The organism is Halorubrum sp. B52 (assembly GCF_059752555.1).
The window spans coordinates 1-52,738 of record NZ_MWTG01000009.1 but is presented as its reverse complement, the minus strand read 5'-3'; the positions used below and the strand labels follow the sequence as shown (position 1 = coordinate 52,738).

General features: G+C 69.4%; 58 protein-coding genes (1 of these 58 cut by a window edge). 29 read left to right on the top strand and 29 right to left on the bottom strand.

The genetic code is table 11. From position 1 onward, the window contains the following. The 4 genes from B4V04_RS08885 to B4V04_RS08870 all read right to left on the bottom strand — a co-directional run. Nucleotides 1–1,314: the 5' portion of a carbon starvation CstA family protein gene (locus B4V04_RS08885; protein ID WP_498230940.1), read on the bottom strand. 576 nt of this gene lie to the left of the window's left edge; the window shows 1,314 of its 1,890 coding nt (coding positions 1–1,314); the start codon lies at nucleotides 1,312–1,314; its stop codon lies beyond the left edge, outside the window. Nucleotides 1,315–1,476: 162 nt separating this feature from the next. Continuing rightward, entirely contained in the window at nucleotides 1,477–2,454 is a 978-nt protein-coding gene (locus tag B4V04_RS08880; RefSeq protein WP_498230939.1) for an ArsA family ATPase, read from the bottom strand. Then, nucleotides 2,454–2,750, bottom strand: a complete 297-nt coding sequence (locus B4V04_RS08875) for a DUF7990 family protein (RefSeq protein WP_498230937.1) — start codon at nucleotides 2,748–2,750, stop codon at nucleotides 2,454–2,456. Before B4V04_RS08875 ends, B4V04_RS08880 begins: the two co-directional genes overlap by 1 nt. Before the next feature lie 74 nt (nucleotides 2,751–2,824). Then, nucleotides 2,825–3,040, bottom strand: coding sequence for a hypothetical protein (locus B4V04_RS08870; protein ID WP_498230935.1), 216 nt, complete (start codon nucleotides 3,038–3,040; stop codon nucleotides 2,825–2,827). 187 nt (nucleotides 3,041–3,227) lie between these two features. Here B4V04_RS08870 and B4V04_RS08865 point away from each other — a divergent pair, with 187 nt between their 5' ends. Next, nucleotides 3,228–4,463 carry a CobW family GTP-binding protein gene (locus B4V04_RS08865; RefSeq protein ID WP_498230933.1) on the top strand — a complete coding sequence of 412 codons (1,236 nt, stop codon included), beginning with the start codon at nucleotides 3,228–3,230 and terminating at the stop codon, nucleotides 4,461–4,463. Nucleotides 4,464–4,499: 36 nt separating this feature from the next. On the opposite strand, the gene B4V04_RS08860 is transcribed toward B4V04_RS08865, so the two are convergent. Together B4V04_RS08860 and B4V04_RS08855 are read right to left on the bottom strand one after the other, a co-directional pair. Beyond that, the gene (locus B4V04_RS08860) at nucleotides 4,500–4,739 is read right to left on the bottom strand and encodes a hypothetical protein (RefSeq protein ID WP_498232446.1); all 240 of its coding nucleotides are present in this window, start codon (nucleotides 4,737–4,739) and stop codon (nucleotides 4,500–4,502) included. Between the two features lie 98 nt (nucleotides 4,740–4,837). After that, entirely contained in the window at nucleotides 4,838–5,164 is a 327-nt protein-coding gene (locus B4V04_RS08855; protein WP_498230931.1) for a hypothetical protein, read from the bottom strand. Nucleotides 5,165–5,223: 59 nt separating this feature from the next. On the opposite strand from B4V04_RS08855, the gene B4V04_RS08850 reads away from it, so the two are divergent. The 4 genes from B4V04_RS08850 to thrC all read left to right on the top strand — a co-directional run bounded on the left by B4V04_RS08850 (nucleotide 5,224) and on the right by thrC (nucleotide 7,923). Next, complete coding sequence (locus tag B4V04_RS08850; protein ID WP_498230929.1) at nucleotides 5,224–5,439, top strand: DUF8107 family protein; 216 nt, start codon at nucleotides 5,224–5,226, stop codon at nucleotides 5,437–5,439. Between the two features lie 78 nt (nucleotides 5,440–5,517). Then, a complete protein-coding gene (gene upp, locus B4V04_RS08845) occupies nucleotides 5,518–6,192 on the top strand; it encodes a uracil phosphoribosyltransferase (protein WP_498230928.1) in 675 nt (224 codons plus the stop codon). Between the two features lie 83 nt (nucleotides 6,193–6,275). Continuing rightward, nucleotides 6,276–6,491: a DUF7569 family protein gene (locus B4V04_RS08840; protein ID WP_498230926.1), complete on the top strand. Its 216-nt coding sequence runs from the start codon at nucleotides 6,276–6,278 to the stop codon at nucleotides 6,489–6,491. A gap of 148 nt (nucleotides 6,492–6,639) precedes the next feature. Next, the gene (thrC, locus tag B4V04_RS08835; RefSeq protein ID WP_498230925.1) at nucleotides 6,640–7,923 is read left to right on the top strand and encodes a threonine synthase; all 1,284 of its coding nucleotides are present in this window, start codon (nucleotides 6,640–6,642) and stop codon (nucleotides 7,921–7,923) included. Nucleotides 7,924–7,980: 57 nt separating this feature from the next. Here thrC and B4V04_RS08830 read toward each other — a convergent pair whose 3' ends face one another. Beyond that, nucleotides 7,981–9,009 (bottom strand): DUF7504 family protein, encoded by a 1,029-nt coding sequence (locus tag B4V04_RS08830; RefSeq protein WP_498230923.1) that lies wholly within the window; start codon nucleotides 9,007–9,009, stop codon nucleotides 7,981–7,983. 225 nt (nucleotides 9,010–9,234) lie between these two features. Beyond that, the gene (gene serA, locus B4V04_RS08825; RefSeq protein ID WP_498230921.1) at nucleotides 9,235–10,839 is read right to left on the bottom strand and encodes a phosphoglycerate dehydrogenase; all 1,605 of its coding nucleotides are present in this window, start codon (nucleotides 10,837–10,839) and stop codon (nucleotides 9,235–9,237) included. A 214-nt stretch (nucleotides 10,840–11,053) separates the two neighbouring features. On the opposite strand from serA, the gene B4V04_RS08820 reads away from it, so the two are divergent. Further along, complete coding sequence (locus B4V04_RS08820) at nucleotides 11,054–12,364, top strand: hemolysin family protein (protein ID WP_498230920.1); 1,311 nt, start codon at nucleotides 11,054–11,056, stop codon at nucleotides 12,362–12,364. Nucleotides 12,365–12,386: 22 nt separating this feature from the next. Here B4V04_RS08820 and thpR read toward each other — a convergent pair whose 3' ends face one another. The 4 genes from thpR to B4V04_RS08800 form a co-directional block, all read right to left on the bottom strand. Continuing rightward, complete coding sequence (thpR, locus tag B4V04_RS08815; protein WP_498230918.1) at nucleotides 12,387–12,977, bottom strand: RNA 2',3'-cyclic phosphodiesterase; 591 nt, start codon at nucleotides 12,975–12,977, stop codon at nucleotides 12,387–12,389. Between the two features lie 27 nt (nucleotides 12,978–13,004). Continuing rightward, nucleotides 13,005–13,985 carry a porphobilinogen synthase gene (hemB, locus tag B4V04_RS08810; RefSeq protein WP_498230916.1) on the bottom strand — a complete coding sequence of 327 codons (981 nt, stop codon included), beginning with the start codon at nucleotides 13,983–13,985 and terminating at the stop codon, nucleotides 13,005–13,007. Between the two features lie 118 nt (nucleotides 13,986–14,103). Then, the gene (locus tag B4V04_RS08805; RefSeq protein ID WP_498230914.1) at nucleotides 14,104–14,268 is read right to left on the bottom strand and encodes a DUF6757 family protein; all 165 of its coding nucleotides are present in this window, start codon (nucleotides 14,266–14,268) and stop codon (nucleotides 14,104–14,106) included. Nucleotides 14,269–14,331: 63 nt separating this feature from the next. Further along, complete coding sequence (locus B4V04_RS08800) at nucleotides 14,332–15,141, bottom strand: PHP domain-containing protein (protein ID WP_498230912.1); 810 nt, start codon at nucleotides 15,139–15,141, stop codon at nucleotides 14,332–14,334. Between the two features lie 144 nt (nucleotides 15,142–15,285). Between B4V04_RS08800 and B4V04_RS08795 the strand changes: the two genes are divergently transcribed. Continuing rightward, nucleotides 15,286–15,570 carry a DUF5789 family protein gene (locus B4V04_RS08795; RefSeq protein WP_144798449.1) on the top strand — a complete coding sequence of 95 codons (285 nt, stop codon included), beginning with the start codon at nucleotides 15,286–15,288 and terminating at the stop codon, nucleotides 15,568–15,570. 63 nt (nucleotides 15,571–15,633) lie between these two features. Here B4V04_RS08795 and B4V04_RS08790 read toward each other — a convergent pair whose 3' ends face one another. Further along, on the bottom strand, nucleotides 15,634–16,680 hold the full coding sequence (locus B4V04_RS08790) for a DUF5784 family protein (RefSeq protein ID WP_498230910.1): 1,047 nt from the start codon (nucleotides 16,678–16,680) through the stop codon (nucleotides 15,634–15,636). Between the two features lie 147 nt (nucleotides 16,681–16,827). Here B4V04_RS08790 and B4V04_RS08785 point away from each other — a divergent pair, with 147 nt between their 5' ends. Continuing rightward, the gene (locus B4V04_RS08785; RefSeq protein ID WP_170938337.1) at nucleotides 16,828–16,995 is read left to right on the top strand and encodes a DUF5786 family protein; all 168 of its coding nucleotides are present in this window, start codon (nucleotides 16,828–16,830) and stop codon (nucleotides 16,993–16,995) included. 140 nt (nucleotides 16,996–17,135) lie between these two features. Here the strand turns inward: B4V04_RS08785 and B4V04_RS08780 are convergent, their stop codons facing one another. Then, nucleotides 17,136–17,804, bottom strand: a complete 669-nt coding sequence (locus B4V04_RS08780) for a DUF7530 family protein (protein ID WP_498230908.1) — start codon at nucleotides 17,802–17,804, stop codon at nucleotides 17,136–17,138. After that, nucleotides 17,801–18,751, bottom strand: a complete 951-nt coding sequence (locus B4V04_RS08775; RefSeq protein WP_498230906.1) for an NAD(P)H-binding protein — start codon at nucleotides 18,749–18,751, stop codon at nucleotides 17,801–17,803. The genes B4V04_RS08780 and B4V04_RS08775 overlap by 4 nt, the downstream gene beginning before the upstream one ends. Nucleotides 18,752–18,889: 138 nt before the next feature. Between B4V04_RS08775 and B4V04_RS08770 the strand changes: the two genes are divergently transcribed. The 4 genes from B4V04_RS08770 (at nucleotide 18,890) to B4V04_RS08755 (ending at nucleotide 21,670) form a co-directional block, all read left to right on the top strand. Then, nucleotides 18,890–19,807 carry an MBL fold metallo-hydrolase gene (locus tag B4V04_RS08770; RefSeq protein ID WP_498230904.1) on the top strand — a complete coding sequence of 306 codons (918 nt, stop codon included), beginning with the start codon at nucleotides 18,890–18,892 and terminating at the stop codon, nucleotides 19,805–19,807. Nucleotides 19,808–19,876: 69 nt separating this feature from the next. Then, on the top strand, nucleotides 19,877–20,482 hold the full coding sequence (pspAB, locus tag B4V04_RS08765; RefSeq protein ID WP_498230903.1) for a PspA-associated protein PspAB: 606 nt from the start codon (nucleotides 19,877–19,879) through the stop codon (nucleotides 20,480–20,482). A 4-nt stretch (nucleotides 20,483–20,486) separates the two neighbouring features. Further along, complete coding sequence (locus B4V04_RS08760) at nucleotides 20,487–21,038, top strand: hypothetical protein (RefSeq protein ID WP_498230901.1); 552 nt, start codon at nucleotides 20,487–20,489, stop codon at nucleotides 21,036–21,038. Further along, nucleotides 21,035–21,670, top strand: a complete 636-nt coding sequence (locus B4V04_RS08755) for an IMPACT family protein (RefSeq protein ID WP_498230900.1) — start codon at nucleotides 21,035–21,037, stop codon at nucleotides 21,668–21,670. The genes B4V04_RS08760 and B4V04_RS08755 overlap by 4 nt, the downstream gene beginning before the upstream one ends. Nucleotides 21,671–21,855: 185 nt before the next feature. Here the strand turns inward: B4V04_RS08755 and B4V04_RS08750 are convergent, their stop codons facing one another. After that, a complete protein-coding gene (locus B4V04_RS08750; protein WP_498230898.1) occupies nucleotides 21,856–23,436 on the bottom strand; it encodes a DNA-directed DNA polymerase II small subunit in 1,581 nt (526 codons plus the stop codon). A gap of 117 nt (nucleotides 23,437–23,553) precedes the next feature. Here B4V04_RS08750 and B4V04_RS08745 point away from each other — a divergent pair, with 117 nt between their 5' ends. Further along, nucleotides 23,554–24,645 (top strand): S24/S26 family peptidase, encoded by a 1,092-nt coding sequence (locus tag B4V04_RS08745; RefSeq protein ID WP_498230896.1) that lies wholly within the window; start codon nucleotides 23,554–23,556, stop codon nucleotides 24,643–24,645. 186 nt (nucleotides 24,646–24,831) lie between these two features. Here B4V04_RS08745 and B4V04_RS08740 read toward each other — a convergent pair whose 3' ends face one another. Continuing rightward, nucleotides 24,832–26,637 (bottom strand): Cdc6/Cdc18 family protein, encoded by a 1,806-nt coding sequence (locus tag B4V04_RS08740; protein WP_498230894.1) that lies wholly within the window; start codon nucleotides 26,635–26,637, stop codon nucleotides 24,832–24,834. Nucleotides 26,638–27,843: 1,206 nt separating this feature from the next. Between B4V04_RS08740 and B4V04_RS08735 the strand changes: the two genes are divergently transcribed. The 4 genes from B4V04_RS08735 (at nucleotide 27,844) to B4V04_RS08720 (ending at nucleotide 31,081) form a co-directional block, all read left to right on the top strand. Continuing rightward, complete coding sequence (locus B4V04_RS08735; protein WP_144798459.1) at nucleotides 27,844–28,485, top strand: Era-like GTP-binding protein; 642 nt, start codon at nucleotides 27,844–27,846, stop codon at nucleotides 28,483–28,485. After that, nucleotides 28,485–28,904 carry a DUF2073 domain-containing protein gene (locus tag B4V04_RS08730; RefSeq protein ID WP_498230892.1) on the top strand — a complete coding sequence of 140 codons (420 nt, stop codon included), beginning with the start codon at nucleotides 28,485–28,487 and terminating at the stop codon, nucleotides 28,902–28,904. Before B4V04_RS08735 ends, B4V04_RS08730 begins: the two co-directional genes overlap by 1 nt. After that, a complete protein-coding gene (locus tag B4V04_RS08725) occupies nucleotides 28,905–29,648 on the top strand; it encodes a Zn-ribbon domain-containing protein (RefSeq protein WP_498230891.1) in 744 nt (247 codons plus the stop codon). A gap of 251 nt (nucleotides 29,649–29,899) precedes the next feature. Beyond that, nucleotides 29,900–31,081, top strand: a complete 1,182-nt coding sequence (locus B4V04_RS08720; RefSeq protein ID WP_498230889.1) for an aspartate kinase — start codon at nucleotides 29,900–29,902, stop codon at nucleotides 31,079–31,081. A gap of 68 nt (nucleotides 31,082–31,149) precedes the next feature. Here the strand turns inward: B4V04_RS08720 and B4V04_RS08715 are convergent, their stop codons facing one another. After that, nucleotides 31,150–31,641: a hypothetical protein gene (locus B4V04_RS08715; protein ID WP_498230887.1), complete on the bottom strand. Its 492-nt coding sequence runs from the start codon at nucleotides 31,639–31,641 to the stop codon at nucleotides 31,150–31,152. A gap of 158 nt (nucleotides 31,642–31,799) precedes the next feature. Between B4V04_RS08715 and B4V04_RS08710 the strand changes: the two genes are divergently transcribed. Together B4V04_RS08710 and B4V04_RS08705 are read left to right on the top strand one after the other, a co-directional pair. Beyond that, on the top strand, nucleotides 31,800–31,889 hold the full coding sequence (locus tag B4V04_RS08710; RefSeq protein ID WP_498230885.1) for a hypothetical protein: 90 nt from the start codon (nucleotides 31,800–31,802) through the stop codon (nucleotides 31,887–31,889). Then, entirely contained in the window at nucleotides 31,889–32,803 is a 915-nt protein-coding gene (locus B4V04_RS08705) for a DUF7089 family protein (RefSeq protein WP_498230883.1), read from the top strand. Before B4V04_RS08710 ends, B4V04_RS08705 begins: the two co-directional genes overlap by 1 nt. Nucleotides 32,804–32,840: 37 nt before the next feature. On the opposite strand, the gene B4V04_RS08700 is transcribed toward B4V04_RS08705, so the two are convergent. Beyond that, the gene (locus B4V04_RS08700; protein WP_498230881.1) at nucleotides 32,841–33,419 is read right to left on the bottom strand and encodes a DUF7090 family protein; all 579 of its coding nucleotides are present in this window, start codon (nucleotides 33,417–33,419) and stop codon (nucleotides 32,841–32,843) included. A gap of 116 nt (nucleotides 33,420–33,535) precedes the next feature. On the opposite strand from B4V04_RS08700, the gene B4V04_RS08695 reads away from it, so the two are divergent. Further along, nucleotides 33,536–34,108 (top strand): magnesium transporter, encoded by a 573-nt coding sequence (locus B4V04_RS08695; RefSeq protein WP_498230879.1) that lies wholly within the window; start codon nucleotides 33,536–33,538, stop codon nucleotides 34,106–34,108. Between the two features lie 119 nt (nucleotides 34,109–34,227). Beyond that, nucleotides 34,228–34,782, top strand: coding sequence for a magnesium transporter (locus B4V04_RS08690; RefSeq protein WP_498230876.1), 555 nt, complete (start codon nucleotides 34,228–34,230; stop codon nucleotides 34,780–34,782). Nucleotides 34,783–34,826: 44 nt separating this feature from the next. On the opposite strand, the gene B4V04_RS08685 is transcribed toward B4V04_RS08690, so the two are convergent. Next, nucleotides 34,827–35,270, bottom strand: a complete 444-nt coding sequence (locus tag B4V04_RS08685; RefSeq protein ID WP_498230874.1) for a DUF2391 domain-containing protein — start codon at nucleotides 35,268–35,270, stop codon at nucleotides 34,827–34,829. A gap of 120 nt (nucleotides 35,271–35,390) precedes the next feature. Between B4V04_RS08685 and B4V04_RS08680 the strand changes: the two genes are divergently transcribed. Both B4V04_RS08680 and B4V04_RS08675 read left to right on the top strand, forming a co-directional pair. Then, nucleotides 35,391–36,068 (top strand): class I SAM-dependent methyltransferase, encoded by a 678-nt coding sequence (locus B4V04_RS08680; RefSeq protein WP_498230873.1) that lies wholly within the window; start codon nucleotides 35,391–35,393, stop codon nucleotides 36,066–36,068. A gap of 284 nt (nucleotides 36,069–36,352) precedes the next feature. After that, nucleotides 36,353–37,243, top strand: coding sequence for a YkgJ family cysteine cluster protein (locus tag B4V04_RS08675; RefSeq protein ID WP_498230872.1), 891 nt, complete (start codon nucleotides 36,353–36,355; stop codon nucleotides 37,241–37,243). A gap of 33 nt (nucleotides 37,244–37,276) precedes the next feature. Here B4V04_RS08675 and B4V04_RS08670 read toward each other — a convergent pair whose 3' ends face one another. From B4V04_RS08670 to serB, 3 genes are all read right to left on the bottom strand, one after another. After that, on the bottom strand, nucleotides 37,277–38,326 hold the full coding sequence (locus tag B4V04_RS08670) for a Brp/Blh family beta-carotene 15,15'-dioxygenase (RefSeq protein ID WP_498230871.1): 1,050 nt from the start codon (nucleotides 38,324–38,326) through the stop codon (nucleotides 37,277–37,279). After that, nucleotides 38,319–39,143 (bottom strand): lycopene cyclase domain-containing protein, encoded by an 825-nt coding sequence (locus B4V04_RS08665; protein ID WP_498230870.1) that lies wholly within the window; start codon nucleotides 39,141–39,143, stop codon nucleotides 38,319–38,321. Before B4V04_RS08665 ends, B4V04_RS08670 begins: the two co-directional genes overlap by 8 nt. A gap of 114 nt (nucleotides 39,144–39,257) precedes the next feature. Next, nucleotides 39,258–39,905, bottom strand: a complete 648-nt coding sequence (gene serB / locus B4V04_RS08660; RefSeq protein WP_498230869.1) for a phosphoserine phosphatase SerB — start codon at nucleotides 39,903–39,905, stop codon at nucleotides 39,258–39,260. 126 nt (nucleotides 39,906–40,031) lie between these two features. Here serB and B4V04_RS08655 point away from each other — a divergent pair, with 126 nt between their 5' ends. Then, nucleotides 40,032–40,235 carry a DUF7554 family protein gene (locus B4V04_RS08655; RefSeq protein WP_498230867.1) on the top strand — a complete coding sequence of 68 codons (204 nt, stop codon included), beginning with the start codon at nucleotides 40,032–40,034 and terminating at the stop codon, nucleotides 40,233–40,235. Nucleotides 40,236–40,238: 3 nt separating this feature from the next. Next, nucleotides 40,239–40,823, top strand: a complete 585-nt coding sequence (locus B4V04_RS08650) for a 2'-5' RNA ligase family protein (protein WP_498230865.1) — start codon at nucleotides 40,239–40,241, stop codon at nucleotides 40,821–40,823. A gap of 426 nt (nucleotides 40,824–41,249) precedes the next feature. On the opposite strand, the gene B4V04_RS08645 is transcribed toward B4V04_RS08650, so the two are convergent. The 3 genes from B4V04_RS08645 to B4V04_RS08635 all read right to left on the bottom strand — a co-directional run bounded on the left by B4V04_RS08645 (nucleotide 41,250) and on the right by B4V04_RS08635 (nucleotide 44,605). Beyond that, on the bottom strand, nucleotides 41,250–41,459 hold the full coding sequence (locus tag B4V04_RS08645; RefSeq protein WP_498230863.1) for a hypothetical protein: 210 nt from the start codon (nucleotides 41,457–41,459) through the stop codon (nucleotides 41,250–41,252). Between the two features lie 2 nt (nucleotides 41,460–41,461). Beyond that, the gene (locus B4V04_RS08640) at nucleotides 41,462–42,889 is read right to left on the bottom strand and encodes a cytochrome P450 (RefSeq protein ID WP_498230862.1); all 1,428 of its coding nucleotides are present in this window, start codon (nucleotides 42,887–42,889) and stop codon (nucleotides 41,462–41,464) included. Between the two features lie 90 nt (nucleotides 42,890–42,979). Further along, the gene (locus B4V04_RS08635) at nucleotides 42,980–44,605 is read right to left on the bottom strand and encodes a methyl-accepting chemotaxis protein (RefSeq protein ID WP_498230860.1); all 1,626 of its coding nucleotides are present in this window, start codon (nucleotides 44,603–44,605) and stop codon (nucleotides 42,980–42,982) included. Between the two features lie 145 nt (nucleotides 44,606–44,750). On the opposite strand from B4V04_RS08635, the gene B4V04_RS08630 reads away from it, so the two are divergent. Then, on the top strand, nucleotides 44,751–46,517 hold the full coding sequence (locus B4V04_RS08630) for an excinuclease ABC subunit C (protein WP_498230859.1): 1,767 nt from the start codon (nucleotides 44,751–44,753) through the stop codon (nucleotides 46,515–46,517). A 53-nt stretch (nucleotides 46,518–46,570) separates the two neighbouring features. Here B4V04_RS08630 and B4V04_RS08625 read toward each other — a convergent pair whose 3' ends face one another. After that, nucleotides 46,571–46,813, bottom strand: coding sequence for a ferredoxin (locus B4V04_RS08625; protein WP_498230857.1), 243 nt, complete (start codon nucleotides 46,811–46,813; stop codon nucleotides 46,571–46,573). Between the two features lie 343 nt (nucleotides 46,814–47,156). Here B4V04_RS08625 and B4V04_RS08620 point away from each other — a divergent pair, with 343 nt between their 5' ends. Both B4V04_RS08620 and B4V04_RS08615 read left to right on the top strand, forming a co-directional pair. Then, a complete protein-coding gene (locus B4V04_RS08620; protein ID WP_144798481.1) occupies nucleotides 47,157–47,411 on the top strand; it encodes a DUF7967 family protein in 255 nt (84 codons plus the stop codon). A 72-nt stretch (nucleotides 47,412–47,483) separates the two neighbouring features. After that, nucleotides 47,484–50,159, top strand: a complete 2,676-nt coding sequence (locus B4V04_RS08615) for a valine--tRNA ligase (protein WP_498230856.1) — start codon at nucleotides 47,484–47,486, stop codon at nucleotides 50,157–50,159. A 51-nt stretch (nucleotides 50,160–50,210) separates the two neighbouring features. Here the strand turns inward: B4V04_RS08615 and B4V04_RS08610 are convergent, their stop codons facing one another. Together B4V04_RS08610 and B4V04_RS08605 are read right to left on the bottom strand one after the other, a co-directional pair. Beyond that, nucleotides 50,211–51,266 (bottom strand): quinone-dependent dihydroorotate dehydrogenase, encoded by a 1,056-nt coding sequence (locus B4V04_RS08610; protein WP_498232445.1) that lies wholly within the window; start codon nucleotides 51,264–51,266, stop codon nucleotides 50,211–50,213. Between the two features lie 141 nt (nucleotides 51,267–51,407). After that, a complete protein-coding gene (locus tag B4V04_RS08605) occupies nucleotides 51,408–51,611 on the bottom strand; it encodes a hypothetical protein (RefSeq protein WP_092564125.1) in 204 nt (67 codons plus the stop codon). 338 nt (nucleotides 51,612–51,949) lie between these two features. Between B4V04_RS08605 and B4V04_RS08600 the strand changes: the two genes are divergently transcribed. Beyond that, a complete protein-coding gene (locus tag B4V04_RS08600; protein WP_498230854.1) occupies nucleotides 51,950–52,279 on the top strand; it encodes a non-histone chromosomal MC1 family protein in 330 nt (109 codons plus the stop codon). The last annotated feature ends 459 nt before the right edge of the window (nucleotides 52,280–52,738 follow it).

Sequence of the window (52,738 nt, the reverse complement as noted above, 5' to 3'; positions counted from 1 at the left end):
GAAGCTCACGAGCACCAGCGCCATGAACGGCGCCCCGTACGACTGCGGCAGCCCGAAGCTGGTGAGGATGATGCCGCCGCCGGTCGCGAAGTTCGGCAGCGCCGCGCCGATCCCACCGGCGGGGTCGGCGAACCCGGCGACCGCCAGCGTCGAGAGCGCGACCGCGGCGAGGAGCCCCTCGCCGAGCATGCCGCCGTAGCCGATCAGCCGCGCGTCGGTCTCCTTGTCGAGTTGTTTGGCCGTCGTCCCCGAGGAGACCAGCGAGTGGAACCCGCTGATCGTCCCGCAGGCGATGGTGATGAACAGGAGCGGGAACAGCGGCGCGAGGCCGGCCCCCTCGACGCCCCAGAAGCCGTTGAACGCGCCCATCGAGTCGGCGATGACGAGCGGCTGCGCGGAGGTGCCGAGCAGCGTGCCGACGATGATCGCCAGCAGCGCCCCTCCGACGCCGGTGTACAGGAGGAACGACGAGAGGTAGTCACGCGGCTGGAGCAGCGTCCACACCGGGAGCGCGCTCGCGATCCCGGCGTACAGCATGATGACCGGGACCCACGCCGCCCGGTTCGGGTTCATCGCGACGGCCGAGGACCCGGGGATCCACTGCCCGCTCCCGAGCCCGAGCACGTCCGCGAGAACGAGCGTTCCGGCGGGGTACGCCGCGTCGCCGACCGCCGGGAACAGCGCGAACGGGAACTCGATACCGAGCCAGACGCCGCCGAAGACGGCGGCGACGAACAGGACCGTCCCCGGGACGAACGGACCGTTCAGCTGGTACAGGTAGACGCCGAACACCAGCGCGAGCGCGATGTACACGAAGCTCGCGGTCGTCACCTGCGGGAACGCGTCGAAGACGATGGCCACCACGAGGGCGAACACCGCCACGACGAGGATGATCGTGAGGAACGCGAACCACAGCAGCATGTTCTTGCCGCGCTCGCCCACGTACTGGCCGATGATGTAGCCGATCGACTTCCCCTCGTGTCGCAGCGAGCTCGACAGCGCGACGAAGTCGTGGACCGACCCCATCAGCGGGTTGCCGATCGCGATCCACAGCAGCGCGGGGACCCATCCCCACACGGCGCCGGCCGTGATCGGGCCGACGATCGGCGCGCCGCCGGCGATGCTCGAGAAGTGATGCCCCAGCAACACCGGCTTCTTCGACGGGACGTACTCCTGTCCGTCCTCGTACTTGTGCGCCGGCGTCTCCGTTTCGGCGTCGAGTTCGACGAACTGGGAGAGGTACCGCGAGTACCCCATGTACCCGAGTGTGAACGTACTCAGCACAGCGACCGTGATCCAAATTACACTTGTCATGAGTTCCCCTGCCTCATAAACGCGGTTCGGAAACAGCGTATTAAGTATTAGCTTCAACCGTGATAGTTACCCGATTTGGTTGAAGAAAGCGGGAAGATAGGCGGCGGGAATCGGTTCGTTTCACGTCACCGATGCTTTATTTCTCGTCTTCGCCACCGGTTCTTACTCGCGCGCGCTCACGGGGTCCCCCGTCTCGACGTCGAGCGCCGCGGCGACCTCCGAGAGCACGTCGCCCCGGACCTCTCGGGTCCGCGACTCGATCTCGGCGACCAGCGGCGGGTCGAACTCCTCGCGGACCTGGTCGAGCCGCTCGCGCTCGGTCGCGACCTTGTCGCGGAGGTAGGTGGCCCCGCGCCCCTCCTCGTCCTCGTCCGGCGACGGGGTGAGCTTGTTCGCGACGAGGCCGCGGACGCGCAGGTCGCGCTCGGTGAATCCCTCGATGGCGCGGCCCGTCTCGTTGACAGACAGCTGGTCGGGGTTCAACACGAGGAAGAAGGCGGCGTCGTTCCGCATCGTGTCGCCCGCGAAATCGAAGAACTCCTTGCGACGCTGGAGCCGCTCTAAGACCGGATCGCCGTCCATCAGGCGCCGCGGCTCCGCGTCGCCGATCGCGGCCTTCTCGAACAGGTCGATCGACTGCTTGCGCTTGTACAGCAGGCGGTCGATCCAGTCGCCGAGGAACTCCGGGAGCCCGAGCAGGCGCAGCGTCGACCCGGTCGGCGCGGTGTCGAAGACGACGCGGTCGTACGGCTCGCTCTCCTCGCGCATCACGCCCACGAACGCGTCGAAGAGGGCGGCCTCGTACGCGCCCGGGGTGCCGTGCGACATCTCCAGCTGCCGGTTGATCTCCGAGACCATCGCCGTCGACACCTGTTCGGAGAGCCCCTCGCGTATCTCCTGGAGGTGTCGCTGCATCTCGTCTTCGGGGTCGATCTCCATCGCGTCGAGCCCCTCGACGCCGTCGACCGACTCGGGGTCGTCGCCGAACCGCTGGTCGAACACGTCCGACACCGAGTGCGCGGGATCGGTCGAGACGACGAGGGTCCGCAGCCCGGCGTTCGCACAGCGGTACCCGTAGGCGCACGAGACCGTGGTCTTGCCGACGCCGCCCTTCCCGCCGAAGAAGACGAACTGCTCCATCAGAAGTGGTACTGCTGGCCCTTCCGTTCCAAGAGGCTCTCGCGGTCCCACAGCCGGCGCTCCCAGGCCTCGAACTCGTCTTCGAGGTACGGGAGCAGCTCGGCGGTGTAGTACGAGACCGGCGAGGGAATGCCGAACGCGTCCGGGAAGCACGCGAGCATGAACTCGTCTTCCGTGTCCTCGGCCTCCTTCTCGATCTTCTCGTAGGCCGCGTGGGTGACCATCCCGTGATACAGGCCGCGGAGCCACTCCTCGAGCGCGGCTCGGAAGGTTTCGATCCGGTCTGCGACTGTCATTATCGGTCGTGACGGTCGGGGCGTGTTAAAAGCTGTCGCGGTCGCGCGTCGGGGGCGGGTCGCGTCGTCGCTCGTCAGACCGAGTTGCCGTCGGCGGCCAGTTCGCCCTGCGGCTCGTCGGACTCGGCCGCCTCCTCCCCGTCGTCGAGCTCCGGCTGTTCGTCCACGTCCGGAGTCGGCGAGTGCGCCTCCCCACCGAGCGCGCCCCAGACGAGGTACAGCATCGCGACGACCATCAGGACGGTCACCACGATCGCCGCGATCCCTGCCGCCGACACGTACTGGAACATGGTCGCCGGTGCGGGGGCGCGACGTATCAACGTATCGGCTTCCGACGAACGAAGGGGAGAGACGGGCCCCGACCCCGGCGAGCGCGACCGTTCTGGCATCCAGCGATCGCGACCGCTTCCGCCGCCGGCGAGCGCGATCGCTTCCGCCGCCGCGACGTTGAAGGGCCCCGCACACCGACCGCCTCGCATGGACGACGACCGGATCCCGGTGACCGTGCTCTCGGGGAGCCTCGGGGCGGGGAAGACGACGCTGTTGAACCACCTCCTGCGGAACGCCGGCGATCGCGACATCGCGGTGCTGGTCAACGACATGGGCGACGTCAACGTCGACGCCGAGCTGATCGCCGAGGAGTCCGAGGTCGACGTCGAGGGCGTCACGGAGCTGTCGAACGGCTGTATCTGCTGCGAGCTCCAGGACGACTTGGAGACCGCCGTGGTGCGGCTCGCGAACGAGCGCTCCTTCGACAACCTGGTCGTCGAGTCGTCGGGCATCTCCGAGCCCGCGCCCGTCGCGCGGCTGTTCACGACCGAGTCGCGCGCGGCGGCCCGCTACCGGGTCGACGCGCTGGTGACCGTGATCGACACGCGCCGGTTCCTCGACGCCTTCGCCGGCGACGACGTCCCCGAGCGCCGCGTCGCCGCGGACGACGAGGAGGCGGACCGGCCGCTCTCGGACCTCCTCGTCGAGCAGGTCGAGGTGTCGAATCTGGTGGTCTGTAACAAGGCCGACCTCTGTACCGACGCGGAGATGGACGAGGCGATCGGGCTCGTGGGCGCGCTGCAGCCGGGCGCGGAGACGGTCGTCGCGGAGTTCTCCGCGGTCGACCCCGACCGGGTCCTCGACGTCGGGCTGTTCGACGCCGGCGAGCTCGGCGAGCTCCCGGGGTGGAAGCGGGCGCTGGCGGAGGACCACGGAGACCACGCCGATCACGACGGTGAGGGCCACGCACACCGCCACCCGGACGAGGTGTACGGCGTCGGCTCCTTCACCTACCGCCGCCGGCGACCGTTCCACCCGGCCCGGATCGCCGGCGTCCTCCGCGATCTCCCTCCCGAGGTCGTCCGCTCGAAGGGGACGCTGTGGGTCGCGGGCACGGACCAGCGCCAGCAGGTCGGGCAGGCCGGCGCGTCGGTGCGCGTCAAAGCGCTCGGTCCCTGGATCGCGAGCCTCCCCGAGGTCGAGCGCGACATGCTGCGCTCGAACCGACCGACCCTCGACTGGAACGACGAGCACGGCGACCGCCTGACGGAGTACGTCGTCATCGGCACGGGCATCGACGAGGCGGCGATCCGGGAGCGGTTCGACGACGCGCTCGTCACCGACGAGGAGTGGGCGGCCGTCGAGGAGGGCGAGGGCGAAATCGCCGATGACGACCCGTTCCCGACGGAACAGGGCGCTGAGGTGGCGCTCCGCGAGCCGTGAGAAGGGGGTCGAGACGCCGGATCTGAGTCGGCGAACTCAGCAGGCGCAGCCGCTTCCGCTCGCGCGCTCGAACCGCATCGAGTCGCCGCAGTCGGGACAGACGGGCGTGCCGTCGCCCTCGCGGTCGAGCCCCTCCGCGTCGACCTCGACGTCCCGGACTCGCACGCCGCAGTCGTCGCACCAGTACGACCCCTCGGAGCCGTCGTCGCCGGCGGTCTCGGCCGCGCGCTGGGTCGATCCCTTCAGCGTGTCCGCCACCGTGCTAAAGATCCCCATAACCGTTTGTACGAGTTCCGCCATCTTACTCTCCCGGTGCTGTGTGAACTGTGCGCACAGCCGCGCTCCCGGCGAGCGCGGGGGCCGGAACCAGCGGTTCACAGCAGCGGAACGGTGAGCGCGACGAGCAGGACGCCGAACGCGGCCCCGCCGTACAGGAGCCGTTCGACCCGCGGGCCGGGCGGGAGCGGGCCGGCGTCGAGCGGCGGGGCGCGGCGGACGAGCCGGTGATAGGCGGCCGCGGCGGCGACCGCGAAGGCGAGCGTCGAGGTCGCCAGCGACGTCGCCAGCGTGAGGCCGTACGAGAGGCCGTATATCGGACCGAACGAGAGCGAGAACGCGAACGCGAGCCCGACGGTGACGAGGAACGGGACGGGGTCCACCCGGTCACCGTGTCGGTTGCGCACGTGCACCTCGAGATCCATGTGGCGAGTACGGGTCGCACGGACAAAGAGCTAAGTGCCGGTCTCCCGGGATGTCTGCCATGAGCGAGGAGCAGAAGGGGATCCGCGAGGGGATAGAGGAGTCGGAGGGCGACCCGCGGCTGATCCTCCTGTTGAACGCGGTCCTGTCCGGTGGGTTCGCGTGGACCGTCCTCTGGGGACTCGACAGGGCCGGGATGGCCGCGCTCACCGCGGCGAACGTCGGGACGCTCGCGCTGATCATCTTCGCCGCGACGTACCTCGTGGTGTTGCGGTGAGTCAGAGCCGACGGCGGCGGACGGCGCGCTCGCGGCGGTTCGCCACGTTTTAAGCCGAACGCGGCCCCTCTCCCGACAATGACGATCGAAGACCGCGACGACGCGTACCTCATCACGCACGCGCTGGCGAAGGACACCCTCTCGCGGCTCCGGGACGTCGAGACCGAGCAGGTCGCCTTCCGGAAGGGGCTCGTGAAGCTCGGCCGCATCTGCGGGTACGAGATCATCGACGGCGCGATGGAGACGGAGTACGTCCCGGTGACGACGCCGCTGCAGGAGACGACCGGCGAGCGCGTGAAGGGGCTCGACGACGTGGTCATCATCAACGTCCTCCGGGCCGCGACCCCGTTCGTCGAGGGACTCCTGAAGGCGTTCCCCCGTGCGAAGCAGGGGGTCATCTCCGCCGGCCGCGACGAGGAGGCCGGGATGACCGACGGGGAGTTCCCGATCACCATCGACTACGTGAAGCTGCCCGAGATCGGCCCCGACGACACCGTCATCGTCGCCGACCCGATGCTCGCGACCGGCTCGACGATGTGCGCGGTCCTCGATCACGTCCTCGGGGACGCCGACGAGTTCGAGGACCTGTTCGTGCTCTCGGCGGTCTCGGCGCCCGACGGGCTCGTCCGCGTGAGCGAGCAGGTGCCCGAGGCGAAGCTGCTGACCGTCGCCATCGACGACTACCTCGACGACGACGGGTTCATCGTCCCCGGGCTCGGCGACGCGGGCGACCGCGCGTTCCGGACGGTCTGAGCCGGGCGCCGGCGACCTCGACGCTCGCACTCGATCTCCGCGGGCCGACGTACTTTTAAGAGCCGTCCCCGCGACCGATCGGTATGAGCAACGCGCCGACGACCGAGCCATGCGACGACTGCGGCGAGCCGACGACGGACGCGCTCTCGCGGACCGTCCGGCTGAGTGTCGACCGGGCGAACATCGACACCCAGCGGCTCTGCCCCGACTGCTTCGCCGACTGGATCCAGCGCTATCAGGACCGACTCGGCTCCGGTCCGGACGAGTCCGACGACACCTCCGAGATCATCGTCGACTGAGCGGGACGACCGTCGTCAACCGAGCCGCGCCGCGGCGGTCGCGCGGCGGGGATGGGCCGCCGCCGAACCGGTTCGCCTCGGTGCGCGCGGACGGCAACGTCCGTCTAGACCGCCCGTCTTAAGCCGCGGCGGCACGGACGGCGACGTAATGGACCTCGCCATCGACGCCCCGGCCCCGGCGGCGCCCGACTGCGCCGCCGACGGGACGTGGCTCGCCTGCATCGAGTGCGACGAGACGTTCGGCCCCTTCGAGGACGTCCGGTACACCTGCGACGCGTGCGACGGGCTCCTGGAGGTGCGCTACGCCGATCCGCCGACGTTCGACGAGTTCGGGTCTGGCGCCTCCTCCGACGGCCCCGAGCGCGGCGTCTGGCGCTACCGCGAGGCGCTCCCGTTCGACATCGGCGTCACGCTCCCCGAGGGCGACACCCCGCTCCACCGCGTCCCGCGGATCGAGGAGTCGGTCGGCGTCGACGCGCTCAGGATCAAACACGAGGGGATGAACCCGACCGGCTCGTTCAAGGACCGCGGGATGACCGTCGGCGTCCGGGTCGCGAAGGAGCTCGGCGTCGGCGCGCTCGCCTGCGCCTCCACCGGGAACACCTCGGCCGCGCTCGCCGCCTACGGCGGGCGCGGCGACATGCAGACGCTCGTGCTCCTCCCGGAGGGGAAGGTCGCCGCGGGGAAGGTCGCGCAGGCGAGCCTCCACGGCGCCCGCATCCTGGAGGTCGACGGCAACTTCGACTCCTGCCTCGACATCGTCCAGGAGCTGGCCGCCCGCGGCGAGGCGTACCTGCTCAACTCCCTGAACCCGTTCCGCCTGGAGGGCCAGAAGACGATCGGCTTCGAGATCTTAGAGGAGTTCTACGCCGACTACGGGGCGTTCCCGGACCGGATCGTCCTCCCCGTCGGCAACGCGGGCAACACCTCGGCCCTCTACAAGGGCTTCCGCGAGCTCGTCCAGGCGGGCGCGCTCGACGTCGACGAGGTGCCCAAGCTCACCGGCGTACAGGCCGAGGGCGCCGCGCCGATGGTGGAGGCGATCGAGGAGGGAAACGACGAGATCCGTCGGTGGGAGGAGGTCGAGACGCGCGCGACCGCCATCCGCATCGGCAACCCGGTCAACGCGCCGAAGGCGATCCCCGGCATCCGCAACACCGGCGGCACCGCCGTCGCCGTCAGCGACGCGGAGATCACCGCGGCGCAGCGCCACCTCGCCGCCGAGGGCGTCGGCGTCGAGCCCGCCTCCGCGGCGAGCCTCGCCGGCCTGAAGAAGCTCCGGCGCTCCGGCGTCGTCGACGACGACGAGCGCGTCGTCTGCCTGACGACGGGGCACCTCCTGAAGGACCCCGAGGCGGCCTACGAGGCCGGCGGCGACCCCGAACCCGTCCCGAACGACGTGGACGCGGTGCTCGATCACCTGCACGGCTGAAGCGCCGTTTTCCCGGCGGAAACGCCCGGTCGCCGAACGGCCGTTCGCAGGCCCCGATCAGCCTAACTCGACCGTCTCGATGTAGTTGAGATAGGATTCGAGCCCCTGATTCACGGTGTAATGAACCGTCTGGGAGTCGGCGTCGTACCGGACGATCCCCACCTCTTGGAGCTTCGGTAGGTGGGTGTGGAGGAGCTCGGTCCGAACCACCTCGCGCGGAGACGAATCGCGAACCGGCAGCGATCGCTCGATGTCGTGGACCTCCTCGACGAGCTCCTCGAGCGGGATCTCGTCCGCCGATTGGTTCTTCAGGTAGTACAGCAGCGTCCGCCGCCGCGGGAACGACAGCAGATCCAGGAGGGTGTCGAAGGAGTACCGCATCGGCACCGTCTCGGGGCGGTCGGGGTCCGTCTTCGCACGTCCGCCCGGTGCCGGCGTCGTCGAGCCGAACGACAGCGTCGATCCCCGTACCACGCTCTCCGTCGGTATCCAGCCGCCTTCCGGGGTGTACTCGAGCACCGCGTCGTACAGCGGGCGAAGCGTCGTCACCGTCTCGTCGTCGAGCCCCTCCGGGTCGACGTGGTGGTGAGCGATCACGTCGTGTTCGTCGCAGAGGTGATTGAGAGCGGTGATCAGACCGAGTACCTGATCGGCGTCGTACGCGGCGAACAGCGTCGTCAGCGAGTGGAGACACATGGCCGTCGTCTCGTCGGCGTTCCGCCAGGCGCCGAGCTGGTTGGCGATGGCGAGGCCGATGTCGTGTAGATCCGGGTTTTCAGGGAGTTCGCGTACGGAGATCGATCCCGCATCCGACGTCGAGAGCGGGCTGTCCGTCGTCTCACCGCTCCCGACGACGATCGCCGTCTGCGCCGGGAGCTCGCCGCCGGACTCGCGCCGCCAGATCGATAGCCGCTCGGCGGGAGACGCGGAGAGCGTAACGCTCAGCGCGTTGGTTTCGCCGGGCGGTTTCCGAGTCATCAGATCGATACAGGCGCGGTCGTCCGGAGAACCGTCTGACGGCGCGAGGAGGAGAATCGTCGACGACCTGGTGATGTGATCATTGAGCGATTGATACGACTCTGTCACTGCCCCCTAGTCGCCAACTGATTGAGATAAGTTTGTCGCTCATTCGGCGGATGTGGGATCGCAACGGACCCGTTCGAGGGCGTATCGGCCGCGATGAGTGCCCGATACGCCGCGTAAATGTCCGATTCGGAACTTCGGGCGTTCGCGGCGGAGGAGCCGCGGTACGGCCCGCGCGACTCTCCGCGGGTCGCGACGGCGTCGACGTTTAAAAGCGCTACCGAACCCTTACTCCGCCTGTCGCTCGTCGGCGTCGTCCAGCGTGATCTCGGTGACCTCGACGATCCGGTCGTCGCCGAGCAGCGTCTCGATCGCGGCGTCGGGGACGTCGTGGTCGAGGTTGTAGACGGTGAGCGCCTCCCCGCCCTGCGTCTCGCGGGCGTTGTACATCCCGGCGATGTTGACGTCGTAGTCGCCGAGGACCGTGCCGATGAGCCCGATGACGCCCGGCTCGTCGGTGTTGCGCGCGACAAGCATGTGACCGTACGGGACCGCGTCGACGCGGAATCCGTCGATCCGGACGATCCGCGGGTCCTCGCCCGCGAACAGGGTGCCCTCGACCGCGATGGAGTCGTCGCCGTTGCGGACGGTGACGCGCACCAGGCTCTGGAAGTCCTCCGTCTGGCGCGTCTTCGACTCGGTGACGTCGATGCCGCGCTCCTCGGCGAGGCGCGGCGCGTTCACCGCGTTCACCTGCCACTCCAGCGGCTCGAAGACGCCCTTCAGCGCGCTCGCGGTGACGAGCTCGACGTCCTCCGCGGCGATGTCGCCCTCGTAGGTCGCCTCCACGCTGGTGATCCGGCCGTCGAGCAGCTGCGCGGCGACCTTCCCGGCGGTCTCCGCCACGGCGATGTACGGCTTGATCCGCGGGAAGGCGGTCTCGTCGACGGAGGGCGCGTTGAGCGCGGTGAGCACCGGCTCGTCCTCGAACGCGGCGAGCACGGCCTCCGCGGTGTCGACCGCGACGTTCTCTTGGGCCGCCTCGGTCGAGGCGCCGAGGTGCGGCGTCAAGACGATCTCCTCGACGTCGAGCAGCGGCGAGTCCTTCGGGAGCGGCTCCTCGGCGAAGGAGTCGAGCGCGGCGCCGGCGAGGACGCCGTCCTCGACCGCCTCGGCGAGCGCGGCCTCGTCGACGATGCCGCCGCGGGCGCAGTTGATGAGGTAGCCGCCCTCCAGCTGGGCCAGCTCGTCCTCGCCGATCATCCCCTCGGTCTCGGGGAGGAGCGGGGTGTGGACCGTCGCGAAGTCGCCGCGCGCGAGCGCCTCGTGGAGGTCCTCGACGAGCTCGGCGCCGAGCCGGTCGGCGCGCTCCTCGGAGATGTACGGATCGTAGACGACGAGGTCCATCCCGAGCGAGTCGAGCCGCTTGGCGACCTCCTGGCCGACGCGGCCGAGCCCGACGATGGTGAGCGTCTTGTTGTTCACCTCGGTGCCGAGGAACTCGCCTTTCGCCCACTCGCCGCCGAGGAGGCGGCCGTGCGCCTGCGGGATCGAGCGCGCGACGGCGAACGTCATCGCGACCGTGTGCTCGGCGGCGGCGCGGACGTTGCCCTCGGGCGCGTTGGCGACGATGACCCCGTGGTCGGTGGCGGCCTCGATGTCGATGTTGTCGACGCCGATGCCGGCGCGGCCGACGATGACGAGATCGGAGGCGGCCTCGAACACCGCTTCGTTCACGTCGGTCCCGGAGCGGACGATGAGCGCGTTGGCGTCGCTCACGGCGTCGAGGAGGGCGTCGCCCTCGACCTCGTAGTCCGTTTCGACCTTGTGGCCGGCGTCTCGGAGTCGGTCCAACCCCGCGTCCGCGATGGGGTCGGTCACGAGTACCTTCATACCCGTATCCTCCGGCGGGGCGAGGTTAACGCTTTCCTCATCGCGCCGTTTTGCCGTCCGATATGATCCGTAATCGTGCGTATCCAACCCCTCTGTTTCCGGTGGAACCTCCTCGTTCGTGCTTACCCGATCGCGGTCGAGGGCACCCGTCCGATCCGGGACCGGGGCGAGACCGCGGCGGTACTGCCTTTTATATCCGGCCGCACGGGCACACATGGACATCACGATCGCGTTCGTCGGCGTCGCCGCCATCCTCGTGTTGACGGGGATCAGCGCCTTCTTCTCCAGCTCGGAGCTGGCCGTCTTCTCGGTGCCGACCCACCGGATCGACTCGCTGCTCGCCGCGGACGTGCCCGGCGCGCGGGCGCTCTCGGCGCTCCGGGAGGACTCGCACCGGTTCCTCGTCACGGCCCTCGTGAGCAACAACGTCGCCAACATCGCGGCCGCCTCGGTCGCGACCGCCGTCTTCGTCCGGTTCGGCTTCTCCGGGGGGCAGGCCGCGACCGGTTCGACGCTGGTCACCTCCGTCTTCGTCATCGTCTTCGGCGAGATCGCGCCGAAGTCGTACGCGGTCGCGAACGCGGAGAAACACGCCCTCCGGGTCTCCCGCCCCGTCGTCGCGATCCAACGAGTCATCCGGCCCGTGCTCTACGTCTTCGAGGCGCTCTCCGGCGTCGTCAACCGGTTCACCGGCGGCGAGTCCGACATCGAGTCGTACCTCACCCGCGAGGAGATCGAGACGCTCGTGCTCTCGGGGCAGGCGGCGGGCGCGATCGACCCGGAGGAGGGCGCGATGATACGCGGCGTCCTCGACCTGGAGTCGACGCGCGTCTCCGCGGTGATGGTCCCGCGCACCGACATGGTGGCGGTCCCGGACACCGCGACCCCGGCCGACGCGCTCTCGACCGCCGGGCGCGAGGGGGTCACACGGATGCCCGTCTACGGCGAGAACCGCGACGACGTGGTCGGGACCGTCGACGTGCGCGACGCCATCGGCGCCCATGAGCGGGGCGAGCCCCTCGCGAGCGCGCTCCGCGAGCCGACGTTCGTCCCGGAGACGCTGCCCGTCGACGAGCTGTTCGACGAGCTGCGGTCGACCGGCCGGCGGATGGCGATCGTCGTCGACGAGTTCGGCGCGGTCGTCGGGATCGTCACGCTGGCGGACGTCGTCGAAGAGATCGTTGGCGAGCTGGTCGGTCGATGGGAGACCGACCACGTCGACGTGGTGGCGCCCAACGCCGCGGTCGTCCGCGGGTGGACCACCGTCGCGCACCTCAACGAGACCCTCGGGTTGGACCTCCCGGTCGACGGAAGCGTGGAGACGGTCGCGGGGCTGATCACCCAGCGGATGGGCCGCGTCGCGGCCGAGGGCGACCGCGTCGCCGTCGGCGACGTGACGCTCACCGTCACCGGCGCGACCCCGACGCGAGTGACGCGGGTCCGGGTCGAGCACCCGGGAGGCGAGGCGGGAGACCGCGCGGGCGACGCGGGCGGCGCCGGCGGGGAGCGAGAGGGCGCGGAGTGACGGAGGCGTCGGGAGGCCCTCGTCAGAGTTCGAACGACGCGACGGTCTCGTACACCGGCCCGTCGCTCGTCAGCGTCGACTTCACGAGCCGGACGTCGTCGACCTCGAACCGGCCGACCTCGGGATCGCGCTCGCGGACGACCTCCCGCACCAGTTCCTTCCCGCGGGCGTCGTTCATCCGGGAGAGCGTGACGTGCGGGGTGAACGCGTGCGCTTCGGGATCGACGCCGAGCGCGGTCGTCTCGGCCTCCAGCGACTCGTGGAGCGCGGTCAGTTCAGCGCTCCCCGCGCCGACTCCCGCCCAGACGACCGAGATGTAATCGAGGCTCGGGAAGACGCCGAACCCCTCGATCGCGCACTCGAAGGGGTCGACGCCGGCGTCCGCGACCGCGCGCTCCCCGGCCGCGATCACGTCGTCGAGGGCGGGGGCGTCGGTCTCGTCGTCGCTCTCGGCGGCGTCTCCCTCGCCGATCTCGCCGAGGAACTTCAGCGTCACGTGGGCCCGCTCGGGGTCGGCGAACCGCAGGCCCTCGGCGCCCTCGAACGCGGCCTGCGCCTCCGCGACGGGCTCCGACAGCTCTTCGGGCAGGTCGACGGCGAAGAACGCTCGCATGGTCGGCCGGACGTCGGTCGCGTTCGGTTATAAGCGCTCGGCGAGGTCCTCGGCGAAGTACGTGAGTATCAGGTCCGCGCCCGCGCGTTTGAGCGACAGCAGCGACTCGCCGGCGGTCGCCTCCAGGTCGAGCCACCCCTTCTCGGCGGCCGCGTGCAGCATCGCGTACTCGCCGGAGACGTTGTACGCGGCGATCGGCCGATCGAACTCCCGCCGGAGGTCGGCGACGACGTCGAGGTAGGGAAGCCCGGGCTTCACCATCAGCACGTCGGCGCCCTCCTCGGCGTCGATCCGGGCCTCGCGAAGCGCCTCGCGGCGGTTCGCGGGGTCCATCTGGTAATGGCGGCGGTCGCCGAAGGCGGGCGCGCCGTCGGCCGCGTCGCGGAACGGACCGTAGAACGACGACTCGTACTTGACGGCGTAGCTCATGAGCGCCACCTCCTCGTGGCCCGCCTCGTCGAGCGCCTCGCGGATCGCCCGCACCTGCCCGTCCGTCATCGCGGAGGGCGCGACCATGTCCGCGCCGGCGTCGGCCTGCGAGACGGCGGTCTCCGCGAGCAGATCGAGGGTCTCGTCGTTCTTCACCGTCAGCGTCGGATCCGTCTCCGCCGACTCCTCGATCACGCCGCAGTGACCGTGATCGGTGTACTCGCAGAGGCAGACGTCGCCGATCACGTAGGCGTCGGTCTCGGCGTCGACGCGGCGGATCGCGCGCTGGACGACGCCGTCCTCGGCGTACGCGCGAGTGCCCTCCGGGTCCTTCGACTCGGGGATACCGAAGAGGATCACGGCCTCGACGCCGGTGTCTCGAACCTCCTCGACGCGGGCGACGGCCTCGCTCACCGGGACGCGCTCGTGACCCGGCATCGTCTCGATCGGGACGCGCTCGTCGGTCGTCGCGTCGACGAAGACGGGCGCGACGAGGTCCGACGCCGACAGCGAGTGCTCGCTGACGAGGGGGCGGACGCCGTCGGTCCGGAGCCGCCGCGGACGGTCGGTGGGGTGCATACCGGAGCGTTGGCTCCGGGCGGTCTTTTATGATCCGTCCGCGGCGAGCCGGCGCGGGAGGAACGGGAGAGCCGGCCGAGGTCGACGAAAAGCGACGGGTCGGAGGGTGCGAGGGGCGCTACTCCGACGACTCGACGTCGATCCGGTCGCGGAGCGACGCGAGCTCGTCCGACTCCGCGAGCTCCTCGACGCGCCGCTTGAAGTGCTCCTCGCAGAGGCCGACGACCACGCCGCTCTGCTCGGCCTCGTACGTGGCCTCCCGCTCGCAGTAGTGACACCGCATGGTCGCTACTCTATCGGCGTCGGGCTTAATCCTGTTCGTCGATCGGGGAGGATCCGGAGCTCCTCACGACTGGGTCGCCGTCGGCTCCGGCAGCCGGTCGCGGACGGGCTCGAACGCCTCGGCGGTGAGCCCCGCCTCGGCGAGGGTCCGCTCGTGTGCGTCGCTCCCGCCCGTCAGGAGGAGGTCGCTCTCGGCGGCGACCCGCTCGACGCGGGCGTCGTCGACCGGGCGACCGTACGGGTAGAACCGCTCCACCGCGTCCAGCTCGCGGGCGACGTCGAGCGCGGCGTCGGCGTCGTCGTACCGGAACGGGTGCGCGAGCCCGACGAACGCGCACGCGTCTCGGAGGAGCTCGATCCCTCGGTCCAGCTCGGTCACGTCGCGGGGGACGTAGCAGGGGCCGTCGTTCCCGATCAGCTCGTCGAAGGCGCCCGCGTAGTCGTACGGCGCCGCCGACTCCTCGATCGCGCGGGCGATGTGGGGTCGCCCGAGACCGGGGCGGGGCTCGACGCCGAGGTCGACGCCGAGTCGCTCCTCCACGGCCTCGAGGATCGCGGCGCCCCGCCGCTGGCGATCCGCCTGGAGGCGCTCGGTCTCGTCGTCCAGCGCCGCGGTGCGTTCGACCGCGTACCCGAGCAGGTCGAGCCGCTCGAAGCCGGCGTCGACGCGCAGTTCGATCCCCCGGACGACCCGGACTCCCTCGCGCTCGACGACGGGGGCGTCGAGGTCGGGGTGGACCCGGTCGTGGTCGGTGACGGCGACCCAGTCGAGCCCCGCGTCGACGGCGGTCGCCGCGAGCTCCGCGACCGTCATAGTGCCGTCCGAAGCGGTGGTGTGCGCGTGGAGGTCGGCGACGATCCGGTCCGTGTCCATGGGTTCCGTTCGGCGACCCCGTACTAAGCGCCGACGATAGTTGCACGTGAACGCACACCAATATAAGGAAATATAATTAGGTATCCCCCGACTAAGGTTGTACATGGACAATCATTAAGAACCGTCGGCGATTCCCGTCTGTTGATGCGCTTGAACGGCGTCGACGACCGACTCGAACGGCACCAATATCCGACGACCTCGGAGGAACTGATCGCGGCCCACGGGAACGCGACCGTAGAGCTCGCGGAGGGCTCCGAGCGTCTCGGCGACGTGCTGGAGCGGTTCGGGGACCAGACGTTCGACGACGCGGAGGACGTGTTCACCACCCTCCGCGCCGGCGTCTGCCACCGCGGAGTCGGTCGGCGGTTCTACTCGGACCGCGACCCGACGACCGACGCCGAGGACGGGCCCTCGCCGGTCTCGTTCTGAACGGAACCGGGGTTCGACCGCTCTTTTCGACTTTTTCGACCGTCGCTCACGTGACGATCCGACTCAGATCCAGTCGATAGCCGGCGACAGGTCGACCGGCACCGATCCCTTTCGGTATCCCTCCACGTGCCCGTTCGGGCGCGCGCGGAGGACGACCGCCGGGCGGTGTCGGACGTCCGGTTCGGCGTCCCGGACCGCGGCCCAATCGTCCGCGGGGAACGAGGTGCAGTCGACGAGCAGGGTGACGCCGCCGCCGTGCGCCTCCAGCTGGCCGCTCGTCTTCGTCTCCGCGGTGTCGCGGACCGCCGCGACGGGACCGCTCGCGGACCGGTTCGAGGCGGGTTGCGGGCGCGTCACCTCGACGAGAAACGCCCGCCCGGTGTCCGGGTCGGTCGCACGGAAGTCGAGCGAGTGCCCGGTCGTCACCTCGATCTCCGGGGTCACGTCGTAGCCGGAGTCGGTGAGGATCCGCGCCGCGGTGAACTCCGCCATCGTCGCGCTCATCCGCACGAGATCGAGCGACGCCGACGTGCCGAGCTTGCCCGCCATCGTCTCGCGGTAGCCGTCGAGGATCCCCGGCCGGAGCGTCTCCTCGACGAACCCGGTCCCCTCCTCGCGCGTCGCGTCCGGGAATCCCGCCGCGTGGTCGCGGAAGAACGCCCGCGTCGTCTCCGCGCCGTCCTTCGAGGAGAAAACGGGGAGGAAGTACCACGAGACGTGCGGGTACGCCGCGAGCCACGGCTCGTCGTCGTGCAGCGCCGCGAGCAGCTCCCGCTGGACCCACCGCGAGACCGGGTACGGGGCCTCGTCGAAGCCGTACTTGTCCGTGCGCCACAGCTCGCTCGGCGTCTCGGTGTTTCCGATCCAGTATCCGACCGGCCCGCCGCTCGCCCCCGCGGGCGGATCGGCGTCGTTCTCGGTCCAGCAGAACAGGGCGAAGGAGCCGTCGTCCATGTCGAACCGCCGCGCGTCGTACCCCGGCGGGGGGCTGAACCACGGGTCGCTCGCCGCGGCCCCGAGGTTGTCGTCGAGCGGCCGTTCGAGCTGCGAGCGGACGCGGTCGGCGCTCCACCGGCCGGGAGCGCGCCTGAATCGGAGCGGTTGTGCCACGGCGGTGCTACCGGACGCCGGGTCTAATCGGTTCCGGTGGCCCGGAGGCGACGCATCGCGGCCGCGACGACAGGGTCGTTTCGGAGAGGAGACAATTCACCGACACATATATGAAGGATTATTTCTAAGGTATGGTGTACCATGTCAATGGGTGCCTATGACGAGGCCGAACACGAGCGTCGCGAAAAGAAGACCAGCGAAGTCGACGCCGACTTCGACGCCGAGCGGCCGGAGTACTCCGGATCGCTCACCTACGACTCCGGCGACTCCGCGGAGGCACTCCTCGACAAGTTCCAGGAGCTGCAGGGCGAGTGAGACGGCGACTCGGACCGCGTTTCTGCGGATCCGTCGGCTTCCTTCCGAACCGCTGATCGGCGAGCGGCGGGACCAGCGAGCCGTGAGAGCGGCGGCTCCGGAGACGGGAGAACAGGCGACCGCGGCGCGAGCGCGCCCGGTCAGGTCAACGCGATCGCGGCCGAGCAGACGATCGCGACCGCGAGGACGTGGCCGACGACGGCCCCGAGCAGGATCGGCTCCTCGAGCAGGAACGGGACGAGCGCCAGTTGAAGCGCCGAGAAGCCGACGTTCTCCGCGTCGAGGCGCCTGACCCGGGACGCCTCGCTCGGGGCGAGGTCGACGTTCACCGCCCGCCAGAGCGCGACGACCGCGCTCCACCACGACGTGCCGATCCGGTAGGTGAGGTCCCAGAGGATCAGCAGGGTGAGGTACACCACCGGGACCGGAGGGTCGAGACCGAACAGGCGCTCGATCAGCGTCCCGTCCCACGCGATCACGTACGTGAGCAGCGCGATGAACGCGAGCACGCCGAGGACGATCTCGATGCTCGACCCGAACAGCAGCCGCTTGTGCTCTGGCGGGGTCGACAGCCGACGGTTGGCGGCGCCGAGCCGGTGCATCTCGACGCTGCCGATCGCCGCGACGAGGACGGCGACCGTCCCCGCGAGGACGGCGTCCCACAGCCCGTAGTACCAACCGAGCGCGAGGACGCCGACCTGGAACAGCAGGAACTGGATCGCGACCGCGAGCGTGCGGGAGATCCCCAATCCGGGGATCCCGCCGACGAGGCTCTCGTACACCCACGTCTCGCCGTAGTTCCGGCTCACAGTTCGACCTCTACGTCGGTCGCCGGAACCTCGTCGGGCGGGTCGCCGCGGCGAGGCCGGTCGATCGCCCTCGCGACGGCGACCTCGAAGGGCGTCTGTTCGATCGGAACGATGTCGCGGATCCGGTCGTCCTCGACGATCACGGTGTTGCGGAGCCCCTCGACGAGCGAGCGGGCGAGGTAGGGGTTCACGTCGGTCACCAGTCGGAGCCACTTCGCCGACAGCTCCGGGCTCAACACCGGCACCCGGACGATCCACAGCTTGTGCCCGAGCTGTCGGCGCGTCCGGCGGAGGATCTCGGCGTAGGTCAAGACGTCGGGCCCGCCGATCTCGAAGGTGTCGTCGCGCGTCTCCGGGGCCTCGAGGACGCCGGTGAGGTACCCGACGACGTCGTCGATCGCGATCGGCTGACAGAGCGTGTCGACCCACTTCGGCGTCGTCATCACCGGGAGCCGGCTCGCGAGCCCGTGGATGACGTCGAAGCTCGCGCTCCCGGCGCCGATGATGATCGCCGCGCGCAGCGTGGTCAGGTCCGGGTCGCCGGACGCGAGGATCCGCTCGACCTCGCGGCGGGAGCGGAGGTGTTCGGAGAGCTCCTCGCGGTCCTCCCCGAGGCCGCCGAGGTAGATCACGCGGTCGACGCCGGCGGCCGAGGCGGCCTCGACGAAGTTGGTCGCGCAGTCGCGGTCCCGCTCCTCGTAGCCGGGACCGCCGTCCATGGAGTGAACGAGGTAGTAGGCGGCGTCGACCGGATCGCCGTCGACCTCGAACGCCGGCGGGAGGGTGTCGGGCGCCAGGAGGTCCCCCTCGACGACGCGGACCCCCTCGGGCGGGGCGTAGCCGTCGGCGTCGCGGACCAAGGAGACGACCTCGTGGCCGCGGTCGAGGAGCGTCGGAACGAGTCGGGTCCCGACGAATCCGGTGGCGCCGGTGACGAGCACGCGCATACCGATCGCTCGGGTGGAACGACCATAAGCACCCGCCACGGCGACCCCGTCGGGACCGGAACATCGAGGCAGCGCCGCCCGGAGGCGCGCGTCGCCGAGACCGATCCCTAAAAGAGGGCGCGCGCCGCTCGTTCGGCCATGCACGCAGGCGAGTACGAGCCGGTTCGCGGAGTGTCTGACCTGTACGTCCACGACACCGGGATGTTCGACACCGACGAGTACGGGGCCGTGTACGTGTACGACGCCGAGCGCCCGGTCGTGATCGACACCGGCACCGGCGCGAACCGCGAGGCGCTGTACGAGACGATAGCCGAGGTCGGGATCGACCGCGAGGAACTCGCGTGGATCCTGCCGACCCACGCTCACCTCGACCACGCGGGCGGGGCGGGTCACCTCGCTCAGCGCTACCCGAACGCGGAGGTCGTCGTGCCGGAGAAGGGCGTTCGACACCTCGTCGACCCGGGGGCGCTCGTCGCCGGGACGAAGTCCGCGGTGGAAGAGCAGTGGGAGTACTACGACGAGCCCGAGCCGGTCCCCGAGGATCGGATCTCGGGGCTCGCGGAGGGGGACCGGATCGATCTCGGTGACCGAGAGCTGGTCGTCCACGAGGCGCCGGGACACGCCCCGCACCACGCGATCTACCACGACCCCGACGCCGGCGTTGTCTTCGCGGCCGACGCAGCCGGGATCTACGTCCCCGCGGTCGACGGGATCGAGCCGACGACGCCGCCGCCGCAGTTCGACCTCGACCAGTGCCTCGCCGACGTCCGGACGATCGAGGATCTCGACCCCGACTACCTCTGTTTCGGACACTTCGGCCCCCGCGAGTACGAGCCGGAGCTGGCCGGCGAGATAAAACGGGCGTACGTCGAGTGGGTGGAGGCGATCCGGGAGAAGCGCGAGGAGCTCGGGGACGACGACGCGGTCGTCGAGCACTTCGAGGCGGCGAGCCGAGACCGCGAGTTCTGGAACCCCGAGCGCGCCCGCGCCAACGCGAGCCTGAACGTCCGGGGGGTCCTCGCGTACCTCGACTACGTCGCGGAGAACGAGGAATGACACCGGAGGCGCGTCGCCGCCACCGACGGAAACCTCCTAAACCCCGCGTCGCCTAGGATCCACTCATAGATGGGCATCTTCGACACGATCCGCGCCGTGCTCGGGACGAGCGCCGAGACGGACGCGACCCGGGAGGCCGACCCCGAGGACCTCTTCGGGATGTCGACCGCGTACATGACGATGGAGGCCGACCTCGGCTACGACCACTGCGGGGAGGCCGCGCTCTGCTTCTCCGGGGTGGACAGCACCCGCTTCGACGACGCCGTCGAGACCGTCGAGGCAATCCTCGAGGCCGGCGAGATCGAGACCGGCACGGGGTTCCACCGCCACGAGGACGACCACGGCTACCAGTGGTTCGTCCTCGAGGACGACGATCCGGAGGACCTCGTGACGAGCGTCCACTTCGCGGCCGACCAGTTCATCGAGGAGGGGTTCGGCTCCCGGCTGCTCGCGGCCGTCTTCGGCTTCGAGCGCGGAGACACCGACGCCTACTGGATCTACTCGTTCCGGCGCGGCGCGTACTACCCCTTCTCGCCGAAGGGGACGAGCGACCGGAACCAGCAGGTCGAGTTCAAGCTCCAGTCCGTCCTCGACGGGGAGCTCGGCTTAGAGGACGACGAGTCGTACTGGTACCCGCTGTGGCCGGACGAGCCCGGGAACCGCCCGTGGGAGTGACCCGATGAGCGCGTCGACGGCACCGGAGGCGAACGACGGCGCCGACGTCGACTCGTCGAGCGGCGAGTTCCGCGGTCGCGACGCCCCGAGGAAACGGGCCGTTCGAGCGGTCGCGGTACAGGCCGCTGTGCTGAGCGCCGCGGTCCACCTGCTGTGGGCGTGGCCGCGGCTGGGCGCGCCGAGCGATCCGCGCCCCTACGTGTTCCTCCTCGGGGGGACGTTCACGGTCGCCGTCGCCGTCGCGACGCTGCGCGCGCCCGAGTACCGGCGGCTGTACGCGCTCGGCGCCGGCGTTCTCGCGGCGTTCCTCCTCGGCTACGTCGGCTGGCACGGCGCCGCGGCCGCGTCGGCGCTCGCGGGCGACCCGCTGGCGATCGTCGCGAAGGGGGCGGAGCTCGTCGGCGTCGCCGCCTTCCTCGCGCTGTATCGGCTCGCGCCGCCGACGAGCGCGGTGCTCGAACGACGAGGCGGATCGACCGCCGAAGGCGACGGCCCCGGTGATCGCGACGACCGCGGCGAGCGCGACAGCCCCGCTGAGGAGGACGTCGACCCGTGACGGACACCACGTACCTGACGGTCGCCGAGCCCGCGACGGCGACGTTCGAGGTCCGCGGATCGGAGTTCCTCGGCCACGTCGCCCCGGTCGACACGGTCGCGGAGGCCGAGGAGTTCATCGAGCGGGTCGAAGAGGAGTACGACGACGCGAGCCACAACGTGCCGGCGTACCGGGTGCCGGCCGGAACGGCGTCCGAGCGGACGCCCGGAGGCGATCCCATGCTCCGAGAGTACTCCTCCGACGACGGGGAGCCCTCGGGGTCGGCCGGGAAGCCGGCGCTCAACGTCCTCCAGCAGCGCGAAATCCGCAACGTCGTCGCGGTGGTGACGCGCTACTACGGCGGGACGAACCTCGGCGTCGGGGGGCTCGCGCGCGCCTACTCGCGGGCGGTGAAGGACGGGGTCGACGAGGCCGGCGTCGTCGAGGAGCGGCCGCACCGGCGGCTGGTCGTGGAGACGGAGTACGACGACTCCGGCACGGTTCGAAGCGTGATCGAGTCCTCCGACGTCGCGTTCGACGCCGACTACGACGAGCGCGTGCGGTTCGAACTCCGCGTTCCGGTGGCCGAGGTCGACGAGCTGGTCGAGCGGCTCAACAGCGCGACGAGCGGTCGGGTCAAGATCGATCGGTAGCCGCGGAAGCGCCAGATGGCGAACAGGCGACGGAGTCGAAACGGAGGGGTTCCGCGGCGGTGCGTCGCGCTCCGGCCCAGTGCGCCGCGGGCGACGGTCACGTCACGGGCGGGATTGGTGGCGGTATCCGACTTCAACTGTCGGCCGAGTGGGCGGGGGTGAAACGGGCGGGAGACCGTCGGGGACTACGCGAACTTCCGCACCGTCATCTCCAGCGTGTCGAGGTCGAGGATGGGGGCGTAGCCCGCGTCGGGGTCGATGTTGACGGACTTCTGGAAGTCGGTCTGCGCCTGCCAGCAGCCGGAGTTGACCGCGAGGACGTTGTGGTACTTCCCCCAGCCGAGCTTGTGGACGTGGCCGGTGTGGAACACGTCCGGGACGTCCTCGATGACGAGGTAGTCGCGCTCCTCCGGCGCGACGCGGGTGTGGCCGCCGAACTGCGGGGCGACGTGACGCTTCTTGAGGAGCTGGTACATCGCCTTGTGGGGCTCGTCGTAGCTCGCCTTCTCCTCGGGGAGCTCCGCGATCACCTCGTCGAGCGAGACGCCGTGGTACATCAGCACCTCGACGCCCTCGACGCTGACGGTGGCGGGGTTCGAGACGACTTGCGCGTCGTGGACGTCCAGGATGTCGCGGATCTCGTCGTTGAATCCGGGCTGCGGCTCGGCGAGCCGGACCGCGTCGTGGTTGCCGGGGATCATCACGACCTCGGTGTCCGCCGGCACCTCCTTGAGGTGCTCCGAGAACGCCTCGTACTGGTCGTAGATGTCGACGATCTCCAGCTCCTCGTCCTGATCGGGGTAGACGCCGACCCCCTCGACCATGTCGCCGGCGAGGAGGATGTACTCGACCGGCTCCGCCTCGGGCGTGTGGAGCCAGTCGGTGAAGCGGCTCCACGCGTCGGCCATGAACTCGTCGCTGCCGACGTGGACGTCGGAGATCAGCGCGGCCTGGACGTGGCGGTCGGCCGCGCCGGTTTGGTGGGTTCGGGGGACGTCCGGGAAGTGCAGCGAGTCGGCGAACAGGATACCGGAGTCGTCGGCGAGCGTCCCCTCGACGGCGACGCACTCGTCCATCAGGATCTCGTCGACGACGTCGGCGAGCCCCTTGTCTTTCATCACCAGCGCGGGGAACGTGCCGGTGGTGTCCTCCAGTTCGACGAGCCAGTGGCCCGACTTCGTCGAGCGCACGTCGTTGACGAGCCCGATCATCGCGGCGTCGCTGCCGCCGGGCATGTCCGCGATCGCCTCCGCGGGACGGTGGTTGACGCGGCCTCGGAGCACCTTCGAGAGGCGCTCGTAGCGGTCGCGGAACGTCCGGACGAAGTCGGCGTACTCGCCGGTTCCGGTGCTCCGTCCGGTCATGTCGTTTCCGACCTCCAGCTCCCGGCGGCCCGGGTCGCGGTCGCGTCGTCCGGCGGTCGAATCGGCTCGGACGTCACGCTCTGACCCCTCCGTTTCGACTGGAGATCGACCCGCATCAAGGGCTGAGTCGGGATTTGAGCCCGTCGGAGTCCCGGAGTCGGCGTCGGGGTCGGCGTCGGAGCCGGACGGGATCTCGGAATCCGCGACGTCGTCGGAACCGACCGCCGCGCGGACGTGGTCGGCGGTGATTCGGAGGGCGTCGTCGGGCGCGCGGTCGACGGCCGATTCGAGGGCTGTTGCGGAGTCGGGCGCGCTCGCCAGCAGGGTCACCGCCTCTCGCTCCGCGTTGTAACCCCGCCTGGCGAGCTCCTTGACGATCCGGGCGTTCGACTCCAGCGGCACGACAGTCGAGAGGGGGGTGCGACTCAAAACGGTTCCGGAGATCCGGTCGGTCGTCCCGTAGACCGCCGAAAGCGCCGACCCGGAAGCTTATCACCGAAACCCGACAACCCGCAGGTAATGGACGAAGGGGATCGGCCGGGATCCAACGGCGATCCGGCCGAGCGAAGGGACGCGTCGGACGACGACGGAGACCGAGACGAACGCGACGAGGCGGAATCGACCGGTCCGACCGACGCACGCGATTCCGACCGCGCCGTCGGTTCGAGCACTCCGCCCGAAGCGTCCGATCCGGGTGAGTCGACCGTTCCGGCCGAGAGACCCGATCGGGTCGATTCGACCGCGCCGACCGAGCCCGCCGATAGCACAGGGTCGGTCGAGCGATCCGAGGGATCCGGGTTCCCGGTGGGCGCCGACGACGAGGGAGCGCCGGCGGGGACGGGTGGTGACGAGTCGCCTCCGGAGGAGGCGGAGAGTCTCGCCTATCGGTTCCGTCACGACAGGGAGGGCGCGCTGATGTGGGTGCGAGAGCTGCTCTCCAGCGTGGCTATCGTGCTGGTGATCGGGCTGATCCTGTTCGGAGTCAGCGGCGTGTGGCCGCCGATGGTCGCCGTCGAGTCCGGAAGCATGGAGCCCAACATGGAGGTCGGCGACCTCGTCTTCGTCACGGAGCCCGGGCGGCTCGCGCCCGACGCGGCGGACAACGACGTCGGCGTGGTGACGTACGAAGACGGACGGACCGCCGACTACCGGACGTTCGGGTCGTACGGGTCGGTGGTGATATACCGGCCGCCGGGACGGACGGCCTCACCGATCATCCACCGGGCGATGTTTCACGTCGAGGAGGGGGAAAACTGGTACGACCGCGCCGACGACGAGTACCACAGCGCGGCCGGATGCGCCGAGCTCAGACACTGTCCGGCCCCCCACGACGGGTTCATCACGCTCGGCGACAACAACGGCGCGTACGACCAGGCGAACGGACTCGCGGCGCCGGTGAGAGCCGAGTGGCTGACCGGTGTCGCGCGGGTCCGCGTCCCGTATCTCGGATACGTGCGGCTGATCGCGAGCGGTCAGGCCGAGCTGAGCGACGTGGTCGCGACGACCGCAGCGGCGGAGTCGGTGGATCGGCGGCAGACGACGAGCGGATCCGGATCGGTCGATGAGCCCATCGTTTCGGGTGGAGGTTCGATCGCGAGCGCGGCGGCGTGATCGCGGTGGCGTGAGAGCGGCGGCGTGATCGCGGTGGCGTGAGAGCGGCGGCGTGATCGCGGTGGCGTGAGAGCGGCGGCGTGAGCGTGGCGGCCTGAGCGCGCCCGAACGGGAGCGGGACGAACTCGACCGGAGCGGGGGCGACGAGGGGAGTCGAGTGTCAGTCGCAGAAGGGCGCGGCCCGAGTCAGTTGTCGAACCGCGCCTGAACGAACGGCTGGGCGTTCTCGATGTCGCCGAGGCGGGAGTCGGACAGCAGCACCGCCTCCGTCTCCTCGACGGGGACCGAGAGGCCCATCTCCTTCGTGCGGCCGTAGCGGCCCTTGGAGACGACGACCGCGTTGACGATCCCGAGCATGTCGAGCTCGCTGATGAGGTCGGTGACGCGGCGCTGCGTGAGCACGTCCGCGTCGATCTCCTCGCACAGGCGCTTGTAGATGTTGAACACCTCGCCGGTGTTGATGTTGTGAACGCCGTTCTTCTCAAGGAGGATCACGGCGAAGAGGACGATCTTGCTCTGGGTCGGGAGCGTCCGGACGACCTCGACGACGCGGTCGAGTTCGATCTTGTCCTGCGCCTGCCGCACGTGTTTCTCGGCGACGATCTCGGCCTGCGAGCGCTCCGCGAGCTCTCCGGCGGTCCGGAGGAGGTCGAGGGCGCGGCGGGCGTCGCCGTGCTCCTGGGCGGCGAACGCCGCGCAGAGGGGGATCACGTCGTCGGTGAGCGCCTCCTCTTTGAACGCGATGTCCGCGCGGTGCTGGAGGATGTCCCGGAGCTGGTTCGCGTCGTACGGCGGGAACACGATCTCCTCCTCGCCGAGGCTGGACTTGACGCGGGGGTCGAGGAAGTCGGTGAACTTCAGGTCGTTGGAGATCCCCATGATGGAGATCCGCGACCGGTCGAGCTCCGAGTTCATCCGGGAGAGGTTATACAGGGTGTCGTCGCCGCTCTTCTCGACGAGCTTGTCGATCTCGTCGAGCATGATCACGACCACGCGCTCGTGGTAGTCGACCGCCTCGAAGAACGTCGAGTACACTCGGTCGGTCGGCCACCCGGTCATCGGGACCTCCTCCATTTCATCTGCGTCGGTTTCGAGCTCGTCGATCCGCGCGTCGAGGTCGTCGAGCGTCGCGAACTCGGTTCCGGTGAGGGCCCCGGGGTCGTCGTCCGCCTCGGATCTGAGCTCTCTGTAGCGGTCGAGGCGGTCGGCGATGACCCGCTGGTTCTTCTCGATGAAGGTGTTCGCGAGCTGGGCGAGGACGCGGTACTGCGTGTCGGTCACCTCGCAGTTGATGTACTCGACCTCGCAGGGGACGTCGTACTTCTGCGAAGTCGACTCGAGCTCCTGCGAGACGAACTTCGCCGACGCCGTCTTCCCGGTGCCCGTCTTCCCGTAGATGAGAATATTTGAGGGTGTCTCGCCGCGGAGCGCCGAGACGAGGATCGTCGCCATCCGGTTGATCTGGTCGTTCCGGTGCGGGAGCTCGTGCGGGGTGTAGGACGGACGGAGCACCTCCTTGTTCTCGAATATCGGTTCCCCGGAGAGGAGGTCGTCGAACAGCCCCTGATTGTCGTCGTCGTCGTCGAGGACGACCCCGTCGAAGTCGACGTCGGTAGAGGAACGGTCGCGGCCGCCGCTTCCGACGTCGACATCCGTGTCGATGGAGACCTCGGTGTCGGCGGGAACGTCGGTGTCGGCGGGAACATCGGTGTCGGCGGAAACGTCGGTATCAGCGTCCGTGTCGGTATCAGCGTCCGTGTCGGAGCGGGACCGTCGGGAGTCGGCGGAGTCCTCGGTACGGCCGTCGGTCTCCTCGATCGAGTCGTCGGATTCCAGCGAGTCATCGGATTCCTCGGCGGAGGAGTCAGGTTCGCGGTCCGTCAGGCTCGAAGGTGGTTCGTCGATATCTCCGTCTGTCGGGGACGAGTCACCGATTTCCCCGCCGCTGTTCTCCGATTCGCCCGCCTGTGGTGTGTTCTCTCCTTCGTCCATGTGAACCCCTCTGTTTCAGGTGGAAATTCGCCATGAGAGGGCAAGGTGCGTCGCGTTCCGACCTGAAACGTTGACATCCGGCACAGTTCGTATTCAGCGATGTCCAGTTGATGCAGTCGAACCAGATGAAGAGGCGGTACAAAAGTGTTGCTCTCCGGACTCGAAACGCACCGCTGGGGGACGGGATCGGCGGACGTGTTTCGGACGGGTCGGACCGGTCGAATCGGACAGTTGACAGACGCATCCGCCGATAGACGGAATCGACGGCGGCCGGAAACGGTGCTACGTAGCGATCCGTCGAAATAGGGCGATCCGTCGAAACGGAAGCTCCCGCGGCAGATCGAACGCGGGACGGGTCGTTAGACAGAACGTATCGGGAGATGGCGCGTCCACTCGGTCCGTCGCGTCGTTCGATGCACCGGAACCGATGGTGGCGAACGAAACTATCGGACCGAGACGGGGAGGACGGCCCCGATCGTCTAGTCGTCGGTTAGGCGTCGACTTGTCGACGGCTCGCCGGCATCTCAAGCGGAGACGGTTCGGCGTTCGCCCGGTTGTACGGTAGTCGATTCTCCGGACCCCCCCACCCCTTTGTTTCGTGTGGAACCCGATTGGGGTGGGTGGGGGTGTTCGGGAGACCGTATATTATATAGATGGTTTTATATGTGAAGTCGTACAACAGTACCCTCGGCAAACCCCTCGATATTTTTGTTGTTGTTTTTAGGTTGTTTGTAGAGAGTATACGTGAGCAATTAAACGAACACTGTCAGATACCCGGGTCACAACCAACACCCGACCCACCCCACCGGACGTCTCCAGTCGAAACGAAGGGGTGGGGGAGGGTCCGAGAACCGAAGACGGTCATCGAGAGGAATCGAGATCCGAGAGATCACCGCTACGCCCCTGTCACCGATCGACGTCTGGACTCCGAGCCGATTCCCTGCACTCCACTTTCTCATCGATTCCCTGCACTCCGCTTTCGCGTCGGCTTCGGGGAGTTCGTTTCCGGTGTTCGAAACGAACTAGATATCGAACGGCTCGAAACCGCATACGTTCAATATCGGCCGATCGGAACGTCTGACGCAGTTCTTAAGTGAGAGGGGCGTGGATTCTACCTTAATTCCCCGAACGAACGCCGGGTGCGGCCGGATCGGGCGGTAACACGCGACACGGCTCGTTCGGGAGAAACCAGGATTGGAGGTCAGGATGGGACTGCTCACGAATCTCAAAGACAGCATATCACGGGTCACCGACGGGCTGTTCGCGGCCGACGAACCCAAGCGTATCGGGATCTACGGACCGCCGAACGCCGGAAAGACGACCCTCGCAAATCGGATCGCACGCGACTGGACGGGTGACGCCGTCGGACCCGAGAGCCACATCCCGCACGAGACTCGGCGGGCTCGCCGCAAGGAGAACGTCGAGATCGAACGGAACGGGCGGAAGGTCACGATCGACATCGTCGACACGCCGGGGGTGACGACGAAGGTCGACTACAAGGAGTTCCTCGACCACGACATGGAGAAGGACGACGCGGTGCGTCGCTCCCGCGAGGCGACCGAAGGGGTCGCGGAGGCGATGCACTGGCTCCGCGAGGACGTCGACGGCGTCATCTACGTCCTCGACTCCTCCACGGACCCGTTCACGCAGGTGAACACGATGCTCATCGGGATCATCGAGTCGCAGGACCTCCCGGCGCTGATCCTCGCGAACAAGACGGACCTTCCCGGAGCGGACGTCCAGCAGATCGCCAACGCCTTCCCGCAACACGAGACGATCCCCCTCTCGGCGCTCGAAGGCGACAACATGGACGAAGTGTACACGAAGATCGCGGAGTACTTCGGCTGATGCCCGGACCGACCCCCAACGTCGACGGCGACGCGTCGGCCGACGACTCCGACTCCGACGACGGCGTCCGGATCGACATGATAAGCGGCGCCCGGATGGAGGGGCTCACCGGCATGGAGAAGATCCGCCTCATCCTCGACGGCGTCCGCGACGGGAACATCGTGATCTTAGAGGAGGGGCTCTCCCCCGACGAGGAGTCGAAGCTGATCGAGGTGACGATGACCGAGATCAGCCCGGACGACTTCACCGGGATCGAGATCGAGACGTACCCGAAGGCGGAGACGTCCGACCAGAGCTTCCTCGACAAGCTGATGGGGCGGAAGTCCGCGCAGAAGCTCACCGTCATCGGACCGGCCAACCGGATCGAGACGCTGCACAAAGACGAGAACCTCATCAGCACGCTCGTCTCCCGTAAATAGATGCCTCACCAGTGTACCACCTGCGGCCGGACGTTCCCCGACGGCTCGAAGGAGATGCTCTCGGGCTGTCCGGACTGCGGTGGGAACAAGTTCCAATTCAAGCCCGCGGGCGCGACGACGGACGAAGGACCGACGACGGACGAAGACCCGACAACTGACGAACAGTCGGCGCCGCCCGAACGACAGACGTCGGATCCGACGGAGCGGTCCTCTCCGACTCCGGACGATCGCTCTCCTCGAAGCGGCGACCCCGATTCGACCGCTCCCGACACGTCTTCCAGTGTCGACGCTGACTCGACGACCTCTGACGCTGACCCGGCCGACCCGGACGAACCGGCCGACCCGGACGAAACGACCGAACCGGACGAACCGACCGAATCGGTAGACGATTCGACGGCCGGAACCGAACACGTCCGCGAACGCAGCGAGGAGGATGTCGCGCAGGCGAGCGCGCGATCCGACGTCGTCTCGCCGGACGAGCTCGACCGGGCGAGCCACCCCGTCGACTCCGAATCCGACGCGGACGCTCGGGAGTCCGCCGGCCCGGACGGCCCCCGTCCCGACATCAACGAACTCCGAGACGAGCTCAACGAGCAGTTCGAGAGCATCCGGATCGTGAGCCCGGGCAAGTACGAGCTCAACCTGATGGAGCTGTACGACCGCCAAGAGTACATCATCTCGCTGCAGGAGGACGGGCGCTACGTCATCGAGATGCCCGACGCGTGGGGCATTCAGGACGAGTGACGGCGACGAGTTTCCGACGAGCGGTGTCCCTCATCCGCCCGCCTTCGAACCGTCGCTCCGGTCGAACTGTACATTCGGGCGACCCTTGTCGAAGTGGACACAGTTATGCGGCTTCCTCCGCTACGGGCGCCCATGTCTGCTGATCACGCTTTCACTTCGGAATCTCGAGCCGTCTCTCGTTCGATCCGACGCGACGAATCCGGCCGGCACGCTCGCGCCGACGACCTGAACGCTCGCGACGAGGTGTGCGTATGCGCGTAGTCGCCAAGTTCGGCGGGACGAGCCTCGGCAGCGGCGACCGCATCGAACGCGCGGCCGACTCCGTCGCGAACGCGGTCGAGGCCGGCCACGAGATCGCCGTCGTCGCGAGCGCGATGGGGTCGACCACCGACGACCTCCTCGACGACATCACCTTCGAGACCGACGACGCCGACCGCGCCGAGATCGTCTCGATGGGCGAACGCACCAGCGTCAGGATGCTGAAGGCGGCCCTCTCGGTCCGCGGCATCGACGCCCTCTTCCTCGAACCGGGCCACCCCGACTGGCCGGTCGTCACGAACGAGCTCGGCGAGGTCGACGTCGAGGAGACGAAGAAGCGCGCGCACGCCATCGCGGAGCGGCTCGACGGCGTCGTCCCGATCATCACCGGCTTCCTGGCGGAGGACCACGACGGCAACGTCACGACGCTCGGTCGCGGCGGCTCCGACACGACCGCGGTGATGCTCGGCAACTACATGGACGCCGACGAGGTCGTCATCGTCACCGACGTCGAAGGGGTCATGACCGGCGACCCCCGCGTCGTCGAGGGGGCGCGGAACGTGGGTCGGATCACGGTCGACGAGCTGCGGAACCTCTCCTTCCGCGGCGCGGAGGTCGTCGCGCCGTCGGCGCTCTCCTACAAGGACGAGGACCTCGCGGTCCGGGTCGTCCACTATCAACACGGCGATCTCCTCAGGGGCGGCACTCGCATCGAGGGGCAGTTCGAGAGCCTGATCGACATGCGCGAGGAGCCGCTCGCGTGTCTCACCATCGCCGGGCGCGCGATCCGGAACCGGTCCGGTATCCTCTCGCAGCTCGCGAACGCCCTCCGCAAGGAGGAGATCAACATCGACGCGGTCGCCTCCGGCATGGACTCGGTCACGTTCTACGTCGACGTCGACATCGCGGAGACGGCCGAGGCGCTCCTCCACGAGGCCGTCGTCTCCGACGAGGCGCTCTCGTCTGTGACCGTCGCCGACCCCATCGCCGTCATCCGCGTGACCGGCGGCGAGCTCCCGAACCAGCCGGGCGTCATCCAGGACATCATCGCACCGCTGGCCGAGGACGGGATCAACATCATCGACCTCATCACGAGCGCGACGTCGGTCGCGGTGTTCGTCGACTGGGACGACAGAGAAGAGGCGCTCGAGATCGTTCAACAGCGGTTCGACTGACTGCTCGGTCCGTCCACCTGCCCGGCCCGACGACACACCCGTCGCTCCGGAACACGCTCCCGTCTTCCTCAATCGTCGTTCCGTCCGTTCAACTCCTCGTACTCGATCCGGTACCGGGTGGTCCGCCGCCCCTCGAACCGCGGGCCTCTCCCCGCGGCAGCGAACCCCGACGCCTCGATGACCTCGCTGGTCGCCTCGTCGTTCGGGACGACGACCTCGACGCCCATCTCCTCCCGGCGAGCGAACCGCCGCGGCTCCTCGAGCAGCCGTTCGATCGTCGACCCGCTCCCGTCGAAGTCGGTCACGTGGACGGTGTCGCCGCGGACGTCGAACGCGACGAAGCCGAGCACCGCCGCTTCCCCGTCGTCGCGTTCGGCGTCGTCGCGTTCGGCGTCGTCGCGTTCGGCGTCGTCGCGTTCGGCGTCGTCGCTGTCATCGCCGCCTTCAACCGCAACCCGAACCGACCGGTCGTGGATCATATTTCTCGCGACGTCTTTTGGCCGACCGGTGACCGATGCCAGCGCCTCGGCGTCCGATTCGAGCGCGTCACGAATCCGCATACCACGGCTACCGGACGGACCCGTATAAACCCGCTGTCGATCGGTTCCCGCGATCGGTCGGAACGTCTCCAGTCCGTCCGAACCCTTCCCCGTCCGCCCGAGGGGTCTCCCGTCCGAAGTAATATAGTTTTAAACGACCGGCGACCCCAGGGTTCGACATGAGCAAATCCACCACGATCGTCCTCGGGACGATCGGCGCCTCGGCGGCCCTGTCGGTTCTCATCATCCTCTCGTACGTGCTCGGCTGATGTTCTCGTCCCGGCCGCTCGACGACGACCTCGACGCGGTCCGCGAGGAACACGCACCCGGATCGCCCGTCATCGACGTCGACGCCGACTTCGAGACGCTCCCGCCGGCGGCGGCCGAGGACCTCGGGCTGTTCGTTGACGGGCTCTCGCCCGCCTCCTTCCCGGCGGCGTGGCTCCCCGACGAGGCGCCTGAGCTCCTCAAGCGGTACGCCGGCGCGACGTTCACCGTCGGACTGCCCGGCGACGGCACGGTCGTCCGGACGACCCAAACGGACCCCCAGACAGTGCTCGTCAAGAAGCGGGCGGAGGGGACGCCGGACGACTTCCTCGCATTCTTGATCGCCGACCGACTGGTTCAGATCGGCGTCTCGCCGTCTCCCGGATCGCTTCCGGACGACGCGTCTCCGACCGGCACGCGCCCGAACGACGCGCCCGCGGATGACGCGTCCCCGAACCCCCTCCCCGAGAGCTTCCTCCCGTTCTTCGGCGAGCGCTACCGCGACCTCGACGCCGCCGTCCGCCAACCGGACCCCGACACCGGCGCCTCGACCACGGGACACGGCCCGAGCGACGTCTTCCAGGTCGCGGCCGCGCTGTTCGACGCCTGGGTCGGGCTGTACACCCGCGACGTCTTCGCGTCGTGGGAGGGGCGCCACCCGCGGCTGTTCGACGCGTGGCTCGACGCCGGCGACCGCCTGGAGGGTCGGCTCGGCGACCTCTCGGGCGAGGTCGCCCGCGGCGAGACCGACTTCGCGAGCGCCACGGAGTACGCCTGCTCGACGGTGCGTCACGGGCTCGACCTCCCCGCGCCGTTCGCCGCGCTCGACACCGCCGCCTACCGCGACCGCGGCGCTCCGTACGCGGTGAAGTGGGCGGAGAAGACGTTCGAATCGATGGTCGACGACGGGGGCTGACCCGCGTTCGTTTTTACGGGTCGACTCGCTTTCGGTCCTATATCTCGAAGCTGACGTTCCCCTCGCCGTCGAGCTCGATGACGCCCTCGAACAGCTCCCGGAACCGGTCGAGCGTCGCGACCTCGTGGACCTCCTCGGAGAGGTGGAAGATCCCGACCGCGTCGTGCTCGTCGAGGAGGTCGAGGATGTCCGCGGCCGCCTCGAACACGGCGTCGTCGTCGGCGTAGTACGCCATCTCGGTGAGCGAGTCGACCGACACCCGTCGCTTCCCCTCGTTCTCCGTGAGGAACCGCTCGACCCGGTCGACGACGCCGTCGAGGTCGTCGGGGGCGGAGACGTAGAAGACGTCGTCGCTGGAGCGCCGCGAGTAGCCGCGCTCGACGGAGAGCGTGTCGAGGATCGTCGCCTTCGTCTCGTCGACGTCGTAGTACTCCAGCTTCTGCTCGACCTCGCGCGCGGTCGTGCGCGTGGAGACGACGAGGAACGCGTCGGTGTCGGTCTTCAGGAAGTCCGTGTCGATCCGGTCCGTCTCGCCGATGCTCGGGTGGACGAGCAGAAGCCCCGTCCCCCCCGGGATCGTTTCCGGCCCGTTCTCGATGGCGAGCGAGTAGTCCATGGGATCGGAAACCGCCGGACCGACTTAACGATGCGGGCCACGTCGGTCGACTACCGCTCGGCGCGACCATCGCCGGCCGACCGGTTTTTTGGATCCCCCTCGCGTTCGCACACACGATGGCCGGCCACGACACCGCGCGCGACGTCTACCGACAGGCGCTGCCGGTGATCCTCGTCAGCCTCGTCGCCGGGCTGTTCGCCGGCACCATCCTCGGGTCCGAGACGATGCGGGCCGGTATCTCGGAGGTCCCTGGCCTCCTCCTCCTGCTCCCGGCGTTCCTCGCGACCCGCGGCGGCGTGTACGGCTCGCTGGGCGCTCGCCTCTCGACCGGGCTCCACCAGGGGCTGATCGAGCCCCAGTTCCGGCTCGACCGGCGGCTCAGGAACGCGATCCTCGCCTCCTTCGTCAACGGGATGAGCGTCTCCGTCTTCATCGCCGTGGTCACCTACCTCTGGCTGACGCTCCTGGGAACGGAGGGGAACCTCCTCCAGCTGATCGGGATCATGGTCGTGGCGGGGTTCCTCTCGGCGGCCCTCATGATTTCGGTGCTGATCGCCGTCATCTTCGTCGGCTACCGCCGGGGGCTCGACCCGGACAACGTGATCGGCCCCGTCGTGACGACGCTCGGCGACGTGTTCGGGGTGTTCTTCCTCCTCGTCGGGATCTACGTCGTGGGGGTCGTGCTGTGACGAACGCCGACGCGGGAGACGGCTCGGCGTCAGGCGGGGGAAACGGGTCGACATCAGGCGGGAGAAACAGCCCCACGTCCGGCGGGGGAAACGGCCCCACGTCCGGCGGGGGCCCGACGATGACGGACGAGTGGTCAATTCGCCGGATCGTCCGGACGATGATCCCGCTCCTCACCGCGCTGTCGGTGCTCCAACTCGTCTCCGGGACCGTCCTCGAGACGTACGAGGCGGTGCTCGTCAGCAACCCGGCGCTGCTCGTGCTGGTCCCGGTCCAGATCGGAACGGCCGGGAACCTCGCGTCGATCACCTGTTCGCGGCTCACCACGCAGCTCTACCTCGGGACGTACGAACTGGACCCGTCGAACCCCGACCTCAGGGCGAACGCGGGCGCCGTGTTCGCCCTGGCGGGGACCGTCTTCGGCATCGTCGGCGTCGCCGCGTGGGCGATCGGGGTCGCGCTCGGCGGCACGCTCGGGCTCGGGCGGATGCTCCTCGTCTCGCTGGTCTCCGGGATGCTCCTCGCCGTCCTCGTCGTCGTCGCCAGCGTCGCCGCCGTGGAGGCCTCCTACCGGATCGGGCTCAACCCCGACGACACGACCATCCCCGTCGTCACCAACGTCTGCGACATCGCCGGCGTGCTGATCCTCTTCGCCGTCGTCTCGGTCGTCGTGTGAGTTCGGACGGCGGTGAGTGCGGACGGCGCTGTCGCCGCCCGGGCTCAGAACACGCTGTCGGCGGTCGCGGCGCCGACGACGCTGAACACCGCGCTGACGGAGACGGCCTTGGCCGTGGTCACCCACAGCTCGATCCCCGTCACGCCCTGATCGATGAGGAACGTGGCCGGCGCGTCGAAGAGAAACACGAGGACGGCCACGGAGCCGAAGGCGACGATCATCAGCGACACGAACCGAGCGGGAATCCCCGCGATCTCCTTCTCGTTCTCCGGGTCTCTGTCGGTGTCCGCCCGGTAGAGTGCGGCGTAGCCGATCAGCGCGACGAGCCCGGCGGTCAGCACCCCTTGAACCGCGCTCATGCCCGCGGCCAGGTCCCACACCTCGCCGGTGACGACGAACGGCCCCGCGAGGAGGAATCCGCCGACCGCCTGCTGTGCGGAGTCCGCGATCCGGAACTTCGGTCGACGGAGGCTCCGCGGGCGTTTCATACTTCCCGAAGGGACGGGAGCCGATAAAACAGCGACGCTTTTTAACGCCGCGTCGCGCGTCGCTGCGCGCGGACGGGTCCCCTCCGAATCGGTTTTCACCCACCCGCCCGTCGTACCGCCATGAGCGTTCGCGAGGAGTTCGACCAGTGGGCGACGTCGGGGAAGGACCGCGGAATGGAGGACAGACACTGGCACACCGCGAAACACGTGCTCGCGCGGATGCCGGTCGAGGCGGGCGACGCCGTCCTCGATTTAGGCACCGGCTCCGGCTACGCGCTCCGCGCGCTCCGCGAGCGCGGCATCGATCGCGGGTACGGGCTCGACGGCGCGCCGGAGATGGCCCGCAACGCCCGGCGCTACACCGACGACGACGCGGTGGGGTTCCTCGTGGGCGACTTCGACGCGCTCCCCTTCGCCGACGACTCGCTCGATCACGTCTTCTCGATGGAGGCGTTCTACTACGCGGCCGACCCGCGCAACACGCTCCGAGAGATCCGCCGCGTGCTGAAGCCCGGCGGAACCTTCTACTGCGCCGTCAACTACTTCGCCGAGAGCGAGTCGACCCACGCGTGGCAGGAGAACATCTCCGTGGAGATGACTCTGTGGAGCCGCGCGGAGTACCGCGAGGCGTTCCGAGACGCCGGGCTGTACGTCGCCGCACAGGACAACGTCCCCGACCGCGAGATCGAGATCCCAGACGCCTCGGCGTTCCCCACCGACGACTGGGACTCCCGCGAGGCGATGGTCGACCGCTACCGGACGTGGGGGACGCTGTTGACGGTCGGCGTCGCGCCCTGAATCGATCGATCATTTAAGAACTGTCGACGGATCGACGGTGAACACCTCCAAAGCCCCAGCCCCTTTGAGTCCCACCCGACCGCAACCGCGCCTCACGCCTCCCCAGCCCCGACGGACGGCCCGGCGCGGGCGAAGCCGCGCCGGGCCGCCGTCTCCCTCGCACGCGCTGACTCGCGGCCGCCGAGGGCGGCCGCTCGCAGGCGCGCGCCACCACAATTCGATTCAGAGTCGACTCCCTCTCGCCGATCCTTTTAATATTGTTAAATGTTAACATGATTAACCAGATGGAACTCCGCTGTGAGGGGTGCGCCGGCTGCTGCGTCGACTGGCGGCCGCTCGCACCGGACGCCGCCGGCTCCGACCGCGCCGGCGACCGCCCCCCGCTCGACGACGTCTACGACCTCGCTCCGCTCTCCCGCGACGAGGTCGCCGCCTTCGTCGACGACGGGCTCGGCGACGCGCTCGTCCCGCGGCTGTTCGAACCCGCGGAGCGCGACGTGACCGTCTCGATCGACGGCGTCGAGGTCGCCGCCGCCCGCGACCGCCCCGTGTTCATGGTCGGCCTCCGGAAGCCGCCGAAGCCGGTCGCGCCGATCGGGACCGACGAGCCCCGCTGGCTCGACGCCTGCGTCTTCCTCGACCCGACGACGCTCCAGTGCCGGATCCACGACGGGGACCTGTACCCCCGGACCTGCGCGACGTATCCGGGGCACAACCTCGAACTCGACGCCGAGACCGAGTGCGAGCGCGTCGAGGCCGCCGGCGGCGGCGACCGCCTCCTCGACGACGAGCCCCCCGGTGACCTCCCGGCGCCCGCGTTCGGTCCGCAGGCGCTCGGAACCACCGTCTTCGCCTACCCCGACCCCGACGACCTCGACGGGGTGGTCGATCGGATCCGGACCGACTCGCTCACCGCCGACGACCGCGCCCGGTTCGTCGGGGCCGCCGTCGGGTCGCGGCCGGGGTCGCTGTCAGTCGACCGCGACCGCATGACCGAGGCCCGGACCCGCGCCCGCGACGCCGACTCGTGGGCGGGGCGCGCGATCCGCGAGTGGACCGAGCGCGCGGGGGACGACGGCGACCCGACCGACCTCGACCCGGAACCCCGCGACCGACTGGTCCGCGAACTGGAGGACGACGCGGGCGCGCCGGGAACGCCGGGCTGGGGCGAGTGAGGGCGTTTCCGATCCCGCCCTCCCCCTTCCTCCTCACGCGTTCGCTCCCGGCCGCCAGACCCCCTGTTTCCGGTCGAGCCACGCGACGACGGCGACGTGCGGGAGCGTCATAGCCGCGATGGCGACGAGCGACACGGCGAGCAGGTCGCCGGGCGCGGCGACCCCGGCGGGGACCGAGAGCCCGACCGCGGCGACGACGAGGAACCCGCCGAGCGTGAGCGGCGCGGCGCCGCGCGCGAACCGGCGGAGCGCGCCGATCACGTCGCCGTCGCCGACCGTCCCCGCCGCCCGCTCGTCCACGAGGACCAGCCGGCCGACGTGCCGGAGCCCGTGCCAGAGCGCGAAGTACACCCCGACGGCGAACACGGGCGCGGCGAGCAGGAACCACGCCCACAGCGCCGCCACCTCCCCGGCGTCGCGGAGCCAGTCGCGTCGCGAGGCCCCCGCCCGAACCCGCCGGTACCCCAGTCCGACCGACAGCGCCGTCGCCGCGATCATGAACGCGCCGACGGCCGCCCGCGTCGCCGGGACGAAGACGGGGTCGACCGCGGCCGTCGCGGCGGCCGCGTCGACGACGAACAGGCCGACGACCCACTCGGCGACCAGCCGGTACTCGCCCGGGTGCGCGAGCAGCGGGACGCCCATCGGGAGCCCGCCTCGGACGACGAGGCTCAGCCAGCGCTCCGCGGAGGTAGGGAGGTGATCGACGCCGGCGACGGCCAGCGCCGCCACGTCGCCCTGCCCCCAGTGGAGCCACGTGAGGAGGATGAACCCGACGAACGCCGCGACCGGCGCGAGGAAGAACGCCGCGACGACCGCCCCGCCGAGGACCGCGTAGACGGCGGAGACGACCGCGATCGACCGCCGGAGCGAGACGTCCGTCGCCGCCCGGAAGGGGACGAGGTGGTCGACCGCGCCGTGGGCCATCCCGACGGCGAGCGTCCCCAGCGCGAACGTCGCGACGCCGACCTCCACCGGAAACAGGGGGGTCACGGCGCCGACCGGGAGCAGCGCCGCGAGCGCCAGTGCGGGGTAGAGCGCGAACCACCGGTCGACCGCCGACCGGGTCGCGGTCTCAGTCATCGACGGGGTCGGGGGACTCGGGGTCCGGTTCGGGCGGATCGGGCGTCGGGTCGAACGCGTCCACCGCCGACTCGATCGGCCGGCCGCGCCGGTCGTTCCAGTCGAGGACCCACTCGAACAGCACGAGCCCGTTCACCGTCATCACGCCCGCCGAGGCGAAGAAGAGCATCTCCTCGATCGGGAGCCCGAGGACGGCGATCCCGGTCGTCAGCTCGGTCGAGAGCCGCCACGTCCCCATCCCGATCGCGATCCGATCGGCGACCCAGAAGTACGCCGCGGGGATCAGCGTCGCCGCGAGCCACGTCCGCGGCGTCCGGACGAGGTACCCGCCGCCGACGCTCCACTGGAGCGCGAAGACGGGGCCGACCCACGCGATCAGCCCGCCGAGGTAGAGGTACGAGGGGTCGAGCGTCACGAGCCAGAGCCCGACGACGACCATCGCGAGGCCGGCGACGACGCCCGCGATCCGCGGCCGCCGGTCGAAGTCGCCCTCGCGGAACGTCGGGTCGAACCCGATCAGGTGGAGCGCGAACGCGGTGACGACGGTCTGGACGGTGAAAAACAGGTACTCCCCGAGCGGGATCGACAGCGCCCGGACGAGCACCGCGCCGTCGGCGTACGACCACGCCCCTCGGCGGATCATGTAGCTGATCCACGGGGTCGTGTACGCGTACGCGATGGCGACGAGGATCGCGATGCCGGCCGCCGCGCGTCGCCGTCTGACGGCGTCGTACCGCGGCGCGAGGTACCACAGCGCCGCGACGACGGGGAGGCTGAAGACGAGATGGAACTGGAGATACGTCAGCGTCGGAAGCATCCGATCACCCCACCGGCGCCGTCCATGACTCCCTGTTCGCTCCGTCCCTTATTAAGGGCCAGTCCAAACAGTGTGATCGACCCCCCGCGGTCGGCGGGATCTCGTCCGTCGGAGTTACGCTTCGGCCGACAGCACGCCGTGGCCCTCCAGCACCTTCCCGAGCCGGAACATGGAGGCGACGACGGCGTCGCAGACCGGGCGCACCGCGTCCTTCGGTACGAAGCCGACCGCGAGCCCGGCCACCTCCAGCATCGGGAGATCGTTCGCGCCGTCCCCGATCGCGACCGTCTCGCTCATCGGAACGCCGAGGTCGGCGGCGAGCCCCGCCAGCGCGTCGTCCTTCGTCCCCTCGATGAGCGGCCCCTCGGCGTCGCCGGTGAGTTTTCCGCCTGCCATCGGGAGACGGTTGGCGACAACCGTGTCGGCCTCGACGCCCGCCTTCGCGAGCGCGCGCTTGACGCCGCGCTCGAACCCGCCCGTGAGCACCGCGACGTGGTGGCCGTCCGCCTGCAGGCGCTCGATCAGCTCCCCGGCGCCCGGCCGGAGCGTCACCTCGTCGAACGCGGCCGCCACGTCGTCCTCGTCGAGCCCGCCGAGCAGTTCGGCTCGCTGATAGAGGCTCTCGGCGTAGCTGAGCTCGTCGTTCATCGCCCGCTCGGTGATCTCGGCCACCTCGTCGGCGACGCCCGCGCGCTCGGCGAGCAGGACCGTCATCTCGGAGTCGGAGAGCGTACCGTCGAAGTCGAACGCGATCAGGCTCATGGACTCCGTTCGGCGCGGCGGGGTTTTGAAGCACCTGATCGCGCAACGGACTCCGCACGGCGGGGACCGTCCCGGAGCGCCGCGCTCTCGGTGGCCTTTTTGCCGGTCGGGACCGTCGCCTCCGACATGGACCGAACCGCCGACGACCGCGCCGACGTCGACGTCGACGACCTGCTGAAGGTGATTCTGGGGCTCGCTATCGTGTGGCTTCTCCTGGAGATTCTCGGCGCCGTGCTGGAGGTCACGTTCGCGCTCTTGGACGCGCTTCCGACGCTTATCGTCCTCGCGATCGTCGTGTTAATCGCCTTACGGCTCACCGACCGGATCTGAGGCGTGTTCAGCCTGAACGTCCCGCTCCCGCCCGCGCTCGGCGAGCTCGCGGCCGATCTCCACCCGAAACTGTCGGGGTTCGACCGCGTGCGCGACCGTCACACCCTCGTCTGCAAGCGACTCGGGATCGGGGACGTCCCGGACCGCGTCGCGAGCGGTGCTCGCTCCGGCCCGCCGGACGCCGCTTCCGGCACCGACCCGACGCCCCCCAAGTCCGATGCGCTCGCGGCGCTCCGCGAGGACCTCCGCCCGCTTGTGTCGGGGACCGACCCGTTCGACGTCGCCGTGACCGGCATCGACGTCTTCGACGCCCCAGCCTCCGGGTCGCGGCCGGTGGTGTACCTCGCCGTCGAGAGCGAGGTTCTCGTCCGGCTCCACCACCGGTTGTGCGCGGCCTACGGCGCGATCGAGGGAATCGAGGGCGACGACTTCGTCCCGCACGTCACCCTGGCGCGCGGCGGGAATCCCGACCCGGGCGTCGTGGCCGACCTCGTGGGTGCGGAGTTCGAGCCGATCCGGTGGCGCGTCCACGCGCTCGACCTGTACGACCCCGAGTTCCGCGAGATCGCCGCGACGATCGACTTATAAATAGTTGTGAGCGGATCGGCGGTGAAGACCTCCAAAGCCCCAGCCGCTCGGCGATACTCTGCCGATTAGGGTTTCGACGGTGAACGCGTTCAAAGCCCCAGCCGCGAGGATGACGCACGCTCGTTGCGCTCCTCAGTCGCTCACTTCGTTCGCTCCCTGTGGTGCTTACGTCGCCTGCGTCATCCTCGCGACTGCCCCTTTGAGTCCCACCCGACCGCACAGCAACCGCGCCTCACGCCTCCCCAGCCTCGTCGGTGGTCCTCCGCTTCGCTCCGGACCACCGACTCCAGCGAGAATCGAAGATTCTCTGGCAGCCGGCGCGTAGCGCCGGCGACCTCGCACACGCTGACTCGCGGCCGCGGGGCGGCCGCTCGCAGGCGCGCGCCGACTGCTATCGATTTATAAATAGCACGTCGCCGGCGGCGGTCACGTCTCGTCGTCGTCCTCGTTGACGCCGCTGTCGCTCCCGCTCGGCTCGTCGACCGCGTGGTGCGGCCCGACCGGGCCGTGCGTCGGGCAGACGCCGGCGATGGGGGTCGCGTTGAGACAACAGGCCCGCCGTTCGCTCGCGATGACGCCCCGCGAGAGGCGCTCGCCGCAGCGCCGACAGTACGACGCGGTCTCGTCGTCGGTCATCCCTACCGCTCGCGGATGCGCATCGGCACCGGGTGGTCCGGGTGCATCGTCAGCGAACCCCGCAGCGAGAGCTCGGGGCCCTCGTACTCCAGGTCGTACTGCGAGCAGACCTCCGCGAGGATCAGCTTGGCTTCGAGCAGCGAGAACGCCTTCCCGATGCAGTGACGCGGCCCGCCGCCGAACGGGAAGTACGCGAACCGCGGGCGCTGACTCCGGCGCTCCGGTTTCCACCGGCTCGGGTCGAACGTCTCGGGGTCGTCGTACCAGCGCGGCGACCGGTGGACCACCCACTGCGACAGCATGAGCGCGGAGCCCTCCGGGATCCGGTACCCCCCGATCTTCACGTCGAGCTTCGGCTCGCGGAACAGGGTGTAGACGGGGGGATACAGCCGCATCGACTCGTTGAGCACGCGCTCGGTGTACTTCATCTCGCGGGCGTCGGCAGCGGTCGGGGCGCCGCCGGCGGCGGTCGGGTCGTCCGCTGCGCGACCGCCACCGACCGCCGCTTCGGCCTCCGCGGCCACCCGCTCGCGGGCCTCGGGGTGGTTCGAGAGCAGGTAGAACGTGTACGTCAGCGCGAGCGCCGTCGTGTCGTGGCCGGCGAGCAGCATCGTCACCAGCTCGTCGCGGAGGTTCTCGTCGCTCTGCTCGCCGCGCTCGCGGGCGCGCAGCAGGACCGAGAGCAGGTCCATCGGGAGGTCGCCGTCGCCGTCGCCGGCGGGGCCGCGCACCGCGACGCCCTCGGGACCGGCCGGGTCCACGGAGGGGTCGCGCTCGGTCCCGCGCCGGCGCTCCACGATCCCGTCGATCACGGACTCGAGGGTGTCGATGGCGGCGTCGAACTCGCGGTTCTCGCGGGTCGGCACCCAGTTCGGGATCAGGAAGCGGCGGGGGTCGGGCTCGAAGCGCGCGCCGAGCGGCTCCAGCTTCTCCTGGACCGTCTTCACTTCCTCGTCGGTGATGTCGGCGCCGAACATCGCGGAGACGATGATCTTGACGGTGAGGCGGGCGACTTCGAGCTGGACGTCGACCACGTCGCCGTCGCTCCAGTCCGCGAGCTGCGACTCGGTGTGGTCGACCATCGTCCCCGCGAGCGCGCCGATCCGGCGGTTGTGGAACGAGGGGTTCGCCAGCTTCCGCTGGCGCTGCCACGCCTCGCCCTCGCTCATCAGGAGGCCGTTCCCGAGCAGGGTGTCCATGGCGTCGTCGCCGAACTGCGGCTTCCGGTAGCGCTCGGCGTCGGCGACGAGGACGCGCTCGACGTCGGCGGGGTTCGTCAGCAGGTACGTCTCCCGGGGGCCGAGGTCGAAGCGGACGACGTCGCCGTAGCTGTCGGCGCAGGCGCGCATGAACGAGAACGGGTCGTCGGCGTACTGGCGGCCGTTGCCGAAGACGGGGTCGCCGATGGGTCCGGGCGGCGTGACGGACATACCAAAAGCAGGGTCTCGGCGAGGTTAAACGTTCGGCGGCGGGGAGAACGCGCACGGCGTAAACCGACCGATCGTCCGACGCCGACCCGCCTACTGCCGGGCGTCCAGGCGCTCGACGCGCGTGATCAGCTCGTCGACGGCGACCTCCTGGTCGTCGGTCGCCTCGACGATGCGGTCGGTCGCGTCCTCGGTGCGGTCGGAGCGCTCGCGGACCGCCTCCAGCGACGACGTGAGCTCCTCGACGGTCGCGGCTTGGTCGTCCGTCGTCCGGGCCACCTCGGCGACGCCCGCGGCCGCCTCGTCGACCGCGTCGGCGATCTCTTCCAGCGAGTCGAGCACCGTCTCGATCTCGGTCCCGGCGTCCTCGATGCGGTCGTGCGAGCGCTCGACGGCGGCCGTGGTGTCCGCCGACTGCTCCTGGAGCTTGTCGAGGCTCTCCGTGATCTCCTCGGTGTAGCCGCGGGTCTCGTCGGCGAGCTTCTTCACCTCCTCGGCGACGACCGCGAAGCCGTCCCCGCCCTCGCCGGCCCGGGCGGCCTCGATGTTGGCGTTCAAGGCGAGCAGGTTCGTCTGCTCGGCGACGTCGGAGATGACCTCGATGACCTCCTCGATGTCGTCCATGCGCTCGGAGAGCGCGCCCACGCTCTCGACGAGCTCGTCGCCGATCTCGACGACGTCCTCGGTCGCCTCGCGGGCGTCCTCGCTGGCGTCGAGCCCCTGGTCGGCGGCCTCGCTGGCGGCGACCGCCGCCGAGTCGACCTGGTCGGCCGTGGCGGCGACCTCCTCCATGCCGGCCGAAAAGGACTGCATCTCGGAGACGCTCTCCTCCAACAGCTCGTTCTGCTCGTCGACGTTCTCGGCGATGTCGGCGGCGGCCCCGCTCGCCTCCTGAACCGTCCGGTCGATCTGACGCGCCTGCTCGTGGACGCTCTCGGAGAGGTTCTGCAGGTTCTCCGCCATCTCGTTGACGACGCCGATGACGGCCAGCAGCTCCTCGTCGAGGGATTCGCACTCCTCGTGGCAGACGGCGCGGGCGTCGAGGTTCCCCTCGCCGATCTCCTCGGCGGTCTCGCGGATCTCAGAGACCAGCTTCTTCGTCGCGTCTCGCTCGTTGACGTTCTCCGTGCGGTCGATGACGACCTCGGTGACTCCGACGAGCTCGTCGCCGTCGTACAGCGGCGTCGCGGTGAATTCGATGTGCTTCTCGTCGCCGTGGCGGTCCACCATCGTGCTGGTGTCGCGGTAGCGGTTCCGGGCCGAGTCGGGGCGCTCGACGCCGTACGCCTCGTCGGCGGTCTCGGGAGCGTCGAGCACCTTGTCGGCCAGCGTGTCGGCGCGGCGGCCGTCGGGGTAGAACAGCTCCGAGACGTGGCCGTGACCGATCGCGTCCTCGCGCTCGCTCCCGGTGAGCGAGGCGATGGACTCGTTCCACTCCGCGACGTTGCCGTCGGCGTCGAGGATGAACGTCGGCACGCTCGTCGCGTCGAACACCTGCTCGAAGCCGGCCCTGGCCAGCGTCTCGGCGCGGTCGACGCCCCGCTCGTCGGTGATGTCGTACTCCTCGCTCCCGGCAGCGCCGCCCCGACCGGCGTCGTCGGCCCCGATCGGCCGCTCGTCGCCGGCGGGGTCGTCGACGACGACTCCGCCGTCCGGGACCGACCGCGAGTCTCGGTCCCGCCCGAACACGCGCCGGAGCAGCCCTCTGACTCCCGTCATATCTACGTCGCCCTCTCCCAAGCGCCTCTATAAACCGTTCCCTCTGGTATTCAGATATGATAATCATCTCGGTCGCTCCCGTCACCTTCCGCCGCCGCGATCCCGCCCGCAGCGTTCAAACGCGTCCGGCGGCTACCTCGGACCGATGGACGCCGACGCCGTGCGCGAGCGGGCCGCGGACCTCCCCACCGAGCCCGGCGTGTACCAGTTCCGGGCGGGGGAGACCACGCTGTACGTCGGCAAGGCGGTCGACCTCCGGGACCGGGTTCGGTCGTACGCGGACCCGCGCTCGGGGCGGATTCGGGGGATGGTCGCGCGCGCCGACCGGATCGAGTTCGCGGTCACCGACACCGAGACGCAGGCGCTCCTGCTGGAGGCGAACCTCATCAAGCGGCTCCAGCCCCGGTTCAACGTCCGGCTGAAAGACGACAAGTCGTACCCGCTGATCGCCTTGACCGACCACCCGGTCCCCCGGATCGAGGTCACCCGCGACCCGGAGGAGGGCGCGGTCGCGTACGGCCCGTTCACCGACAAGGGCCGCGTCGAGACCGTGGTGAAGGCGATCCGCGACGAGTACCGGCTCCGCGGCTGCTCGGACCACAAGTACGCGAACCGCGACCGCCCCTGCCTCGACTACGAGATGGGGATATGCTCGGCCCCCTGTACCGGCGAGATCGACCCCGAGAGCTACGCCGAGGACGTGGCCGCGGTCCACCGCTTCTTGGAGGGAGAGACGGGCGCGCTCGCCGACCCCCTACGCCGGCGGATGGAGGCCGCCGCCGAGGGCGTCGAGTTCGAGCGGGCCGCCAATCTCCGCGACCGGCTCGAGGCGGTCGAGGCGTTCCACGGCGAGGGCGGCGAGGCCGTCAGCGACCGGTCCGACGACCGCACCGTCGACGTGCTCGCGGCCGCGGTCGAGGGGGACGTCGCCCGCGTCGCCCGGCTCCACAGCGAGCGCGGCCAGCTGGTCGACCGGAGCCGCCACCGGCTGGACGCGGCGGCGGTGGGTGAGGAGTCGACCGACGATGAGACCACCCCCGCCAACACCCCCGCCGCGGTGCTGTCGGCGTTCCTCACGCAGTACTACGCCGAGCGGGAGTTCCCGGACGCGGTCCTCCTCGCGGAGCGCCCGTCGGACCCGGACGTGGTCGACTGGCTGGAAGGGGAGGGGGTCGCGGTGCGGGTCCCCGGCGCGGGCCGCGAGGCGAAGCTCGTCGAGCTCGCGCTCAAGAACGCCCGCAAGCGCGGCGGCCGCGACGACCCCGTCGGCGCGCTAGGCGATCGACTCGGGATCGGCCGCCCGGCCCGGATCGAGGGGTTCGACGTGAGCCACGCGCAGGGGACCGCGGTGGTCGGATCCGACGTCTGCTTCGTCGACGGGAGCGCCGAGACCGCCGACTACCGCCGGAAGAAGCTCACCGACCGCAACGACGACTACGCGAACATGCGCGAGCTGATCCGGTGGCGCGCCGAGCGCGCGGTCGAGGGCCGCGACGACCGGCCCGACCCCGACCTGCTGCTCATCGACGGCGGCGAGGGACAGCTCGGCGCCGCCCGCGACGCGCTCGCGGAGACCGGCTGGGACGTGCCCGTCGTCGCGCTCGCGAAGGCCGAGGAGCTGGTCGTCACCCCGACCGGCACCCGCCGGTGGGACGACGACGCCCCCGAGCTGCACCTGCTCCAGCGGGTGCGCGACGAGGCGCACCGGTTCGCCGTCTCCTACCACCAGACCGTCCGCGACGAGGTGCGGACCGTCCTCGACGACGTGCCCGGCGTCGGCCCCGAGACCCGGCGTCGGCTCCTCCGGCGGTTCGGATCGGTCGAGAGCGTCCGCGACGCGTCCGTCGACGACCTCACCGACGTCGACGGCGTCGGCGACGCGACCGCCGAGACGCTCCGCGAACGCTTGTAAGCGCTCGCGGAGTCATCGGGAACCGCTTTCACCGAGCGGCGATCCGGGGCCGTTCACACCACCTGCTCGCCGTCGTCCTCGTACACCTCGATGGCGTCGACCGGGCAGACCCGGGCCGCGAACTTCGCGTCGAACTCCTCGCTGTCGGGCACGTCGACGACGAACAGGTCCTCTTCCTCCTCTTCGCTCCCTTTTAAATCAGCCTTCCCGTCGTTCAGGTTCTTCTCGAAGGCGTCCCACTCGGCGACGCACTGGTACATCCCGACGCAGGTGTCGCGGTCGAACTTCACGTACATGGGTTTCGGTTGGATGAGGCGGTACAAAGCCGTGGCGACGAGCGTTGTGAGACTTCGGTCTATTCGGGTTCGACGACAGGCCACCGGAGAACCGCCTCCAAAGCCCCGGCCGCCCCTTTGAGTCCCGCTCCGCCCCGCACGGCAACCGCACCTCACGCCTCCCCAGCCTCGCGGCTCCCTCGCTTCGCTCCGGTCGCCGCGTCCCTCGCGCGCGCTGCTCGGCCGCGAGGCGGCCTCGCAGGCACGCGCCGACAGCCTTCGGTCGGTCGAGCGCGGGACGTACCCTCGACTTCGCCTCGCGTCGACCGGCCTTTTTAAGCGTCGGAGGAACGGATCCCCGCCTATGACCACGGTCTGGCTCGTCGACCGACAGTTCGACTCGAAGGGGCTCGTGCGGCTCACGTACGCCACGGAGGACGGCGAGCGCGTCCACACGAAGGAGCTGGCCGAGCAGCGACTCGTCACGGGCGACGGGATCACCGCCGGCCGCGACGTCGACGAGAGCGCGCTCGGCGAGAGCCCGGACGACGAGGTCGAGCGGTTCGCCGCGGAGGCGTCGCGGATGGCCGCCGAGCACGACCCGGACGACCGGGTCTGAGCGTCCTGCCCCGGAGTTCCGCCCCGCACAACCGAGTCCGTTAAGGGGGAACCGCCGGAAGATGCGCGTGAAATGCCCAGTGGTGAGTACGACCCCGACGCCGTCGAGCCGCGGTGGCAGCGGCGATGGGTCGACGAGGAGACGTACGCCTACCCCGACGACGACCCGGTCGACCCGAACACCGTCTTCTCCATCGACACGCCCCCGCCGACGGTGTCGGGGAGCCTCCACATGGGCCACCTGTACGGGTTCACCCTCCAGGACTTCGTTGCCCGCTTCGAGCGCATGAACGGCGGCGCGACGTTCTTCCCGTTCGGCTACGACGACAACGGCATCGCCTCCGAGCGGCTCACCGAGGACGAGCTCGATATCCGCCACCAGGAGTTCGAGCGCCGCGAGTTCCAGGCGAAGTGCCGCGAGGTGTGCGCGCGGTACGAGGAGCAGTTCACCGAGAACGTCCAGTCGCTCGGCGTCTCCGTCGACTGGGACCACACCTACCAGACGATCGAGCCGCGCGTCCAGCGCGTCTCGCAGCTGTCGTTCCTCGACCTGTACGAGCAGGGCCGCGAGTACCGCGAGAAGGCCCCCGCGATCTGGTGTCCCGAGTGCGAGACCGCCATCTCGCAGGTCGAGACCGAGGACGACGAGCAGGACAGCCACTTCAACGACATCGCGTTCCCCGTCGTCGGGAGCGACGCCGGCGATGACGGCGCCGACGAGTTCGTCATCTCGACGACGCGGCCCGAGCTCCTCCCGGCCTGCGTCGCCGTCTTCGTCCACCCCGACGACGACGAGAACCGGGACCTCGTCGGCAAGTCCGCCGAGGTCCCGCTGTTCGGCCACGAGGTGCCGATCGTCGCCGACGAGCGCGTCGACATGGAGACGGGCTCCGGGATCGTGATGTGCTGTACGTTCGGCGACCAGAACGACATCGAGTGGTACCAGGTCCACGACCTGGACCTCCGCGTCGCCATCGACGAGTCCGGCCACATGACCGACGTCGCAGAGGGGTACGAGGGGTTACACTCCTCGGAGGCCGCCGAGGCCATCGTCGAGGACCTCGACGACGCGGGCGCGCTGCTCGACCGCCGCGACATCACCCACACCGTCAACGTCCACGAGCGCTGCGGGACGAGCGTCGAGTTCCTCGTCACCGAGCAGTGGTACATCGAGATGCTCGACAAGACGGACGAGTACCTCGAGATCGGTCGTGAGATGGAGTGGTCCCCGGAGAAGATGTTCACCCGGTACGAGCACTGGGTCGAGGGGCTGCAGTGGGACTGGCTCATCTCCCGCCAGCGCTCCTCGGGCATCCCGTTCCCCGTCTGGTACTGCGGGGACTGCGGCGAGGTCGTGGTCGCCGAGAAGGCCGACCTCCCCGTCGACCCCCTCTCCGACGACCCGCCGGTCGACGCGTGTCCCGCGTGCGGGCACGACGCGTTCGAGCCCGAGGACGACGTGCTCGACACGTGGGCCACCTCCAGCCTGACGCCGCTCATCAACGCCGGCTGGGACTGGGACGATGAGGCCGGCGAGTTCACGATGGAGCACCCGGAGCTGTACCGGTTCGACCTCCGGCCGCAGGGCCACGACATCATCAGCTTCTGGCTGTTCCACACGCTGGTGAAATGTTACGAGCACACCGGCGAGGTCCCGTTCGAGGAGACGATGATCAACGGCCACGTCCTCGACGAGAACAGAGAGAAGATGTCGAAGTCCGTCGGCAACGTCGTCGAGCCCGAGGAGGTGCTCGCGGAGTTCCCGGTCGACGCCACGCGCTACTGGGCCGCCGGCACCGCCGTCGGCGACGACTTCCCGTTCAAGGAGAAGGACCTCCGCGCGGGCGAGAAGCTGATCCGCAAGCTGTGGAACGCCTCCAAGCTCGTGGAATCGCTGGCGCCCGAGCCGTACCCGGACGCGCCGGCCGACGACGAGCTCCGCGAACTCGACCGCTGGCTCCTCGCCGAGCTCGACGACCGCGTCGAGCGGCTCACCGGGCTGTTCGAGGACCGCGCCTTCTCGAAGGCCCGAGACGAGCTCCGGAGCTTCTTCTGGAACACGTTCTGTGACGACTACCTCGAGATCGCCAAGCAGCGCGAGGACGACGCCGCGGCGTACACGCTCCGGACGGCGCACCGCCGGTTCCTGAAGCTGTTCGCTCCGCTGCTCGCGCACGTGACCGAGGAGCTCTGGCACGACATGTACGCGGCGGGGGCGAGCGACCCCGAGGCGGTCGACGCCGCGGTCGCCGACGGCGCGCGCGACTCGATCCACCTCGCCGACTGGCCCGAGCCGCTCGGCCTGGAGGCGGACCACGAGGCCGGCGCCGCCGCCACGGCCGTCGTCGGCGCCCTCCGGAAGTACAAGAGCGAGAACCAGCTCCCCCTGAACGCCGAGCTCGACGCCGTCGAGGTGTACGCGGACGTCCGCGGCTTCGAGGACGACGTGACGGGCGTGATGCACGTCGCCGACCTCGCGGTCCACCCCGACGCCGACGCGCCGGTCGAGACGGTGATCACCGGGATCGACCTCGACTACGCGACGGTCGGCCCGAAGTACGGGAACCGGGTCGGCGACATCGAGGCCGCGATCGCGCGGGAGGAGTACGAGATCGACGGCGACGAGCTTCACGTCGACGGCGTCACGCTCACCGGCGACGAGTTCTCTATCGAAGAGGAGCGGCAGTACCGGGGCGACGGGGAGCTGTTGGAGGCCGACGACGTCGTCGTCATCGTCAGCGAGGCGTAGGCCGACCGCGGACCGTCGACGCTCCACTCCGTTCTAACGCTCCGCTCTGTTCTACAGGTCCGCGCCGACCGCGTCGGCGACGGAGTCGAACCCGTCCCGGTCGAGCAGTTCGAGGAGTCCCTCGTTGATCTCGCGGGCGAGGCTCGGCCCCTCGTACACGAGGCCCGTGTACAGCTGGACGAGCGAGGCGCCCGCGCGTATCTTCTCGTATGCCCCCGCCGCGTCCGAGATCCCGCCAACCCCGATCACGGGGACGTCGGTGCGCTCGGCGACGAACCGGATCCGGTCGGTCGCGAGGTCCTCGATCGGCTTCCCGGAGAGGCCGCCCCGTTCGGCGCGGTTGTGGCTCCGCAGCGACTCCGGTCGGGAGGTCGTGGTGTTGGTCGCGATGACGCCGTCGAGGTCGAGGTCGTCGACGACGCCGAGCGCGTCCTCGACCGCGGGCTCCGGGAGGTCCGGCGAGAGCTTCACGAGGAGGGGGCTCGCGCCCGCGTCGTCGAGGCCCCCGAGTATCTCCTCGAGGGCGTCGCGGTTCTGCAGCTCTCGGAGCCCGGGCGTGTTCGGGCTCGAGACGTTGACGACGAAGTAGTCGCCCGCGTCCGCGACGCGCTCGTATGTGTACAGGTAGTCGTCCGGCGCGTCGGCGAGCGGCGTCGACTTCGACTTCCCGATGTTGATCCCGACGGGCACGTCGGGCAGCGGCTCGCGGTCGAGCCGCTCGCCGACGGCGTCGGCGCCCTCGTTGTTGAACCCCATCCGGTTGATCAGCGCCTCGTCCTCGCGGAGCCGGAATAGCCGCGGTCGCGGGTTCCCCGGCTGCCGATCGGCCGTCACGCCGCCGACCTCGACGTGGCCGAACCCGAGCGCGGCGAGCGCGCGCGGCACCTCCGCGTTCTTGTCGAAGCCGGCGGCCACGCCGACCGGGTTCGGGAACGCGTTTCCGAACGCCTCGACCCGCAGTCGCGGGTCGTCGACGACGTACCGCCCGCGCAGCGCGCGCTCGACCGGAGTTCCCTGTGCGGTCCGCAACAGTCGGTGCGTCATGCCGTGTGCCGTCTCCGCCGGCAGGCCGAACAGCGCCGGCTTCAACAGGTCGTACGCGCCCATCGTTTCGGACTCGTCGCGAGCGGGCATCAATCCGCCGACCGACGGAAACGCCGGCCGTGTCTCGCACGCCGGGGTACGGCGTCGCGGTCGCTCGCGGCGGTGAGTCGGCGGCCCGGGGGGAGGTCGAAGAAGGGATCCGATTCAGAAGTCGTGCTCGAGCTGCTCGGGGTTGGAGTCCGCCTTCTGGATGATTATCTTCCCGTCTCGGACCCTGACGAACACCTCGTCGCCGATCTCCATGCCGGCGACGGCGAGCTCGTCCTCGTGGAGGTTCACGTGGACGTTGTGGTACTCCCCCTCGTCGTCCTTGGCGCCACTGGGGCTGAGCTTCTTTTTACGGACCATCGCGGTTGTACTGGTCGCACTTCGCCATAGCAGACACATAAGTGTTGTTTACCCGAATCCGCACTCCTCGGGCACTCCGAGCGGTTCGGGCTCCGATCCGTCGGCTTCGGCTCGCGATTCCCTCTCTGCGGTCGCCCGCCCGAGACGCACCGCGATCGGTCCGTCGCGACCAGTCCGTTCGCGGTGCGTCTCGTCCGACCGCTCTGAATCGGACGATCCCGATCGGTCAAAACCGCTAGCCGGGACGGAGTTACTATATAAATGTTTTGCCGATCAGCTTTCATTTACCCGATATATTTATTACACGCTGTGTGCTGGGTTCGCATGGAGCATAAACCATGGTACGTGAAGACGGTAAGCGAAACTTCGCCCTTCGAGAGGCAGACGGATCGGAACCGAGCGAGTTCTCCGGAAACATGCCCCGTCAGGCCGCGCTCAAAGCGGCTCGAACGCTCGAGCCGGCCCCCTCCGAGGAGGAGGCGGACCGAATCACGCTTCGGCTCCGCGAGAAAGGGACGAAAAAGGTCCACGAGTACGAGGGGTGGGCCTGGAAGGACAGCGCCCCCGAAGTCGACGAGGCGGACGACGACTTCTGGCTCAACGACCTCGACGACATCACGAAAGCCAACGTCTCGAAGCAGGGAATTGAGTACATCGACGAGGAGTAGCCGCCGGGGCCGTTCGACCTTTTTTGCTACCAGCGCCGCGTAGCTGTGAGTCCGTTCACAGTTCCCCGGCATGAAACCGCATGACGTGGCGGCGTTGCTTCGACGGGGTTAAATACAACCCGGGCATCGTAACTAATGCGAAGAACGCATCCGCGAACTCGGGCCGTTCAACCCGGCCCGGTTTCGCTGGACTTGGACCGCTTCGATGGGTTTATGACCCTTCGAAGGATACAATCAAGTCCGCGAAGATGAGGATTTCGCCCCCTGCGCTCCGGCGTAAGAGGAAATCTGATGTGAGCCGTGGTAGTTCGGTGTCATCCAGATCGCTGGCTGGCCCGGACACCACATAGACCATGCAATGGTGTTTTGACTCACCGCGAGTCAAAACCCGCCAACACCCCCTCTGAGCCGGGAACCAGGTTCAGAGGTTATACATTCCGGTTGATCCTGCCGGAGGCC

What these genes read in the sequence shown, in the direction of transcription:
- hemB (WP_498230916.1), bottom strand. Translation starts at nt 13,985, where the DNA reads ATGCACCCCACCGACCGTCCGCGGCGGCTCCGGACCGACGGCGTCCGC.
- B4V04_RS08625 (WP_498230857.1), bottom strand. Translation starts at nt 46,813, where the DNA reads ATGTACGTGAAGTTCGACCGCGACACCTGCGTCGGGATGTACCAGTGC.
- B4V04_RS08770 (WP_498230904.1), top strand. Translation starts at nt 18,890, where the DNA reads ATGCACGCAGGCGAGTACGAGCCGGTTCGCGGAGTGTCTGACCTGTAC.
- B4V04_RS08635 (WP_498230860.1), bottom strand. Translation starts at nt 44,605, where the DNA reads ATGACGGGAGTCAGAGGGCTGCTCCGGCGCGTGTTCGGGCGGGACCGA.
- B4V04_RS08875 (WP_498230937.1), bottom strand. Translation starts at nt 2,750, where the DNA reads ATGACAGTCGCAGACCGGATCGAAACCTTCCGAGCCGCGCTCGAGGAG.
- B4V04_RS08865 (WP_498230933.1), top strand. Translation starts at nt 3,228, where the DNA reads ATGGACGACGACCGGATCCCGGTGACCGTGCTCTCGGGGAGCCTCGGG.
- B4V04_RS08705 (WP_498230883.1), top strand. Translation starts at nt 31,889, where the DNA reads ATGTTCTCGTCCCGGCCGCTCGACGACGACCTCGACGCGGTCCGCGAG.
- B4V04_RS08610 (WP_498232445.1), bottom strand. Translation starts at nt 51,266, where the DNA reads ATGGGCGCGTACGACCTGTTGAAGCCGGCGCTGTTCGGCCTGCCGGCG.
- B4V04_RS08655 (WP_498230867.1), top strand. Translation starts at nt 40,032, where the DNA reads ATGGACCGAACCGCCGACGACCGCGCCGACGTCGACGTCGACGACCTG.
- B4V04_RS08840 (WP_498230926.1), top strand. Translation starts at nt 6,276, where the DNA reads ATGAGCAACGCGCCGACGACCGAGCCATGCGACGACTGCGGCGAGCCG.
- serA (WP_498230921.1), bottom strand. Translation starts at nt 10,839, where the DNA reads ATGAAGGTACTCGTGACCGACCCCATCGCGGACGCGGGGTTGGACCGA.
- B4V04_RS08725 (WP_498230891.1), top strand. Translation starts at nt 28,905, where the DNA reads ATGCCTCACCAGTGTACCACCTGCGGCCGGACGTTCCCCGACGGCTCG.
- B4V04_RS08775 (WP_498230906.1), bottom strand. Translation starts at nt 18,751, where the DNA reads ATGCGCGTGCTCGTCACCGGCGCCACCGGATTCGTCGGGACCCGACTC.
- B4V04_RS08685 (WP_498230874.1), bottom strand. Translation starts at nt 35,270, where the DNA reads ATGAAACGCCCGCGGAGCCTCCGTCGACCGAAGTTCCGGATCGCGGAC.
- B4V04_RS08605 (WP_092564125.1), bottom strand. Translation starts at nt 51,611, where the DNA reads ATGGTCCGTAAAAAGAAGCTCAGCCCCAGTGGCGCCAAGGACGACGAG.
- B4V04_RS08805 (WP_498230914.1), bottom strand. Translation starts at nt 14,268, where the DNA reads ATGCGGTGTCACTACTGCGAGCGGGAGGCCACGTACGAGGCCGAGCAG.
- B4V04_RS08735 (WP_144798459.1), top strand. Translation starts at nt 27,844, where the DNA reads ATGGGACTGCTCACGAATCTCAAAGACAGCATATCACGGGTCACCGAC.
- B4V04_RS08675 (WP_498230872.1), top strand. Translation starts at nt 36,353, where the DNA reads ATGGAACTCCGCTGTGAGGGGTGCGCCGGCTGCTGCGTCGACTGGCGG.
- B4V04_RS08690 (WP_498230876.1), top strand. Translation starts at nt 34,228, where the DNA reads ATGACGGACGAGTGGTCAATTCGCCGGATCGTCCGGACGATGATCCCG.
- B4V04_RS08745 (WP_498230896.1), top strand. Translation starts at nt 23,554, where the DNA reads ATGGACGAAGGGGATCGGCCGGGATCCAACGGCGATCCGGCCGAGCGA.
- B4V04_RS08620 (WP_144798481.1), top strand. Translation starts at nt 47,157, where the DNA reads ATGACCACGGTCTGGCTCGTCGACCGACAGTTCGACTCGAAGGGGCTC.
- B4V04_RS08710 (WP_498230885.1), top strand. Translation starts at nt 31,800, where the DNA reads ATGAGCAAATCCACCACGATCGTCCTCGGGACGATCGGCGCCTCGGCG.
- B4V04_RS08700 (WP_498230881.1), bottom strand. Translation starts at nt 33,419, where the DNA reads ATGGACTACTCGCTCGCCATCGAGAACGGGCCGGAAACGATCCCGGGG.
- B4V04_RS08740 (WP_498230894.1), bottom strand. Translation starts at nt 26,637, where the DNA reads ATGGACGAAGGAGAGAACACACCACAGGCGGGCGAATCGGAGAACAGC.
- serB (WP_498230869.1), bottom strand. Translation starts at nt 39,905, where the DNA reads ATGAGCCTGATCGCGTTCGACTTCGACGGTACGCTCTCCGACTCCGAG.
- B4V04_RS08880 (WP_498230939.1), bottom strand. Translation starts at nt 2,454, where the DNA reads ATGGAGCAGTTCGTCTTCTTCGGCGGGAAGGGCGGCGTCGGCAAGACC.
- B4V04_RS08855 (WP_498230931.1), bottom strand. Translation starts at nt 5,164, where the DNA reads ATGGATCTCGAGGTGCACGTGCGCAACCGACACGGTGACCGGGTGGAC.
- B4V04_RS08760 (WP_498230901.1), top strand. Translation starts at nt 20,487, where the DNA reads ATGAGCGCGTCGACGGCACCGGAGGCGAACGACGGCGCCGACGTCGAC.
- B4V04_RS08730 (WP_498230892.1), top strand. Translation starts at nt 28,485, where the DNA reads ATGCCCGGACCGACCCCCAACGTCGACGGCGACGCGTCGGCCGACGAC.
- upp (WP_498230928.1), top strand. Translation starts at nt 5,518, where the DNA reads ATGACGATCGAAGACCGCGACGACGCGTACCTCATCACGCACGCGCTG.
- B4V04_RS08695 (WP_498230879.1), top strand. Translation starts at nt 33,536, where the DNA reads ATGGCCGGCCACGACACCGCGCGCGACGTCTACCGACAGGCGCTGCCG.
- B4V04_RS08640 (WP_498230862.1), bottom strand. Translation starts at nt 42,889, where the DNA reads ATGTCCGTCACGCCGCCCGGACCCATCGGCGACCCCGTCTTCGGCAAC.
- B4V04_RS08720 (WP_498230889.1), top strand. Translation starts at nt 29,900, where the DNA reads ATGCGCGTAGTCGCCAAGTTCGGCGGGACGAGCCTCGGCAGCGGCGAC.
- B4V04_RS08680 (WP_498230873.1), top strand. Translation starts at nt 35,391, where the DNA reads ATGAGCGTTCGCGAGGAGTTCGACCAGTGGGCGACGTCGGGGAAGGAC.
- B4V04_RS08785 (WP_170938337.1), top strand. Translation starts at nt 16,828, where the DNA reads ATGGGTGCCTATGACGAGGCCGAACACGAGCGTCGCGAAAAGAAGACC.
- B4V04_RS08715 (WP_498230887.1), bottom strand. Translation starts at nt 31,641, where the DNA reads ATGCGGATTCGTGACGCGCTCGAATCGGACGCCGAGGCGCTGGCATCG.
- B4V04_RS08850 (WP_498230929.1), top strand. Translation starts at nt 5,224, where the DNA reads ATGAGCGAGGAGCAGAAGGGGATCCGCGAGGGGATAGAGGAGTCGGAG.
- pspAB (WP_498230903.1), top strand. Translation starts at nt 19,877, where the DNA reads ATGGGCATCTTCGACACGATCCGCGCCGTGCTCGGGACGAGCGCCGAG.
- thpR (WP_498230918.1), bottom strand. Translation starts at nt 12,977, where the DNA reads ATGCGAGCGTTCTTCGCCGTCGACCTGCCCGAAGAGCTGTCGGAGCCC.
- B4V04_RS08820 (WP_498230920.1), top strand. Translation starts at nt 11,054, where the DNA reads ATGGACATCACGATCGCGTTCGTCGGCGTCGCCGCCATCCTCGTGTTG.
- B4V04_RS08600 (WP_498230854.1), top strand. Translation starts at nt 51,950, where the DNA reads ATGGTACGTGAAGACGGTAAGCGAAACTTCGCCCTTCGAGAGGCAGAC.
- B4V04_RS08860 (WP_498232446.1), bottom strand. Translation starts at nt 4,739, where the DNA reads ATGGGGATCTTTAGCACGGTGGCGGACACGCTGAAGGGATCGACCCAG.
- B4V04_RS08615 (WP_498230856.1), top strand. Translation starts at nt 47,484, where the DNA reads ATGCCCAGTGGTGAGTACGACCCCGACGCCGTCGAGCCGCGGTGGCAG.
- B4V04_RS08800 (WP_498230912.1), bottom strand. Translation starts at nt 15,141, where the DNA reads ATGGACACGGACCGGATCGTCGCCGACCTCCACGCGCACACCACCGCT.
- B4V04_RS08630 (WP_498230859.1), top strand. Translation starts at nt 44,751, where the DNA reads ATGGACGCCGACGCCGTGCGCGAGCGGGCCGCGGACCTCCCCACCGAG.
- B4V04_RS08870 (WP_498230935.1), bottom strand. Translation starts at nt 3,040, where the DNA reads ATGTTCCAGTACGTGTCGGCGGCAGGGATCGCGGCGATCGTGGTGACC.
- thrC (WP_498230925.1), top strand. Translation starts at nt 6,640, where the DNA reads ATGGACCTCGCCATCGACGCCCCGGCCCCGGCGGCGCCCGACTGCGCC.
- B4V04_RS08645 (WP_498230863.1), bottom strand. Translation starts at nt 41,459, where the DNA reads ATGACCGACGACGAGACCGCGTCGTACTGTCGGCGCTGCGGCGAGCGC.
- B4V04_RS08665 (WP_498230870.1), bottom strand. Translation starts at nt 39,143, where the DNA reads ATGCTTCCGACGCTGACGTATCTCCAGTTCCATCTCGTCTTCAGCCTC.
- B4V04_RS08795 (WP_144798449.1), top strand. Translation starts at nt 15,286, where the DNA reads ATGCGCTTGAACGGCGTCGACGACCGACTCGAACGGCACCAATATCCG.
- B4V04_RS08670 (WP_498230871.1), bottom strand. Translation starts at nt 38,326, where the DNA reads ATGACTGAGACCGCGACCCGGTCGGCGGTCGACCGGTGGTTCGCGCTC.